The 57671-nt window shown below is 41.1% G+C and carries 58 protein-coding genes and 1 riboswitch (2 of these 59 cut by a window edge); of the genes, 35 read left to right on the top strand and 23 right to left on the bottom strand.

What is annotated here, in order from left to right:
• The 3 genes from BN6556_RS04460 to BN6556_RS22040 all read left to right on the top strand — a co-directional run.
• Positions 1 to 357 carry the end of a DUF294 nucleotidyltransferase-like domain-containing protein gene (locus tag BN6556_RS04460; RefSeq protein ID WP_066187771.1) on the top strand. Its footprint begins 606 nt before the window's first position, so only the last 357 of its 963 coding nucleotides appear in the window; its start codon lies off the left edge, out of view; its stop codon occupies positions 355 to 357.
• Positions 354 to 1085, top strand: a complete 732-nt coding sequence (locus tag BN6556_RS04455; RefSeq protein WP_066187765.1) for an exonuclease domain-containing protein — start codon at positions 354 to 356, stop codon at positions 1083 to 1085. Before BN6556_RS04460 ends, BN6556_RS04455 begins: the two co-directional genes overlap by 4 nt.
• A 279-nt stretch (positions 1086 to 1364) precedes the next feature.
• Positions 1365 to 1532 (top strand): hypothetical protein, encoded by a 168-nt coding sequence (locus BN6556_RS22040; protein WP_161485671.1) that lies wholly within the window; start codon positions 1365 to 1367, stop codon positions 1530 to 1532.
• 463 nt (positions 1533 to 1995) lie between these two features.
• On the opposite strand, the gene BN6556_RS04445 is transcribed toward BN6556_RS22040, so the two are convergent.
• Positions 1996 to 2772, bottom strand: coding sequence for an RDD family protein (locus tag BN6556_RS04445; protein ID WP_066187758.1), 777 nt, complete (start codon positions 2770 to 2772; stop codon positions 1996 to 1998).
• A gap of 159 nt (positions 2773 to 2931) precedes the next feature.
• Here BN6556_RS04445 and BN6556_RS04440 point away from each other — a divergent pair, with 159 nt between their 5' ends.
• Positions 2932 to 3906, top strand: coding sequence for a stage II sporulation protein M (locus BN6556_RS04440; protein ID WP_066187755.1), 975 nt, complete (start codon positions 2932 to 2934; stop codon positions 3904 to 3906).
• On the opposite strand, the gene BN6556_RS04435 is transcribed toward BN6556_RS04440, so the two are convergent.
• From BN6556_RS04435 to pepT, 8 genes are all read right to left on the bottom strand, one after another.
• Complete coding sequence (locus BN6556_RS04435; RefSeq protein WP_066187752.1) at positions 3886 to 5241, bottom strand: DUF58 domain-containing protein; 1356 nt, start codon at positions 5239 to 5241, stop codon at positions 3886 to 3888. The genes BN6556_RS04440 and BN6556_RS04435 overlap by 21 nt on opposite strands.
• A complete protein-coding gene (locus BN6556_RS04430) occupies positions 5195 to 6124 on the bottom strand; it encodes an AAA family ATPase (protein WP_066187749.1) in 930 nt (309 codons plus the stop codon). Before BN6556_RS04430 ends, BN6556_RS04435 begins: the two co-directional genes overlap by 47 nt.
• Entirely contained in the window at positions 6121 to 7236 is a 1116-nt protein-coding gene (locus tag BN6556_RS04425) for a DUF4350 domain-containing protein (RefSeq protein WP_066187746.1), read from the bottom strand. The genes BN6556_RS04430 and BN6556_RS04425 overlap by 4 nt, the downstream gene beginning before the upstream one ends.
• Positions 7236 to 7889 carry a DUF4129 domain-containing protein gene (locus BN6556_RS04420; protein ID WP_066187741.1) on the bottom strand — a complete coding sequence of 218 codons (654 nt, stop codon included), beginning with the start codon at positions 7887 to 7889 and terminating at the stop codon, positions 7236 to 7238. The genes BN6556_RS04425 and BN6556_RS04420 overlap by 1 nt, the downstream gene beginning before the upstream one ends.
• A 149-nt stretch (positions 7890 to 8038) precedes the next feature.
• Positions 8039 to 8947 (bottom strand): hypothetical protein, encoded by a 909-nt coding sequence (locus BN6556_RS04415; RefSeq protein WP_066187738.1) that lies wholly within the window; start codon positions 8945 to 8947, stop codon positions 8039 to 8041.
• Between the two features lie 912 nt (positions 8948 to 9859).
• Positions 9860 to 11347 carry an MDR family MFS transporter gene (locus BN6556_RS04410; protein WP_066187734.1) on the bottom strand — a complete coding sequence of 496 codons (1488 nt, stop codon included), beginning with the start codon at positions 11345 to 11347 and terminating at the stop codon, positions 9860 to 9862.
• Positions 11348 to 12154: a TetR/AcrR family transcriptional regulator gene (locus BN6556_RS04405; protein WP_066187731.1), complete on the bottom strand. Its 807-nt coding sequence runs from the start codon at positions 12152 to 12154 to the stop codon at positions 11348 to 11350.
• 251 nt (positions 12155 to 12405) lie between these two features.
• Positions 12406 to 13641, bottom strand: a complete 1236-nt coding sequence (gene pepT / locus BN6556_RS04400) for a peptidase T (protein ID WP_066187728.1) — start codon at positions 13639 to 13641, stop codon at positions 12406 to 12408.
• Between the two features lie 127 nt (positions 13642 to 13768).
• Here pepT and BN6556_RS04395 point away from each other — a divergent pair, with 127 nt between their 5' ends.
• A complete protein-coding gene (locus tag BN6556_RS04395) occupies positions 13769 to 14752 on the top strand; it encodes an NAD(P)/FAD-dependent oxidoreductase (protein WP_066187725.1) in 984 nt (327 codons plus the stop codon).
• Between the two features lie 51 nt (positions 14753 to 14803).
• Here BN6556_RS04395 and BN6556_RS04390 read toward each other — a convergent pair whose 3' ends face one another.
• The gene (locus BN6556_RS04390) at positions 14804 to 15340 is read right to left on the bottom strand and encodes a M15 family metallopeptidase (RefSeq protein ID WP_066187722.1); all 537 of its coding nucleotides are present in this window, start codon (positions 15338 to 15340) and stop codon (positions 14804 to 14806) included.
• 213 nt (positions 15341 to 15553) lie between these two features.
• Here BN6556_RS04390 and ilvD point away from each other — a divergent pair, with 213 nt between their 5' ends.
• The gene (ilvD, locus tag BN6556_RS04385; protein WP_066187719.1) at positions 15554 to 17245 is read left to right on the top strand and encodes a dihydroxy-acid dehydratase; all 1692 of its coding nucleotides are present in this window, start codon (positions 15554 to 15556) and stop codon (positions 17243 to 17245) included.
• Positions 17246 to 17940: 695 nt separating this feature from the next.
• On the opposite strand, the gene BN6556_RS04375 is transcribed toward ilvD, so the two are convergent.
• Complete coding sequence (locus tag BN6556_RS04375) at positions 17941 to 19053, bottom strand: NAD(P)/FAD-dependent oxidoreductase (RefSeq protein ID WP_066187713.1); 1113 nt, start codon at positions 19051 to 19053, stop codon at positions 17941 to 17943.
• Between the two features lie 183 nt (positions 19054 to 19236).
• Here BN6556_RS04375 and BN6556_RS04370 point away from each other — a divergent pair, with 183 nt between their 5' ends.
• The 4 genes from BN6556_RS04370 (at position 19237) to BN6556_RS04355 (ending at position 23372) form a co-directional block, all read left to right on the top strand.
• Positions 19237 to 20277: an ABC transporter substrate-binding protein gene (locus BN6556_RS04370; RefSeq protein WP_066187710.1), complete on the top strand. Its 1041-nt coding sequence runs from the start codon at positions 19237 to 19239 to the stop codon at positions 20275 to 20277.
• Positions 20278 to 20367: 90 nt separating this feature from the next.
• On the top strand, positions 20368 to 21351 hold the full coding sequence (locus tag BN6556_RS04365) for an ABC transporter permease (protein WP_066187706.1): 984 nt from the start codon (positions 20368 to 20370) through the stop codon (positions 21349 to 21351).
• Complete coding sequence (locus BN6556_RS04360; RefSeq protein ID WP_066187703.1) at positions 21344 to 22138, top strand: ABC transporter ATP-binding protein; 795 nt, start codon at positions 21344 to 21346, stop codon at positions 22136 to 22138. Before BN6556_RS04365 ends, BN6556_RS04360 begins: the two co-directional genes overlap by 8 nt.
• A gap of 46 nt (positions 22139 to 22184) precedes the next feature.
• Positions 22185 to 23372: an aminotransferase-like domain-containing protein gene (locus tag BN6556_RS04355; protein ID WP_066187700.1), complete on the top strand. Its 1188-nt coding sequence runs from the start codon at positions 22185 to 22187 to the stop codon at positions 23370 to 23372.
• 202 nt (positions 23373 to 23574) lie between these two features.
• Here BN6556_RS04355 and BN6556_RS04350 read toward each other — a convergent pair whose 3' ends face one another.
• From BN6556_RS04350 to BN6556_RS04320, 7 genes are all read right to left on the bottom strand, one after another.
• A complete protein-coding gene (locus BN6556_RS04350; RefSeq protein ID WP_066187697.1) occupies positions 23575 to 24012 on the bottom strand; it encodes a YueI family protein in 438 nt (145 codons plus the stop codon).
• An 89-nt stretch (positions 24013 to 24101) separates the two neighbouring features.
• Positions 24102 to 24488, bottom strand: coding sequence for an ectoine synthase (locus tag BN6556_RS04345; RefSeq protein WP_066187695.1), 387 nt, complete (start codon positions 24486 to 24488; stop codon positions 24102 to 24104).
• A 51-nt stretch (positions 24489 to 24539) separates the two neighbouring features.
• Positions 24540 to 25811 (bottom strand): diaminobutyrate--2-oxoglutarate transaminase, encoded by a 1272-nt coding sequence (ectB, locus tag BN6556_RS04340; protein WP_066187692.1) that lies wholly within the window; start codon positions 25809 to 25811, stop codon positions 24540 to 24542.
• 123 nt (positions 25812 to 25934) lie between these two features.
• A complete protein-coding gene (gene ectA / locus BN6556_RS04335) occupies positions 25935 to 26441 on the bottom strand; it encodes a diaminobutyrate acetyltransferase (protein ID WP_078059965.1) in 507 nt (168 codons plus the stop codon).
• Between the two features lie 699 nt (positions 26442 to 27140).
• Complete coding sequence (locus BN6556_RS04330) at positions 27141 to 28610, bottom strand: catalase (RefSeq protein WP_066187690.1); 1470 nt, start codon at positions 28608 to 28610, stop codon at positions 27141 to 27143.
• A 425-nt stretch (positions 28611 to 29035) separates the two neighbouring features.
• Entirely contained in the window at positions 29036 to 30427 is a 1392-nt protein-coding gene (locus BN6556_RS04325) for a sensor histidine kinase (RefSeq protein WP_066187686.1), read from the bottom strand.
• A 19-nt stretch (positions 30428 to 30446) separates the two neighbouring features.
• On the bottom strand, positions 30447 to 31157 hold the full coding sequence (locus tag BN6556_RS04320) for a response regulator transcription factor (RefSeq protein WP_066187684.1): 711 nt from the start codon (positions 31155 to 31157) through the stop codon (positions 30447 to 30449).
• 437 nt (positions 31158 to 31594) lie between these two features.
• On the opposite strand from BN6556_RS04320, the gene BN6556_RS04315 reads away from it, so the two are divergent.
• The 6 genes from BN6556_RS04315 to BN6556_RS04290 all read left to right on the top strand — a co-directional run bounded on the left by BN6556_RS04315 (position 31595) and on the right by BN6556_RS04290 (position 39261).
• Positions 31595 to 32362, top strand: coding sequence for an ABC transporter ATP-binding protein (locus BN6556_RS04315; RefSeq protein ID WP_066187682.1), 768 nt, complete (start codon positions 31595 to 31597; stop codon positions 32360 to 32362).
• Positions 32349 to 34199 (top strand): ABC transporter permease, encoded by a 1851-nt coding sequence (locus tag BN6556_RS04310; RefSeq protein WP_066187679.1) that lies wholly within the window; start codon positions 32349 to 32351, stop codon positions 34197 to 34199. The genes BN6556_RS04315 and BN6556_RS04310 overlap by 14 nt, the downstream gene beginning before the upstream one ends.
• A gap of 1 nt (position 34200) precedes the next feature.
• Positions 34201 to 34560: a YxeA family protein gene (locus tag BN6556_RS04305; protein ID WP_066187676.1), complete on the top strand. Its 360-nt coding sequence runs from the start codon at positions 34201 to 34203 to the stop codon at positions 34558 to 34560.
• Positions 34561 to 34776: 216 nt separating this feature from the next.
• Positions 34777 to 35757, top strand: coding sequence for a LacI family DNA-binding transcriptional regulator (locus tag BN6556_RS04300; protein WP_066187674.1), 981 nt, complete (start codon positions 34777 to 34779; stop codon positions 35755 to 35757).
• Positions 35758 to 35968: 211 nt separating this feature from the next.
• Entirely contained in the window at positions 35969 to 37390 is a 1422-nt protein-coding gene (locus BN6556_RS04295) for a glycoside hydrolase family 32 protein (RefSeq protein ID WP_066187672.1), read from the top strand.
• A 1199-nt stretch (positions 37391 to 38589) separates the two neighbouring features.
• On the top strand, positions 38590 to 39261 hold the full coding sequence (locus tag BN6556_RS04290) for a hypothetical protein (RefSeq protein ID WP_066187669.1): 672 nt from the start codon (positions 38590 to 38592) through the stop codon (positions 39259 to 39261).
• Positions 39262 to 39393: 132 nt separating this feature from the next.
• Here the strand turns inward: BN6556_RS04290 and BN6556_RS04285 are convergent, their stop codons facing one another.
• Together BN6556_RS04285 and BN6556_RS04280 are read right to left on the bottom strand one after the other, a co-directional pair.
• Positions 39394 to 39834 (bottom strand): cell wall hydrolase, encoded by a 441-nt coding sequence (locus tag BN6556_RS04285; protein WP_066187664.1) that lies wholly within the window; start codon positions 39832 to 39834, stop codon positions 39394 to 39396.
• 177 nt (positions 39835 to 40011) lie between these two features.
• Positions 40012 to 40353 carry a hypothetical protein gene (locus tag BN6556_RS04280; protein WP_066187660.1) on the bottom strand — a complete coding sequence of 114 codons (342 nt, stop codon included), beginning with the start codon at positions 40351 to 40353 and terminating at the stop codon, positions 40012 to 40014.
• Positions 40354 to 40491: 138 nt separating this feature from the next.
• On the opposite strand from BN6556_RS04280, the gene BN6556_RS04275 reads away from it, so the two are divergent.
• The 8 genes from BN6556_RS04275 to BN6556_RS04245 all read left to right on the top strand — a co-directional run bounded on the left by BN6556_RS04275 (position 40492) and on the right by BN6556_RS04245 (position 46243).
• Complete coding sequence (locus BN6556_RS04275) at positions 40492 to 41268, top strand: ABC transporter ATP-binding protein (RefSeq protein WP_066187658.1); 777 nt, start codon at positions 40492 to 40494, stop codon at positions 41266 to 41268.
• Positions 41269 to 41289: 21 nt separating this feature from the next.
• On the top strand, positions 41290 to 42225 hold the full coding sequence (locus BN6556_RS04270) for a bile acid:sodium symporter family protein (protein ID WP_066187655.1): 936 nt from the start codon (positions 41290 to 41292) through the stop codon (positions 42223 to 42225).
• Positions 42226 to 42319: 94 nt separating this feature from the next.
• Positions 42320 to 42859, top strand: coding sequence for a sigma-70 family RNA polymerase sigma factor (locus BN6556_RS04265; RefSeq protein WP_066187652.1), 540 nt, complete (start codon positions 42320 to 42322; stop codon positions 42857 to 42859).
• The gene (locus BN6556_RS04260; protein WP_161485670.1) at positions 42834 to 44222 is read left to right on the top strand and encodes a DUF4179 domain-containing protein; all 1389 of its coding nucleotides are present in this window, start codon (positions 42834 to 42836) and stop codon (positions 44220 to 44222) included. The genes BN6556_RS04265 and BN6556_RS04260 overlap by 26 nt, the downstream gene beginning before the upstream one ends.
• 145 nt (positions 44223 to 44367) lie before the next feature.
• Positions 44368 to 44742 carry a DUF4870 domain-containing protein gene (locus tag BN6556_RS04255; protein ID WP_066187646.1) on the top strand — a complete coding sequence of 125 codons (375 nt, stop codon included), beginning with the start codon at positions 44368 to 44370 and terminating at the stop codon, positions 44740 to 44742.
• Between the two features lie 93 nt (positions 44743 to 44835).
• The gene (locus BN6556_RS04250; protein WP_066187645.1) at positions 44836 to 45183 is read left to right on the top strand and encodes a DUF1360 domain-containing protein; all 348 of its coding nucleotides are present in this window, start codon (positions 44836 to 44838) and stop codon (positions 45181 to 45183) included.
• 249 nt (positions 45184 to 45432) lie between these two features.
• A complete protein-coding gene (gene ytzI / locus BN6556_RS21490) occupies positions 45433 to 45594 on the top strand; it encodes a YtzI protein (RefSeq protein WP_078059923.1) in 162 nt (53 codons plus the stop codon).
• A 226-nt stretch (positions 45595 to 45820) separates the two neighbouring features.
• Positions 45821 to 46243, top strand: coding sequence for an organic hydroperoxide resistance protein (locus tag BN6556_RS04245; RefSeq protein WP_066187642.1), 423 nt, complete (start codon positions 45821 to 45823; stop codon positions 46241 to 46243).
• A 502-nt stretch (positions 46244 to 46745) separates the two neighbouring features.
• Here the strand turns inward: BN6556_RS04245 and BN6556_RS04240 are convergent.
• The gene (locus tag BN6556_RS04240; RefSeq protein WP_066187639.1) at positions 46746 to 47054 is read right to left on the bottom strand and encodes a hypothetical protein; all 309 of its coding nucleotides are present in this window, start codon (positions 47052 to 47054) and stop codon (positions 46746 to 46748) included.
• A gap of 88 nt (positions 47055 to 47142) precedes the next feature.
• Positions 47143 to 48342 (bottom strand): CynX/NimT family MFS transporter, encoded by a 1200-nt coding sequence (locus BN6556_RS04235; RefSeq protein ID WP_066188967.1) that lies wholly within the window; start codon positions 48340 to 48342, stop codon positions 47143 to 47145.
• Between the two features lie 200 nt (positions 48343 to 48542).
• Between BN6556_RS04235 and lepB the strand changes: the two genes are divergently transcribed.
• The 10 genes from lepB to BN6556_RS04185 all read left to right on the top strand — a co-directional run bounded on the left by lepB (position 48543) and on the right by BN6556_RS04185 (position 55446).
• Positions 48543 to 49091, top strand: coding sequence for a signal peptidase I (gene lepB, locus BN6556_RS04230; protein WP_066187636.1), 549 nt, complete (start codon positions 48543 to 48545; stop codon positions 49089 to 49091).
• 49 nt (positions 49092 to 49140) lie between these two features.
• Positions 49141 to 49247, top strand: a riboswitch (TPP riboswitch).
• 126 nt (positions 49248 to 49373) lie between these two features.
• Entirely contained in the window at positions 49374 to 50069 is a 696-nt protein-coding gene (gene tenA, locus BN6556_RS04225) for a thiaminase II (RefSeq protein WP_066187633.1), read from the top strand.
• The gene (gene thiD / locus BN6556_RS04220; protein WP_066187630.1) at positions 50062 to 50886 is read left to right on the top strand and encodes a bifunctional hydroxymethylpyrimidine kinase/phosphomethylpyrimidine kinase; all 825 of its coding nucleotides are present in this window, start codon (positions 50062 to 50064) and stop codon (positions 50884 to 50886) included. The genes tenA and thiD (BN6556_RS04220) overlap by 8 nt, the downstream gene beginning before the upstream one ends.
• The gene (gene thiM / locus BN6556_RS04215; RefSeq protein WP_066187627.1) at positions 50883 to 51674 is read left to right on the top strand and encodes a hydroxyethylthiazole kinase; all 792 of its coding nucleotides are present in this window, start codon (positions 50883 to 50885) and stop codon (positions 51672 to 51674) included. The genes thiD (BN6556_RS04220) and thiM overlap by 4 nt, the downstream gene beginning before the upstream one ends.
• Positions 51671 to 52309 (top strand): thiamine phosphate synthase, encoded by a 639-nt coding sequence (gene thiE / locus BN6556_RS04210; protein ID WP_066187624.1) that lies wholly within the window; start codon positions 51671 to 51673, stop codon positions 52307 to 52309. The genes thiM and thiE overlap by 4 nt, the downstream gene beginning before the upstream one ends.
• A gap of 56 nt (positions 52310 to 52365) precedes the next feature.
• Positions 52366 to 52890 (top strand): type 1 glutamine amidotransferase domain-containing protein, encoded by a 525-nt coding sequence (locus BN6556_RS04205; protein WP_066187621.1) that lies wholly within the window; start codon positions 52366 to 52368, stop codon positions 52888 to 52890.
• Positions 52891 to 52997: 107 nt separating this feature from the next.
• A complete protein-coding gene (locus BN6556_RS04200) occupies positions 52998 to 53474 on the top strand; it encodes a DUF456 domain-containing protein (RefSeq protein WP_066187618.1) in 477 nt (158 codons plus the stop codon).
• Between the two features lie 82 nt (positions 53475 to 53556).
• Positions 53557 to 54351 carry a bifunctional hydroxymethylpyrimidine kinase/phosphomethylpyrimidine kinase gene (gene thiD / locus BN6556_RS04195; RefSeq protein WP_066187614.1) on the top strand — a complete coding sequence of 265 codons (795 nt, stop codon included), beginning with the start codon at positions 53557 to 53559 and terminating at the stop codon, positions 54349 to 54351.
• Positions 54352 to 54512: 161 nt separating this feature from the next.
• Complete coding sequence (locus BN6556_RS04190) at positions 54513 to 54941, top strand: DUF4064 domain-containing protein (protein ID WP_066187611.1); 429 nt, start codon at positions 54513 to 54515, stop codon at positions 54939 to 54941.
• Between the two features lie 139 nt (positions 54942 to 55080).
• Positions 55081 to 55446, top strand: a complete 366-nt coding sequence (locus BN6556_RS04185; RefSeq protein ID WP_066187607.1) for a hypothetical protein — start codon at positions 55081 to 55083, stop codon at positions 55444 to 55446.
• A gap of 540 nt (positions 55447 to 55986) precedes the next feature.
• Here BN6556_RS04185 and BN6556_RS04180 read toward each other — a convergent pair.
• On the bottom strand, positions 55987 to 56922 hold the full coding sequence (locus tag BN6556_RS04180) for a DUF4349 domain-containing protein (RefSeq protein WP_066187602.1): 936 nt from the start codon (positions 56920 to 56922) through the stop codon (positions 55987 to 55989).
• A gap of 271 nt (positions 56923 to 57193) precedes the next feature.
• Between BN6556_RS04180 and BN6556_RS04175 the strand changes: the two genes are divergently transcribed.
• Positions 57194 to 57671, top strand: partial view of an argininosuccinate synthase gene (locus BN6556_RS04175; protein WP_066187599.1) — the beginning only. 782 nt of this gene lie beyond the right edge of the window; 478 of the gene's 1260 nt are visible here — the first part of the coding sequence; it begins with the start codon at positions 57194 to 57196; its stop codon lies beyond the right edge, outside the window.

The following is a 57671-nucleotide window of genomic DNA, read 5'->3' as shown; positions in this document are numbered from 1 at the left end:
CAATCTGGAGAGCGCACAGGTCAAATCAATATCAAAATAACAACCATGTTCCCTTACATTAATGCCCTTCGTTTGTTGGCGATTTGGAATCATCGTCTGGAAGTGCCTACAATGGAACGACTATCCGCTATGGAATCCACCTATCCCTTTATGAAAGAATACCAGCCTGTATTAGAATCGTTATTTAGCTTTAAATGGAAACTGACGAGAGATGCTGCAACTTACGAAGACGTCCACTATGTATCGGTGGATCAACTGACAAAGCAAGAAAAACAAGACTGGAAACAATATATCAGAAAAGGGACCAGCCTATTTGAACAAACAAAAAAACAGATAGAAAAAGAGTGTTCGCAATGATTATGAATCAAATGTTAGCATTTATCAAACAAATGTCAGGAAAAATCACCGAAATCAATCCGGTTTCCAGTCAGACCGATGCTCGTAAAATTGCCTTTATTCGTAATTTGCAGAAGGAATTAAAACAAAAGGATGCCCTGCACGTCCCCTTTCGACAACTTCCTGTCGTCGTATTTGATATCGAAACAACTGGTTTTTATCCTTATCATGGCGATCGAATGCTATCCATTGGTGCGGTGAAAATGAAAGGCGCAGATGTATTAGAGAACCAGCTCTTTTATAAAACCATTTATAATGCCTTGCCCCCCTCTGAAGAAATCGCAGACTTGACAGGGATTACGGCATGGGAACTAACACAAGCTCAGCCGCTCTTAGACGTGTTGCGTGAATTCTACCGTTTCGTGCAAAATGACACACTAGTTGCGCACCATTCCAGCCATGAGAAACAGTTTATGGAGCAGGCAAGCTGGAATGTAACGAGAAAGAATTTTCAACATCGCATTATTGACACCAATTTTTTAACAAAAGTGGTGTCACCAGAAATAGATCATGTCCATTTGGATGATTGGTGTGAGTATTATTCGATCCCAATTAAACAACGTCATCATGCCTTATATGATGCTGCAGCAACCGCTCAATTATGGTCCGAGAACATAGTGAAGGCTGAAGAAATGGGCTTTCGCAATCTAAGAGATATCTATATTCACTTAGCGAATCATTCATCATAAACTGTTTTATCCCTCTTCATTGCAGAAAAGAAGGGGGATTTTCTGAGCGAAGACAGTTGAATAAATATTCATAGGTTGAATGAATAGACACAAATCATGGCTAGCCTTGAAATGTTACAGAACGGTTACAAAATCGAAGCATTTAAGGAGAAGTTAGAGAATTTAAAAGAATTTAAAAGAATTTCATAAATATCATTTACAAATTAAAAAAATATGGTACGATATAAGTGTATTCAAAAGATAAGCATGATATTTTTTTAGGAAAGGGGATAGTTTACTATGGTAACTTCTTTATACATGGTGTCGTTAACTATTCTGCTTACTTTTCTAGTTTTATCTGCGATGGAGAAAGTTTCATCCCGCAGAAAAAAACGAAAAGCAGAGCTGAACGTAGAAACACCCAACGCACAAGTTCAGCCAGCTATTGCTGGGAAACACTTGAGATAATTTATTACACATTTCCAAATGTGTCGCTATACCTCCTGCATAGTCAGGGGGTTTTTTGTTTGGGGAAAATAAATTAGTTGAGCGTTTTGATCTTAGTTAGGGACTGAGGAAAACAAGACCGATTCGATCTCACGGACAAAAAAGCGGAGAATCATGAAATTTTGTCCGTAAGAATGGATCTCACGGACAAAAAAGCGGAGAATCGTGAAATACTGTCCGTAAGAATGAATCTCACGGACAAAAAAGCGGAGAATCATGAAATTTTGTCCGTAAGAATGGATCTCACGGACAAAAAACCGGAGAATCGTGAAATTTTGTCCGTAAGAATCTCGCGGACTGAAAAAGAGCAAATCCCGTTCCACAGTCCATAAGAATCGTGCCTTGAGCAAACCTTTTGTCTGTCATACTAAAAACGCGGCACTTTCTCCAGACGAGAAGTGCCGCGCTTATTTGTTAATTATTCTTAATACTCCCATTCATCCTTCAAATGCAAATAAAGCAACAGCAGTATCGATTCATTGCTGAGTGAATATTGGTTGATCCTGGTATCGATTTTTGGTAACAGGATTTCACTTACTTGTTCGGTTAGGATTGGTTTTTCTTTTTGCTGAATGGTTATTATTCGATGGACATAGGTATTCAATAACTGCCAGTCTCGCTGATGAAATTGTTGTATATCAAAAGATTCCAATGTCAAATCCTCTTTATGGAGCCCGCACTTTTCAATATATTGTTCCACTGCATTTTTTTTAGAAGAATTCTTTCCTTGTTCGTGTATAACCAGTGTACCAGCCGCTAAATCTCCGAGTCGTTTATGTTTTGGATGGGCAAAGATTAGTACCATTCCAATGACATAGACATCCAGCAAGCGGATGAAATTGCGTATCAAACTAGATAAAAATGTAACATTATGACCATTCTCCTGAATCACGCGAATGCCAAGTAATTTTTTTCCGATCGTCTTTCCGCGCCAAAAAAATTCAAGAAGTGCAAAATAACCGAGATTAAGCACAAAAATGGCAATGAGGTAAAGGGTAATAAATAATGTATTTTGATCGAAATAAAAAGCACCCGCATCAAATGACAATGAAAAAAATAAAATAAAGGTTAAGATGATTTGTGAGACCACTAAAATGGCATAATCAATCAGATACGCGGCAGTTCTTGAACCTAAGCCAGCTAACTTGAATTGCAGGGAGACATATTCTGGTGTCTTGACCTGTAGTTGTTCTTGTTCCATAGGATGACCACTCTTTCTATAATTTGTTTCGGTATAAGAGTTTGACTTGTTATTTGGGCGTTTTAACCATTATAATAACATATAGGTTAAAGCATACTTTATCCATGTGGCAGTGGGCATTATTCGGTGGCACTAGGATAAAAAATAAAAGGTGATGTTATGCAGCTAAATCAATTTATTAAACAAAATCGACAGGATTGGGAAAAACTAGAGCAACTCATTACGGAAGTACCTAAGAAAAAGAGCAGTGATAGCATTAATGAATTTCAACAAATTTATCAAAAAGTAGCAAGACAGCTTTCCTATAGTCAAACGTATTTTGCCAACGAAGATATTACCAGATATTTAAACGAACTAGTAGGGAAAGCACATAATATATTATATCGCTCACAGCATTCTTCTTGGAAGCAAATCTATCATTTCTTCTCACATAAATTCGTTGGTTTGCTTTTAGAGCAATGGAAAGCCGTTCTGATTGCGATGCTGCTATTTACGCTTGGTGGTTTGGCTAGCTTTTTTGCTGTGATAAACAATCCATCTTATTTATATGGTATTTTACCAGAAGAAATGACACAATCCGTTGATCCGACCTCGCTTGGTGAATCATCACCGGATGTGAATGCCCCGCTAATGTCGACGGAGATCCTGACCAATAATATTCAGGTGGCGGTAATGGCATTCGCTGGCGGGATTACCCTTGGTCTTCTGACGGTTTACGTGCTGGTTTATAACGGCATTATAATCGGTGCCTTGGCTGCGGTATTCTGGAATTCAAGCAGTACATATGTGTTCTGGGCCTATATCGTTCCACATGGTGTGATTGAGCTACTTGCTATTTTTATTGCAGGTGGAGCCGGGCTCTTGATGGGTTACAAAATATTCGTGCCAGGCATTCATTCAAGAGGATACCAGCTGAAAAAACAAACGACCCGATCGGTTCAACTGCTGATAGGGACAATTCCTTTATTTATCATCGCTGGTATCATTGAAGGTTATATTACTCCATCTGACATATCGTTGGAGTGGAAGTATGCCGTGGCCGCGATTACCGCAGTAGCTCTGGCTGCTTATATGTTGATCGGTAACTATTTGAGACAAAAGCGGGAGAGACTGTTACAACAACCCTCTGTTTAATGTATCAATATAATGAGAGATAGCCGTTGCAGCTAAGCGATCTCTAGGGGTTTCAAGCATGGGAAGACCATGCTTGCTCCATTTGTTAGCAAATTCCTTTTGCGAAATGGATTGTCTTTGCGCCTCGCTTTTTTTCATTGCTTGTAAGGTACTGACTGGTTTGCTTGCTATTTGCTGTTGTAAGAGTTCATCCTTGATACCAAGCATAATAAATAAGTGTTTCCGTCTGACCCGCTGCATATAAAATAATGGGTAGTTCTCATTGGCAAAGGATTGCATGTCACTGAAGAGTATCATCATACTCCTTTTTCTTTGGAGACTTTGTGCGTGTTGAAAAGCCAGTGTATAGTTCGATTCCTGCGCATCTACGGTTAGATCATAAATGGCATGCAAAATGGTATGGAGGTGCTCTAATCCCCGGCCAGCAGGAACAACGGCTTTGATATCTTTGGAAAACGCAATAACTGATACATGGTCCCCATTATCCAATGCAGCAGCGGCTAAGGTGATAGAAGCTTCAATCGTTTTCTCTAACCGATTGCTTTCCTTTAGTTCAACCCCCATTGTACGTCCGCAATCAATCAGAATCGTGACGTACTTACCGTGTTCCGGTTCATATTCGTTGGTCATTAATTCTTGCTGCTTGGCTGACTGTCGCCAGTTGATCGTTCGTGGATCATCTCCGATAACGTAACTTCTTACTTTACTGAATTCTCCTTCTCCACTGCGCGTTTTTCGAATTTTAATCCCCTCATGCAATAAATAGCGTTGCGCATTTTCTAAATAACGCTTGGTTTCTGCAAGGTTAGGAATGACTTGAACAGCGTTTGGTAGGCTATAGGTTAATTGTCTTTCCCACAACCCCCATTTACTGCGAACACGTATATATACTTTATCAAGCAGATAATCTCCTCTAACAGTTGGCTGTATCTGATAAGGAAGTAAGAGCTGGCTGCGTTCCGCTAAAGGTTGCAGATCTGGATAATTTGCTTGAAAAGAACGTGGGCTGTCATCGATAAAGCGCACGGCAAAACGGGCATTGGTTCGGTTTTCGATGTTAATATTTATCGTTTGTTCTTGATATCGCTCTATTTCCTCTTCCGCTTGGCGGGACACATCGAATTGTTGTCGATTAGGAAGCAAGAAGGCATCGATGGCTACTAACCCTAACATCACTAATGTGGTGATGCCAAGAAACAACCAGGAAAATTGCCAAAATGATATTAGCACCAAGGCGGCAAGGAAAATAGTGTAATAGATAACGAGTGTGTAGGTTGGTAGTATTCCCTTATCGCGGAACAGTAACCGATCCCACAAGTTCTTTAATCGTCTCATCAATATCAGATCCTTCCAATTCTGCATATGGTGATAATTGTACGCGATGACGGAGGCTCGGAATGGCCACCATTTTTACATCATCTGGTGTAATATAATCACGGTCCTCTAAAAAGGCCCATGCTTGAGCTGTTTTAGCGATGGCGATGGCTGCTCGTGTGCTGGCCCCATGCTGGATAGATTCTAGTTCTCTTGTTTTTCGGACAATTTTCATAATATAATCTGCTATTTCATGACTTATATTGACCGTTTGTATGTCGGCTTGCAATCGTTGAATTTCTGTGTTGGAGAAGATGGCTTCTACTTCTTCCAGGTTATTTTGCTGTTGAATCACCATTTGTAGAATAGCAACCTCTTCTTCCAACTGAGGGAAATTAATCTGTAATTTAAAATAGAAACGATCTTGTTGGGCTTCTGGGAGGGGATAGGTCCCCTCAAATTCAATCGGATTCTGCGTTGCTGCCACAAAGAAGAAGTCAGGTAAGGCATAGGTCTCTCCTTGGATCGTAACCTGTTTTTCTTCCATGGCCTCTAATAAGGCAGCTTGGGTTTTCGCAGGTGTCCGATTGATTTCATCGGCCAAGAGCACGTTGGTAAAAATCGGCCCTTTTAACGTTTGGAAGGCCTGATCCTTCATGTTATAGATAGAGCTGCCCGTAATATCGCTTGGCAGCAAATCCGGGGTGAACTGAACCCGTTTGAAATCACTATCCAGAAGTTTGGCCAGTGTTTTGACCATCTGTGTTTTACCTGTGCCGGGCACGCCTTCAATTAATACATGTCCTCCAGCCAAAGCAGCTGTTAACAAAAGGCGTAGATTATTTCCTTGACCAATTATTTGTTTTTCATAGTTTTCTAATAAAGTTGTTATATTTGTTTTCATGTTTCCTCCACCTCTTTCCGAATCGTGTCAATCGTTTGGGATAGTGCTAGAAATTCCTGTTTATGAATGAGCAGGTTATCCTCAACTGCTGTAAAATGTTGACTTAGCTGTTGTACTTGTTGTGTTGATAAGGATGTCTGCTTTTTCTTCAGTAAGTTTAATCGTACCTCCCAGCTATCATGGTGAGGTAAGCCGTAACGCAGACGGACGGCTTCTTTTAGGTAGGTTAATTGATTTTGTATAGCTGCCGTATAGTTTTTTCCTTTTGTCTGCCAAATAGCAATGGCTTGAATTCTTTCATCGCTTAAGCGAACCGTTTCTTCGCGCACAGGGTATACCGGGCCGAATCGTTTTCCTTGTTTCCATAGAATGAAAATAGCTAAGATGATACCTTGAACGAGTAAGACATAAGCCCATCCAGGATATAGGTCGAATGGTGAGACACTGCCAATATCTGCTGCGCTGAATTCATCAAACACAATCGACGGCTGTTGGTCAAACGGGATGGTGGCAAAGACGGCATCGGTCTGATCTTGTGCCGTAATCCCTTCGTTGGTTAACCAATTTGGCTCTGTCAACACAATCAAGGAGCCCTCGCCTATTGGCCGCTCCAACGCAATCACCTGATCATCGCTGGTAGTGAGCAGTACATGATCGTTCTCTTCTGGTTCAATCGCCATATCGCTTTGTAGGGATACGGTCAAAGGTTGCTCATGATGAAATATCTCTACAGGTTCGTTGGATAGTGATTGGTCGGTCATTATCGTATTCACCCCAAAAAAATCTTGTGGGTTTTCTTTGGCAAGTACCACTGTGTTTCCCGCTTCTATGTAAGATTGATAAGCATCCTCCACGGATTGATCCGAGGGGAGATCTGGGTTAACCATCATTCGTAGTGAATGATCCGTAGAATCCGATAAACCTTCTGCCTGCTGCACATCATATTCATTATCCTCCAGATAGGTATAAAGCGCCTTTAAACCAGTTGGGGAGGGTGAATCGACTAGATAAGGAGGATATTGTGTTGGTGTTTGGTTAGCGGTGAGCATACTCACTCCAATTAGTAATAAGAAAAAAACGGCGCCAATGATCCAAGTTTTTTTACCAAACATTATTGTTCACCTGTCTCTTTCATTTCAGTCTGCGTTTCGATCACCTTGGTTACCGATTTCTTGAAGTCTTGATAGTCTGCTTCTGTTATCTGATGTTCCCCATACATCACTTTTTCAAAAAAGATGGCAAATCGATAAAATGGGCTAGCCATGGCAGGATCGGTTTGCTGCAGTTCCTGATAGTATTCTCGGTTGGTTTTCCATTGTTGTGCTTTCAGCCATTTTTCTTGGTTAAGGTGTAACAATAAGGCAAGAAATAGATGTCTGGTAGCGGCGTGATATTCCTGATTTGCTTCACATGATTCCGCTGCCTGGAGGTGATCAAGATAACTCCAATCCAAGGCGCCTTGTTGACCAAGGGGTTTATAGTGTTTTAGTTTCTTCTTGCGTACGATGGTCATGATCAACATAATTAGTCCAATAAGAATGACTAAAGCCAGTAGAAACAGAATCACACCGGTTACGATATTGCCTGTGGTTGAGGAAGCCTCCCAGTTTTCAAAAAGTCTGGCAAGGATATTCTCCTGAAACCATTCTCGAAAACTATCCCAAGCCCGTTCTAGGAAATTTCGATGATCCTCATAATAGATTTGGTATTCTTCCCGAGATAGGATCTCCTCTAGTCGTTCTTGTTCCGTTTGGGAATAGTGCATAGGTATTCTCCTTTTTAACAGTGTTAAGCGTCTGTATCGTTCAGTGGCAAGAGAATTACCTACTGAACGAAGTCGCTTAAACCTTCAAGTGTTTCCAGAATGCTGAATAAATGGTTAGGAAACAACATTTTTAAGTTATGCAGAGCTTTTTAATGAGACTCTGACGTATGGTATTCATCGATCATTGATTTTAAATCGGTGCCTTCCTGACGAATGGTAGATTCAAAGTAAATCACGGCATAGCCGACAATAAAGATGATTGTGGTGACTAAGGAAAAAACGTTACTTAGTACATGATAAAGCACGCTGTCTCCAAGAAATGTCAGTGGAATGGAAATGATCATGCTAATGACGGACGTTATAATACTTAATATAATAAACAAACCGAAAAATTTCCATGTTTGTTTTTTAGTTAAATGCCAGCTTTTCCCCAGTCCTGGCGCTACTTTTTCAAATAAAACAGCTGGTAAGAAAAGGGTAAATCTTGTGAATAATAAACCCAAGCCAATAAAGAAGCCTAATCCAAGCAGTATCGCCATAATAGCCCCCATAATAGGTTCAATAACGAGGAACATGCCGATAATAAAGGCGACGATAAGTATTGGGAAGAAGATGGCAGCAAAAACGATTAGGACAATCAACAGTGTACTCCAGAACATCGGCCAATATCTAGGCAGTGCCTTTTTGATCATCTCTTTTGCAACTGGTTTCTGACCTTCTCGTGCATATTTCACCGTCCAAATGATCCCTCCACCTAAGATAGGTAGGGCAAATAGGATAAGCAGACTGATCAAGCTGCTTGTGAGATCATCAATAGGAGAGGTAGTAGCAATAGATTCTGCGCCATTTATCAGTTGATTAAACGCTCCTTCGCCAATATCCCCTCCAAAAACAAACGATCTTCCAGTTAATGTTAATAACAATGTTTGAAGAACGATAATGGGGATGATCACCCAGAAGCTGATCATAAATAGTTCTTTAAAGTTTGATTTAATGATACGAAAGGTTTGGTCTAATATTTCACCAAACCCGAGTGGTTTAGAAGTTGGTTGCTGCATATTATTGTGTCCTCCTTGTTTTTTTGCAATATACTGACTATTTTAACATGCTTTGTGCGATATGGAATATATTTTGCATGATTATTTGGGCAGAATTGTAATAAAGCTCAATAGGTATAGCGAATGATAGGAAGTGCTAAGTTTGGAAGTTAGTAATACGGGCATGGACCTTACGTGAAGTGAAGGGAAAATAGATGGAGAAAAGTTTATTTTCTTCCGATGAAGAAAAATGACGACCATCATTCAATCAAAAAACAAAAATATAAAAACCTCCAATGGTAACGTTTATTTACATGTAAATATGTGCTAAGGAATAGTCATTCACGTGAATGGATCAAACGAGGTATTAGCAAGAAATAATACGAGCAAAGTCTTGCTTGTCACACTTTTTTGTTATATCGTTACAAGAATCATTCTATAAGTGCGTGTTCAAAAATGCCGATAAATAGGACCAAGAAGTTCAAGGCGGCGTAGTCTCCCGGTACCGGAACGTATGCTTTTAATACGTGAGGAACGGACTCACACAGGATGTGTTGACTTCTACGTTGCCCACAGGACGTGGGCGACCTTAGTAGAAGATCTTATATTGCCAACGTAGAAATTCGCCGCGTCATTTTTGTTGGTCTTTTTGAACATCCTCTATAAGTTATTTTTTAGGATAGGCGCAACGATTTTTGCATGGACCAATAGCTGGGATACCTCCTATGTTTCCAGTATAAAGATACATGCCTTGCAATACCTAGAATGTTGAACGAATCGCGGTTCCGATAAGTTGAATGGTATAATTTTTTTCTTTAAAAGTGAATTTGGTTTATTTTCTTTGCTAGATAAGCCGCTCCGGGAATAGGCTATGCTGGTAAAAATCTTTACTCAAAAAAAGACTGTCGCCTCCATAGACGACAGTCTGCCAATTTAGCGGGATGAAGAATGATCAGGCTGTGGAACGGTCTCTTGTTTTTTTGTTTTTAAAAACAGGGTGAGAATTAATCCTATCAAGGAAAGTGCTGTTGCCAGCCAAAAGGCGGCATTATAACCACTAATAGCAGCATTTGCTTCGATTTGTTGTACCGCTGCTTCTTCGGACAATCCTTGTAATGCTTGAACTTCAGGCTGATAATTTAACGCCATGGTAGACATCGTTGTAATCAGAATCGCGGTACCAATCGAAGCAGATACTTGCTGCATAGTATTGGCCATTGCGGTGCCATGTGGATGCCATTCCAGCGGTAATTGATTGAGACCAGCTGTCATGACAGGCATCATCACTAATGAAAGACCAAACATACGAACTGCGTAAATCACTACTAAAAACGTATAAGAAGTGTCGATGGCTAGACTCGTAAATAGAAAAGTCGTAACCGTAACAATTCCCATCCCAATAGCAGCAAGCCATTTAGCTCCGAATTTATCAAACAGCATACCAGTTATTGGCGACATAATCCCCATCACAATAGCACCTGGGAAGAGCATCAGTCCAGATTCAAGTGGGCTGTATCCACGTGTATTCTGCATATATAGTGGAAGCATAGTTTCCGCACCAATTAAAGCCATCAATACAATCATGGTAATAATCAAGGATAAAGAAAAAATTGGATAGGTAAACACTCGGAATTCGAGCATCGCATGCTTCATTTTTAATTGACGTAAGATGAAAATAGTAAGAATGATCGCAGCACCAATAATAATAGCTAAACCGACCATGTTCAAACCGCCTTCTGCTCCATGTCCGCCGCCGATACTGCTGAAACCATATAGCAGTCCGCCAAACCCGAAGGATGATAACAGAATCGAGATAATATCGATCTTCGGATTGGTTCGTTCGGTCACATTTTTCATAAAGATGGCAGCGAAAATAATCGCTAGCACAACAATAGGGAAGACCACATAAAACAAGCCCCTCCAAGAAAAATGTTCTAATAACCAGCCGGATAGTGTTGGGCCAATAGCAGGGGCAAAGGAAATAACGATGCCTGCCAGTCCCATTGCTGCACCTCTTCTTTCAACCGGAAAAATTCTTAACATCACGGTCATCATTAGCGGAAGCATGATCCCAGAACCAGCAGCTTGGACCACGCGAGCCGTTAATAGTAATTCGAACGTATGGGACAAGCCAGCAATGATTGTACCTAATCCAAACAAGCTAAGTGCTGTGATAAATAATTGGCGTGTCGTAAATTTTTCAATTAAAAAGGCGGAGATCGGAATCATTACCCCATTCGTCAAAAGAAAGGCGGTGGTCAGCCATTGGACTTGTGTTTCTTCGATTCCAAAATCACCCATGATACTTGGCAAGGCGGTTGCCAATAATGTTTCATTTAATAGACCTACAAAGGCCCCAATCAACATGACCGTAACCATGGTGACACGGGTGACCTTGTCTATTTGTAAAGCTTGGTTCATCTAATCTTCCTCCTGACATAATAATCGTTCCAACCTCAATAAATCGGTTTGTAATAAGGGTTCACTTTTTAAATAATATAGTAGTGCATCTAATAAGAGTGGCGAATGGCTTGAGTGGATCAACCGTTCCAGCTCATCTATTGCCTGAAGCAACTTGACCCCATTGCCTGAGTGTTGGCACGTTTCACGTAATTGTGAAAGCAATGCGTCAACGGTCGGTGGCTCATCATCGCCTAGAAAAGGTTGTTTTTCATAGAGACGCAGCATCATACTATCGAAATGGTGCTGTATCCATTGTCCAAAGTCTTGCGAGTGGTAGTCCTTATCATGGAAGATAATATAAGCGATATACTCCTTAACAACTCCTTCCAGCATAATGAGCAAGTCTGTCATATACGGCAGGATGTCCTCTCCATAGCAACGATATAATACGTTGCGATGATGTTCTTGTAAGTTCAGCCGCAGCTTATTCATTTTTTCGGTAATTTGTTGGTCTTGCTGAATATTAATCTCTGACCATAAAATCTTGAAAAAGGTCTGATAGTGTACCCAAGCTTCCGTTTCTTGAGCAATATAGGAAGCGAGCGACTCCGAGCTTGCACTAATTTTCGCTGCATGGTTAATCAATTGATCGTGATGTTCCTCGATCATTTCTAATAACAAATCTTGTTTGGAGGAAAAGTGGTTATAAAATCCTCCTTTCGAAATATTGCTGTGCTCCGCAATCTGTTGGATGGTCGTATCTTTAAAACCCTGCTGAGCAAATAGGCTTAGCGCGGTGGACATTAAGGTCTCATTTGTGCTCATGAATACACCCCTCTGACTTCTTGGTCAAAAAATCATACGTTATAGTCACGGATGATAGTATAATAGATGCTGACTGGTCATGTCAATCGAAAGAAAAAAGTTCAAGCAACAAGACATACCAAATTTCTGCTAATATCTCTTGCGTGCTGTATACTCCTCCTCTCGAATGGCATAAAAAAAGAGGAGGTAAGACATAACGACTGTCTCCATCTCCTCGGGATGCAGGGTTACTGAGGGTTTGCTTAGTGATTTTATCGGTTTTGTTTCGCAAATTTTTCAGCTATCTTAACAATCGTTTGCGTGGCCTTTTCCATACTTTCGATCGAGATAAATTCATGTTTACCATGGAAGTTTTCTCCACCGGTAAAGATATTAGGGGTTGGCAGTCCTTTAAAGGATAATTGCGAACCATCCGTTCCACCGCGAATGGGCTGGATTAATGGCGTAATTCCAATTTGCTTCATGGCTTCTGCGGCAATATCAACGATGTATTTAACGGGTTCAATTTTTTCCGCCATATTGTAATACTGGTCTTTCATCTCTAACTGTACGTTATCTTTGCCAAGTCGATGTTGGTACTCCTCGACAAGGGCTTTTAGCGTTTCTTTCTTTTGATTGAATTTTTCCCGATCGTGATCACGAATGATATAGTATAGTTTTGCCTCTTCCACGTCTCCTTCAAAAGAAAGAAGGTGATAGAACCCTTCATAATTCTCGGTAAACTCTGGTGCTTCATCGATCGGCAATTTTTGGTGCAGCGTCATAGCGAACTTGCTTGCGTGGATCATTTTGTTTTTTGCCGTACCGGGATGAACATTGTTGCCTTTAATGACAATTTTGGCTGCCGCCGCATTAAAGCTTTCATATTGTAATTCGCCCAGTGGTCCACCATCGATCGTATAGGCGAAAGAGGCGTTAAAGCGGGTCACATCAAATTTATGCGGTCCGCGTCCAATCTCCTCATCTGGTGTAAAGGCGACACGGATGGTACCATGTGGGATCTCCGGATGCTGGATGAGGTACTCCATTGCTGTCATAATCTCAGCAATTCCAGCCTTGTTATCGGCGCCGAGCAGGGTGGTGCCGTCGGTTGTCATCAAGGTCTGGCCGATATAATGCGATAACGAAGGATATTCATTCGGGGACAGTAGAATTCCTTTTTCTTTATTTAAAATGATATCCTTTCCGTCATAGTTTTCCACAATCTGTGGTTTTACGCCTTTCCCCGTAAAATCAGTAGCGGTATCGATATGTGCAAGAAAGCCGATGGTTGGTACTTCATATTCGACATTGCTAGGAAGTGTTGCCATCACGTAAGCATGATCATCGACTGTCACATCCTTCAGGCCAATTTCCTTGAGTTGATCTACTAATAGATGAGCCAAATCCCATTGCTCCTCGGTCGAAGGGCAGCTACTGTTCTCCTCATTCGATTGCGTATTTATTTTGGCATATGTTTCTAAACGATGGATTAATTGTTGCTTCATTGATTACGCATCCTTTCCTTAAACATGATAATTTTGCTATACTGTATAATCATAACATAAGATAGCAGGCGAACAGGAATGGCTTGTTTGTGTGGATTTTTTATCTGAATGAGAGGTGTTACTAATAATGGATCATAATGAAATATACGATATAACGGTGATCGGCGGTGGTACAACTGGATTGTTTGCAGCTTATTATGCCACTATGCGAGGAATGAAGGTGAAATTGATAGAGGCCCAAGCTCATTTGGGAGGAAAAGTGAAACAATTTTTCCCGGAAAAGAAGATTTATGATATCGGTGGATTTCCAGCTATTACAGGGGAAGCCTTGGTCAATCAATCGATAGAGCAAGCCCAACGCCATCATCCGCCTTTATTGACCAACCAGTGGGTAAAACAAATTCGTTGGGAAGATGGCTGCTATCACCTGATCACCAGTCAAGAACAAGTGCATGCAACTAAAACGGTCTTGCTGGCAACTGGGTCGGGGACTTTTCATGTGAACATGCCAGAAGAGTGGGAGCGGCTCCCCCGTATCGAGGCAGCTACCGACTTAATGGGGCAGACATCCTATCAAGGCAGAAACGTCATTATTTCAACCAATAACAAAACCGGACTAAATTGGGCACTATATTTGGAAAAGTCAGCTGCTTCGGTCACAATCATCAATCCAGTCGATCGTTTTCAGCAAGCAAAAGAAGAAGATATCCGTCAATTAGAAGCCAGTACGATACAGGTATTCTACCAAGCAGAGATCACGCAATTGTCCTCAGAGGAGAATCGGCTTGCTGCGATAACGATTCATGATCAGGCAGGCACAAAGCAACAAATTTCTGGCGATTATTTGCTGGTGTATCATGGGCTCAAGCTCCAGGCAACCCCATTTGAAGAGTGGGAAATTACTACGGATAAGGGACGTATACCGGTCGATGGCGATATGGCAACGAATAGGGAAGGTATCTTTGCAGCAGGGGATGCAGTGCAGTATCTAGGAAAAACCAACTTAGTCGCTCCTGGTTATACAGAAGCGATAACGGCGGTGAATAAGGCGCACAAATGGCTGGATCCTTCCGTAACTGAACAATTATATAGCACCGTGCTTTATCGCTAAGAAAAATAAGACTATTTTTGACGTTGTGCTGGTCAAGGCTGTCAGCGAAATCTATTGGGGAGAATCGATCACGTCTTCTGGTCGTTTGCCCCATTTCAATTCTCGAATGCTTAATCCGAAATCCATTTGCAGGTGGGGATAGTCTTTGAAATTGGTGAAATCCCCACCCCAATCAAAGCCCAATTCTTTAGCAATTTCCACGACCTCCATCCAATCAGCTTCTTCATTTTGATTTCCGTCATACGTAAGATCCCAAATCACCTCTCCATTCGGAAGCTCGATCGCAAAATCAACGGCAAGGCCATAATTATGATAGGATTCTCCACCTTGGGCATAGGTGACGATTTCACCTTCCGTTTCTCGTCCTTGTTGATAAATCGCTTCTTGTTCATCTATCGAGCGGAAGCCATCAGTAATCACGATAGATATGCCAATTTCTTCTGTGCGTTTGAGTAAAAGATCAGTTTTCTCTTTAATAATGGGGTGTAGTCCTGTGGGGGCAGGCCGATTGCTATATGTGTTATATTGGTAAATTAAATATCCAATTACCAGAATAAAAAGAAAAAACAAAATGATGCGAATTTTCATACAATTCCCCTTTTTTTGCAAATTGAAAGATTCCGTATTGTTACAAACTATGATAACATATTAGTATTGAGAAAATATTTGTCGTATTTTTGACATTATTTTCAGAGAAGGTTATTTTTATTCATTCAGGATTTGTAAGTCGCAGGGCTGGATCTATTGGAATAACCTTTGGGCAAGCTTAAGAAACTGGAAAGCTAGGAGGCATAACAAAAAATGGGGAAAGATTTACGAATTAAAAGTAACGCATTTGATGATCCAAAACGCGCCCCGAATCGTGCGATGCTACGTGCGGTTGGAGTGACGGATGAAGACTTTAAAAAGCCAATGATAGGTATTGCAAGTACATGGAGTGAGGTAACTCCGTGTAACGTACACTTAGACGATTTAGCCTTACAAGCAAAGCAAGGCGCGAATGAAGCCGGCGGTGTACCGATGATCTTCAATACGATTACAGTATCGGATGGGATTTCAATGGGAACCCCAGGAATGCGCTATTCTCTGCCAAGTCGTGATGTGATTGCTGATTCGATTGAAACAGTAGTTGGCGCAGAGAATCTGGATGGATATGTAGCTATTGGAGGCTGTGATAAGAACATCCCTGGTTGTCTGATATCGATTGCCCGCTCAGATGTTCCAGCTATTTTCGTATACGGTGGTACGATTGCACCAGGTTATCGAAATGGAGAGAAACTGGATATTGTTTCCGTTTTTGAAGGAGTAGGAAAACATAATAATGGCGATATTAGCGATGAAGAATTAAGAGGCATTGAATGTAATGCTTGCCCGGGTGCGGGTTCTTGTGGTGGTATGTATACCGCTAATACAATGGCAACGGCTGTTGAAGCACTTGGTATGAGCTTACCAGGCAGTTCTTCCAACCCTGCAGAATCTCCAGATAAATGGGCAGACAGCAAGGCAGCGGGAGAGGCTATCTATAACTTGTTAGAAAAAGGGATTTATCCGAAAGATATTTTGACCAAGAAGGCATTCGAGAATGCGATTACTGCGGTAATGGCATTAGGCGGATCAACCAATGCGATCCTTCACCTTTTAGCGATTGCCAATGCAGCGGAAGTAGATTTGACCATGGATGACTTCAATCGCATTCAGGAAAAGGTACCACATCTAGCCGATCTTAAACCAAGTGGTAAATATGTAATGGAAGATTTATATAAAATTGGTGGCGTACCAGCCGTTATGCGTTTATTGTTAGATAACGGCTTCTTGCATGAAGATTGTTTAACCGTAACTGGGAAAACCATTGCGGAAAACTATGCAGATGCCCATGTTTTAACAGATGAACAAGATATTATCCACCCATTAAGCAATCCATATCGCGAAGATGGCCCTTTAATTGTGTTAAAAGGAAACTTGTCACCAAGTGGTTCTGTTGCGAAGGTTTCGGGTGTGAAAGTAAAACGCCACGTTGGCCCAGCTCGTGTCTTTGATACAGAAGAAGAGGCGACAGAAGCGGTGATGGATAATCGGATTAAGGAAGGTGATGTCCTTGTGATTCGCCAAGTCGGTCCAAAAGGTGCACCTGGTATGCCAGAAATGTTATCTATTTCAGCCATTCTTGTCGGAAAAGGGTTAGGCCAATCCGTGGCCTTGTTGACAGATGGTCGTTTCTCTGGAGGTACACATGGGTTGGTCGTTGGTCACATTGCACCAGAGGCCCAAGTTGGCGGTCCAATCGCATTTTTACAAGAAGGCGACATGGTGACGATCGATTCAGAGAATAAAGAATTATCAATGGATGTATCCGACGAGGAAATAGAGAAGCGCCGTCAGAACTGGCAAGCGCCAGAACTCTATAAAAAAGGTATTCTTGGGAAATATGCCCATAATGTATCTTGTTCTTCACAAGGCGCTGTTACTGACTTTATTAATCGTAAGGATCTTTAATAGAAAAAGCTTGCTGGTGGTTTATGTAGACACCGGCAGGCTTTTTTTGTTGAAGTTGTGAGTGAGGTTGACTAGCCATGATTTTGAGGCCATTAAGAGAACCTTGCGAACTGGGGAGCGGGAAATGCTCTCTCCAGTCCGTGAAAATTTCGCGGGCTGAAGAGAGCATTTCCTGTTCTACAGTCCATAAGAACGAATCTCGCGGACTGAAGAGAGCAAAACCTGTTCTACAGTCCATAAGAATGAATCTCGCGGACTGAAGAGAGCAAAACCTGTTCTACAGTCCATAAGAATGAATCTCGCGGACTGAAGAGAGCAAAACCTGTTCTACAGTCCGTAAGAACGAATCTCGCGGACTGGGGAGAGCAAAACCTGTTCTACAGTCCATAAGAATGAATCTCGCGGACTGAAGAGAGCAAAACCTGTTCTACAGTCCATAAGAATGAATCTCGCGGACTGAAGAGAGCAAAACCTGTTCTACAGTCCGTAAGAACGAATCTCGCGGACTGAAGAGAGCAAAACCTGTTCTACAGTCCATAAGAATGAATCTCGCGGACTGAAGAGAGCAAAACCTGTTCTACAGTCCGCAAGAATGAATCTAACAGACAAAAAATCGCCAACTCGCAAAATGTTGTCTGTAAGAATGGATCCAAAGGCGCAAAATCAGCCAAATCCCGCCCATCAGAAACCGTCCCTTACTTTCTATATTCCGTTTCCATAATGCTTGCGATTGGATAATCTTTTGGATCAAGATCTGTATCCTCGTTCAATACGAGGTGGGCCAATTGCTTGGCGATAAAAGGTCCTGTTGTTAACCCGGATGAACCTAATCCATTCGCTGCAAAAATATGAGGATGGCCGGGAACTGCGCCAAAAACAGGGAGAAAGTCGGGGGAAACTGGGCGAAACCCGACATCCATTTTGACAAGTTTGCTGTTTGCCAAGGAGGGTGCAATGGTAAAGGTATCCGAAAAAATCTTGTGAATACCACCAGGTGTAATAGACGTATCAAACCCAGCATCATCCTCATGGGTCACCCCAGCAAAAATCTGCCCATTTTCAAAAGGTACCATGTAGTGGGCGCCTGGCGGCATAATGACAGGCCAATCACTGGTGTCTTGTTCAACTTGCAAAGTAGTGATTTGCGCCTTTTGTGGTTTGATTTTACCTGTTATCCCTAATGTGGCTGCCAGAGAATGAAACCAAGCACCTGCAGCCACTACGATTTTATCGGCTGTAACAAGTTGATTATTCACACGGATTGTACCCTTTTCAAACTTAGCTTCACCAGTTATAAAGTGAACTTGATTTTGCTCGCAAGCTGTTAGTAACGCCTGCCGCAATTGTTCACCATGGACGCGAGCCCCGCCACTAACATATAGAGAAAAATAGCCATCCGCTACTAACGGGAATCGTTCTTTCGTTTCGTTTGTGTTTAACCAGCGTATTTCACCGATTTCGGGTGTGCTTTCTCTTCTCTTTTTCACGAGTTCCCATATATTTTGTAATCGTTTCTCATCATCTTTGACGACCATGGTGCCAACTTGTTTATAGCCGGTTTTTTCAATCCCTTGGTCACGTAATGCTTTGATCAATTCTGGATAATAGCAGGCGCTTTTGGAAGCGAGTTGATACCAAGTCTGGTTACGTCGCTGGGATACCCATGGACAGATAATCCCGGCTGCTGCACTGGTCGCTCTCCCTTGAAAATCAGCGTCAATTAAGGTGACCTGATGATCGGTTTTGGATAAATGATAGGCCGTTGACGCACCAACAATACCTGCTCCTACTACAACGATTTTGCTCATCTGTTTCACTCTTTTCTGCATAGATCTACAAGCTAGTGTGCAATAGCCAGCGCAGAATAGCAAGTAATCACTATAACGCCTACAATTAAAAATAAGTTATATCGAACCAGATTAATTTGTGCTATAATGTATCCTAAAGTTTGAAAATTTAAAAATTTAAGAAAATGGGGGAAGTTAGCAAATATGAAAAAGAAATTATTATTATTACTTACAATCACTTTTTTTAGTGTGCTTGTCCTTGTTGCATGTGGAACAAGTGATGATGAAGGCTCAAACGGTGATGGCGATTCATCATCTGAAGGGGAAGACCAAGCCGCTTCTGATGGTGAGGTATACAAGATCGGAGCAACACAAATCGTTGAACACCCATCATTGGATGCGGCATATCAAGGATTCCAAGATGCAATTAGTGACGCAGGTTTAGAGGTAGAGTATGACTTTCAATCCGCTCAAAACGATCAGAATAATGCGGCCACGATTGCCAATAATTTTGTCGCAGAGGGCGTGGACTTGATTTTTGCTAATTCTACTCCAAGTGCACAAAGTTCCTTGCAGGCGACCAGTGATATCCCGATCCTATTCACCTCGGTAACCGACGCGGTGGAAAGCGGATTGGTCGAATCAATGGATCAGCCAGGTGAAAATATTACAGGTGTGATTGACATGCATCCTGACTCGATTGCACAAACGGTCGAATTTATCGATCAAAATTTTGCCGATTCTACGATTGGACTTGTTTATAGTGCAGGTGAAGCCAATTCCGTTGCACAAATTGAGGCCGTGAATGCAGCTGTTGAAGGAACGAGCTTATCTACTGCCGAAGCCACAGTTGGGAACACTTCTGAGGTGCAGCAAGCCGCTTCCTCTTTAGTTGGTGAAGCAGATGTATTCTTCATTATTACCGATAATACTGTTGTATCAGCGTTAGAAGCGGTAGTAGGTGTGGCAGAAGAACAAAGCATGCCACTATTTGTTGGGGAACCAGATTCTGTAGAACGTGGCGGATTTGCTACCTATGGTATTGATTACCATACGATTGGTTATCGTACGGGCGAAATGGCTGTTGACATTTTAACAGGGGAACAAACACCTGTCGATATGCCTGTCGAAGTGCCGCCAAACATGCAATTGTTCCTTAACAAAGACGCAGCGGAAGCACAAGGGATCGAATGGAACGATGAATGGGGTCAAGAAGCAGAAATACTTGAAACCGTAGAAGAATAAATAAGATTGCAGGCCTCGACATGTAGTACGACAGCTGTCGAGGTCTTCTGTCACAGTTGAAGTGGCTTTGTAGAGAAAGGAAGAGGTAAGATGTTGATTTCCATGTTCGGCGCTGTCGAATCAGGTGTTATTTATGCCTTAATGGCATTAGGTGTTTATCTTTCATTTCGTGTATTAGATTTCCCGGATTTAACAGTAGACGGTAGTTTTGTAACGGGTGGGGCCGTTGCGGCTATTTCGATTGTTAATGGCGTGCCTCCTGTATTAGCTACGATTTATGCGATATTCGCTGGTTTTCTTGCCGGTATGGTCACGGGAGTTCTCAACACGAAAGGAAAGATCCACCCGTTATTGTCCGGGATTTTGATGATGACGGCCCTTTATTCGATCAATATTCGTATTATGGGAAAACCGAATGTTGCATTATTAAATGAACCAACTGTATTTAAACAAATAGAAGATTTTTGGGCTTCCTTAGGTATCGATGAATTTATGAATGGGTTGTTAACTTCTATGGGGGCAGAGAATGTTCCTGGCACATGGGCCGTGCTTTTTTTGATGATTGTTGTGACTTTACTCGTGAAGCTGGTTATTGACTATTTCTTAAAAACAGAGGTAGGACTGGCCTTAAGAGCTACCGGTGATAATGAAAAAATGATTCGCAGCTTGTCAGCAAATACTGATATCCTGAAGGTGGTTGGTTTGGGAATCTCCAATGCACTAGTGGCCCTATCTGGGGCATTAGTAGCTCAAAACGGTGGTTTTACAGATGTCAGTATGGGAATTGGTATGATCGTGATTGGTTTGGCCTCGGTTATTATTGGCGAGGCATTAATTGGTACTAAGACGATCGCTCGTACTACACTAGCCGTGATTGGCGGCGCGATTGTCTATCGAATCGTTTTGGCGCTTGCATTGAGGGCGAAATTTTTGGAAACAGGAGATGCCAAACTGATTACGGCTGTGATTGTTATCTTAGCCTTAGTAACACCCAAATTGCTTGCTACGCAGCGAGAAGCGAGGCGGAAGAAACGTAAGCGTGCCATGATGGAAGGTGGGACAACCGATGCTTAATATGCAAGATATTGCGATTACCTTTAACGAAGGAACATTAGATGAAAAAAAAGCATTGCAACGTACCAATTTACACTTAGAAAAAGGCGACTTTGTGACAGTAATTGGCAGTAATGGTGCCGGAAAGTCCACGTTAATGAATATGATTTCAGGATCTCTGAAACCAGATATGGGAACCGTGAAAATTAATGGCAAGAACGTAACACTGCTTCCCGAGTATAAACGATCGAAAATGATTGGACGTGTATTCCAGGATCCGATGGCAGGTACGGCACCGTCTATGACAATTCAGGAAAACCTGGCGATGGCTTATGCCCGAAACAAACAACGCACCTTGAAAAAAGGGGTGAACAAACAACGTAAACAACTATTTAAAGAACACCTGGAAACCTTGCACCTCGGACTGGAAAATCGTTTAACGGCAAAGGTTGGATTGCTATCGGGCGGAGAACGGCAGGCATTGTCGTTATTGATGGCAACTTTTACGGAACCGAATATTTTATTATTGGATGAACATACAGCAGCTCTGGATCCATCACGTGCCGAGCTAATCACCAAGCTAACAGGGGAAGTTGTCAATCAATTTGACTTAACTACACTGATGGTGACTCATAATATGCAGCAGGCATTAGATCTTGGTAATCGACTGATTATGATGGATAAAGGTCAGATTATTTTAGAAGTATCTGGTCAGGAGAAACAAGAATTGACCATTGAAAAGCTTCTTCAAGAATTTCAACGTATCCGTGGCAAACAAATGGATAATGATCGAGCTATATTAGGTTAGATGAACTTATATGTAATGCGTAAAATAAGGAAAGAAGGAATGGTTTATGAAATACGGTTTTGCAGAACGTGTACGATTTATGAAATCATCAGCTGTTCGAGATATCTTAAAGGTGATTAATCAAGGAAATGTCATTTCATTTGCTGGGGGATTACCAGAAGAAAATCTTTTTCCCGTAGAGGCCGTAGATCGAGCCTTTCATAAGGCAGTAACCGGTGACCCTAAGACGTTACAATACGGTGAAACAGAAGGGGTGTCGGCATTAAGGGAATTACTGGCCTTACGTATGAAGAAAAAAGGACTGGTCCGTGATCCGGGAAATATCCTGATCACCTCCGGCAGCCAGCAGGCCATCGATCTCTTCTCTCGCGTAATGTTTAACAAAGGGGATGTCATATTAACAGAGAACCCAACTTATTTGGCGGCCTTGCAAGTATTTGAGTCCTATGAAACTAATGTGATTGCCGTCAATTCAGACGATGATGGTATGGTATTGACAGATTTAGAAGAAAAAATTGTACGACATAAACCAAAATGTATTTATGTCGTACCAACCTATTCCAATCCAACTGGAAAAGTATGGTCACTGGAACGACGGTTAAAATTACTAGAACTTGCCAATCAATATCATGTGGTTATCTTTGAGGATGATCCGTATGGGGAATTGCAATTTGATGAGGCAGAGGCGCCGCCATCCATTGCATCATTGGATGAGAATGACCTGGTACTGTACACGAGTACTTTTTCTAAAACTGTTGTACCGGCCTTACGAATTGGATGGATCGTTGGGCCTCATCAGATCATACGCATTATGGCTCAGGCAAAGCAGGCGACCGATTTGCATACCAACTCGATTAGTCAGCATGCCCTTGTTCATTTATTGCAGGATTTTGATATTGACCAACATATTCAGACGATTCGACAAACATATTATGAAAGAATGCTGGTGATGAAGCGACTGTTGGATGAAGTTTCGATTGAAGGATTGGAATACACCGTCCCTAAAGGCGGTATGTTTTTCTGGGTAAAACTCCCCGCTTATGTGAATACCACCAAATTATTAAATAAAGCGGTGGCTGAGGGTGTGGCCTATGTTCCCGGCGATTCGTTCTATGTGTCCAATGCGGAACAGAATACATTCCGGCTGAACTTTACGAATGCAGAACCGGCGTTAATTGAAGAAGGAATGAAGCGCTTGGTAAAAGTTCTGGATGAAATCAACGTTCATTCTTAGAAAGAGAGAAACAACGAGTGCTTACGTGCTCGTTGTTTATTTGTATAGAAGTCAGCTTTTATTCTATGTTCAATAAACGCGGTTCGGTTGTTTCGATGTAAAGAAAAAACGATCACCATATAAGCATAACCGAAATGGGGGAGAGTATAGTCACGAAAGTCTGATAATTACAGATTGCGTGATGGAGAAGAATTGCCACGCATTAGATGCCAAGCAATCTTCTCCACCAAGGTTTTTTATCGGTTTTATCTATTGCTGTGTCTGTCGGTGTTTCTTCGGGCAGATGAATATCTTCCTTATCAATGGCATGATCTGCCGTTAAGACAAGACCATAAGTACTATCTGTGTTTTCATTGGTAATATAGCTGTGAGAAATACGATGTTTTTCAGCTAGTTCACGATAGGGTTTGCTAAAGCTAATATTCATATGACCATTCACTAATAATGTGGCTTGGGTATGTTTTTGTAATTCTTCTTCAAAGGTCGTTAAGCCTTTTTTGCCTCGTACTTGAGTCTTTGTTAACGCAAGAATCACTCTTTCCCGATAGGTTCCGAGGTATTTTTTCTTCTGATCAGGGTGGAGTTCTTTGGCGCCGTATATACCCTCTTGTAAATAATCATCCATTTCTTTCTTTCCCAACGAAAATCCCTCCTTACTAACATTATATACAAAATTTAAAAAACTTCCCAAGAAAAATGGGAAGTTTTTTTGACGATTTCTATATTTGTTTAATCTTCGTCTACTGCATATACGCCATCTTCATCATGTACTTCATTCCCAGTTAATGGTGGGTTGAAGACACAAACCATACGCATATCTGTTGTGCCGCGAAGTAGGTGTTCGTCGTTTTTATCTAAGGCATAAAGTGTATCTTTTTTGATTGGCCATACCTTGTTGTCACTTAAGGTTACGACTTCACCTTCTCCTTCGATGCAGTAAACGGCTTCTAAGTGGTTTTTATACCAAATGTGCGTTTCTGTCCCTGCTTTAATGATCGTATCATTTACAGAGTAGCCCATGCCATCTTTCTTTGTGATTAAGCGACGGCTGACCCAGTTTCCTCCGTCCACGTCTTGATCTGTTCCTAAGATGTCTTCTAGTTTTACTACTTTCATAACTGATATATCCTCCTGTTTTCTATTTATATGGTGAACCCTACACTAACTTTAGCCGTTAGTGACAGGGTTTTTCACTAATCCTTTTACACTCTCTTCGATAATATCCAGTCCTTTTTGCAAGGCCTCAGTTGGAATATTTAATGGTGGAAATAGTTTAAATACCTCATCGTTTGGTCCAGCTGTTTCCATAATTAAGCCAAGCTCAAAGCAACGAGCAGTGACCTTTTCGGAAAAACCTTCTACTTCTGAGGCAATTCCGACCATAAATCCTCGACCGCGAACCTCACCTTTCATTTCTGGATACTTCTCGACAAGTCCTTCTAAGAAGCTATAAATGATCTCTGATTTTTGGTGGATTTCCTTCTCAAATGAATCATCTTTCCAAAAATCAAGCGCTGCACTGGCAGTGACGAACGCATGGTTATTACCACGGAATGTACCATTGTGCTCTCCTGGCTGCCATATATCATATTCTGGTTTAATAAGGGTAACAGCTAATGGCAAGCCATAACCGCTTAATGATTTAGATAGACAAATGATATCAGGCTTGATGCCTGCAGCTTCGAAACTAAAGAAGGTACCTGTACGACCAATACCTGCCTGCACATCATCAATGATAAGCAAGATACCCCAGCGGCGGCAGATTTCTTCAATTTGTTTCAACCAGTCAAAGCGAGCAGCGTTGATCCCGCCTTCACCTTGTACAGTTTCTACAATCATAGCAGCTGGAATGGCGACACCACTACCTTTATCTTCTAAGAAACGCTCAAGATAAACCAAGGTATCGTGGTCAACATAGTTATCATAAGCCATTGTTACCGAGTTTTGTAATGGAATACCGGCTCCTTGTCGTTTCATTGAGTTACCAGTAACGGAAAGGGAACCGATCGTCATCCCATGAAAACCGCCTGTAAAGCTAATAATATCGGTACGACCTGTAACTTTTCGAGCTAATTTCAAAGCACTTTCCACGGTGTTTGTTCCAGTTGGTCCAGGGAACATCACTTTATAATCGAGGTCACGTGGTTTGAAAATCACATCATCAAATTTTTGTAAAAACTCAGCCTTGGCGGTAGATGCCATATCCAATGAATGGGTGATTCCGTCACTGCTGATATAGTCTAACAACTTATTTTTCATATGATCATTATTGTGTCCGTAGTTAAGCGCACCTGCGCCAGAAAAGAAATCTAAATATTCATTTCCTTGCTCGTCCCATATGTTGTGCCCCTTCGCCTTGGTAAAAACAGTTGGGAAGTTACGAATATAACTACGCACTACCGACTCATAATGGTTAATAATATCAAGATTTTCACTCATCTTTTAAACTCCTCCTACATAATTTTTGTAACATGCAAAGGTTACACCTTTGCAAAAAAGATCTCATCAGAAAGTAATGGCTCTCTTGTCCATTTGCAAGAACGGTTGCAAAACCTTTGTTGTTTATTTTTTAATCGGTCCTACAACATATTTTAGTTCTTCTTCATGATCATCACCAGGAAACATCTCCTTCGTGAAACATTCACTAGAAGTAATATCTGTATGGTAATCACGAGCTAATCTCTGGAATAATGATTGTGATGCCTTATTATCAGGTGTAATCGTTGATTCAACAAATCGGACGTTTTTACAGGCTTCAGAGTCTAAAAGGTAATGCAACATTTTGGAAGCAATTCCTTTTCCTCTCTGAGAACTGTCAACGCCAATTTGCCAAACAAACACTGCATCTTGTTTCTTTGGGGAGATAAATGCGGTAATAAAACCAACTATTTGGTTTTTCTGCTTTGCCACAACACAAGTATCACCGAAATATTCGTTCATTAACATATATTTATATGGCGAATTGGAATCTAGTGTTGATTTTGTTACTAATTCCCACATTCCCGCTCCATCCGTTGCTGTCGGATTGGAAAAAGTTACTTGATCAGACGGAGGTTGTTGAACATTCATTTGAGTCACAATTTTCTCCTTTCTTGAATAAGGGAATTGTTTATAATTTTAATACCCATTTTTTTAAAACTGTAAACTAAGTCGTTCAAAAGCTTACCTAATAAATGATAACGTCATTTCAATGAATCCTCAAACCGCTTATAATCGACTGAGGCATGGTTAAACTGTATCTGAATGACTGAGAGACATTTGATCAAAATTGCTTCATAAATCCTTGCATATGGTCAAATATTCTTACATATAAACCAAATTTGCCTTTCTTCTTAAGTTTTTTCTTTGTGATTTTTTTATACACTTAAAAAGTGATCCAAACTTTTGATAAGAAAAACGGCGCGATTCTTTATTGTAAAAACAGGCTATATAAGTTGAATGAAATCATTTCTCATGGATCGGATAGATGCTCTTAATCCATTTACGAAATATGAGGAGATAACCAAGGAATAAATGAATGGCACCCAGATTAGAAAACATGGTTGTGTAAAAACACTCCAGCCAAGCACTTCACCTTCCACATGCGTAGTTGAAACCCACTTCATCATAGAATTTTCAGTCACGAAAATGAATGGATAAGTTATTTATTCCTTGTTACAAAAAAATCTGGTTCCCAATTAGTATGGGAACCAGATTGAAAAATATTTATCCAGTGTTAAACGCTAGTAAATTTTCCTGCTATAAAAGTGAACAAACAATCTTGCTTTATTATTCTTTCACCTGTGCTGGAACTTCTACGTTTAATATCGAAGCAACACCTTCTGCAAGTCGTGGATCGACCTTATAGAAGAGTTCTAATTGACGTTCGACAACTCCCTCTTTGGTCACACCACTTAAATGATCAGCAAAATTTTCGATCAGGCGTTGACGTCCGCCTTCATCCAGTACATCGCGGAATAGCGAACCTGGTTGTGAGAAATGATCCTCACTGTCGTAATTGACACTATCAGCAAAGCCAGATACCTCAAATGGTTTGATTTTGCTTTCCGGTGTTTCTTTTGGTGCGTTACCATAACTATTAGGTTCATAGTTCGGCGCACTGCCACCATTACCGTTATGACTCATAAAGCCATCGCGCTGGTAATTATGGACAGGAGCCTTTGCCTGATTAACCGGAATTGTTTCGTGATTAACACCTAGACGATAACGGTGAGCGTCTGAATAAGAGAAGAGGCGACCTTGCAACATTTTATCTGGTGAAGCCTCAATACCGGGTACGAAATGTCCAGGTGAAAAGGCAGCTTGCTCTACCTCAGCAAAATAGTTTTCTGGATTACGGTCAAGCACCATTTTACCTAACTCAATTAATGGATAATCACTGTGCGGCCAAACCTTCGTTACATCAAAAGGATCATAACGATAGCTTTCTGCTTCTTCGATCGGCATGATTTGTACCTTTAATGTCCAAGAAGGATAGTCTTCTTTATCAATCGCGTTAAAGAGATCCTCGGTATGGTAATCAGGGTTTGTCCCAGCTAACTCATCGGCAACCTTTGGATCTAAGCCTTTTACCCCCTGATCACTGATGAAGTGATATTTCACGTAAACAGCTTCTCCATCTTTGTTCACCCATTTAAAGGTATGGCTTCCGTAACCATTCATATGACGGAAAGTTGCTGGAATACCACGATCGGAGTGCAAGTACGTGATTTGGTGTAGTGATTCAGGTGATAGTGACCAGAAATCCCATACCATGTTCGGATCTTTTAAGTGTGTTTGTGGATGTCGTTTTTGTGTATGAATAAAGTCAGGGAATTTGATCGCGTCTCTGATAAAGAAGATAGGCGTGTTGTTCCCCACCAAATCATAATTTCCTTCGTCTGTATAAAATTTAACTGCGAAACCGCGTGGGTCTCGTACCGTATCGGCTGAACCTAGCTCTCCTGCAACGGTGGAAAAGCGAATAAACATCGGTGTTTTTTTACCTACTTCTGATAAGAAATCTGCTTTTGTATATTTAGAAAGGTCATTCGTCACTTCAAAATAGCCATGTGCTCCGGCACCTTTGGCGTGTACAATTCGTTCTGGGATTCGTTCGCGGTTGAAATGAGCAAGTTTTTCTAATAAATGTACGTCCTGGATTAAAGTTGGTCCTCTTTGTCCAGCGGTGATGGAGTGTTGATTGTCACCAACGGGTGCACCAGAGGCGGTGGTTAGATATTTTTTCTCTTGACTCATAAAACACCTCTCCTTTGTTATAAATATTACATCTTTTATTATAATACAAATCTTATAAAAATCAATATTTATTTATAATTATTTTAATTAAGAGGATGAAAAAGTCAGACAAAATCTGTCCTTCCCTTTATCACGAATCGAAGATAGATACTACCCACCTATAAGACGGATTATGTGAAGTTGACGGTCCATCTATTCCATATAGTAAAGTTGACTGTTTTTCAGCGTTAGAAATGCTGCGGAAATAGGTTGCGCTTTCGCCCACAGGGCATAAATCAACAAGCGATTCATTCAAGGGAAAACTCATTCCAAGTCCTATTATACCAAGGATTATTTACTTTCTTTACTTATAAAAAAACGGTTATATAGATTATATAACCGTCAAAAGGGGAATTTAAACGTTTTTTGTTATCATTGGAAGTGGCTTATTCCTTATCATCTAAAGGTGGTAAGATGATTTCGATCGTTGTGCCGTTTCCTTTTTCACTGGTTAACTGAACGGTACCACCATGTGCTTGAATAATATCGCGTGAAATGGCCATTCCTAACCCAGTGCCGTGTGTATGACTTGTATTGGTGCCGCGATAATATCGATCAAATATTTTCGTTTGCTCCTCCTTATCGATTCCTTTGCCGTTATCCTGAATTATAATACTTTTATCAGAAATACTCACTTTCACCTCGACTAATTCTTCGTTATGAAGTAAGGCATTATAGATAAAATTAAGCAATGCCCGTTTCATTAAATGTTGATCAATCTTCCAATAAAGGGATGCTGTACTATCAAACTGAATTTGTTTACTCCGGAATTTCGGGTCGTTTAATAGATCAATAATCAGCTCTCGCACAAACGGTTCCATATTAGTGGACTGTAACTGAAGCGAGAGTTCCTGATTGCGTAAGCGTGTCGTTAGCTGAAAGTCTTCCAGCAGCTCCTGCATGTATAAAGACTGCCGCTCGATTACCTCTGCATATTCCAAGCGCTCCCCGTCTGTTACATCTTGATCTCGCAGTAATTCGGCGTAACCTTGAATGGAAGAGAGTGGTGTCTTAATATCATGGGAGACATTACTGATCCACTCATTGCGCATTTGTTCCAGTTTGTGTCGTTCTTGTTCATTTGCCTGCAACGCATTGGCTACGTCATTTAGATTGGCAAATACATGCTTGTAAATGCCGGGCCGCTTTGGTTTTTCTGTTGTAAAGATGCGTTCCTTTAAGGCATGAATACGCTCCACCATGCGATTGATCGGTTTAGTGAAAATGGTACTGAACAAAAAGCCGACAAGGGCAGCAATCAGCAAATCAACAATCGCAATAATACCGAGAAATTGCATGAAATAATGTATCCATTGTTCTCCGTCGAACATCATGACTAACCGTTGTTCTTTAGATTCAGGAACGACAACAAGATAACTGTAGCCTTCATATTCACCAATAAAATACGTGTTCAAGTCATCATCCATGTATTTATACTTATGCACCAATTCAATCGGGCGATAGTGGTCTGCTGCCTCTTCAGGTGCCTGATAAGAATCGATTACTTCACCATTATTATCAAGGATTTGCAGCCAGGCACCAAATTGTGTCAAGGCCTCTTGACCGGTCTCTGACACCGTAGGTATATCATCTTCTATCTCCATATACCTTTGAAAAGAGCGAGTAAAGTCTTCTCCGGAATTACTGCCAAAGTTGGCACCTTCTTGCATGCTTTGGTACAGCATAATACCTAGCAAGATACAAGTATTGACAATCAATACGATAAACACAATGCTAAGAATGGATATTAAATATCGAAGGGTTATTTTCCATTTCACTTTTTATCACCTAACTCTCTTATTCAGGAAAAAATCGATAGCCTAACCCTTTTACGGTTACAATATGTCGGGGTTGGGATGGATGGTCCTCGACTTTTTCACGCAGGCGACGTATATGAACCATTAATGTATTGTCGGCGCCATAGAAATCTTCACCCCATACCGTGCGAAAGAGTGTCTCTTTACTAAGAATTTGATTGGGATGATGCAGGAAACAGGTCATTAACCCAACCTCTTTGGCGGTTAACTCCAAATGTTCTCCTTGTTTGTCTACTTCTGTTTCCTCGGCATTGATAGTAAACAGTCCAATCGTTTTTTCTCCTTGATTGGTCTTCTGGGTCTGCGCTTCCAAGCTATACACACCGGCCCGTCGAAGCTGCGCCTTTACGCGGTAGGCCATTTCTTTGGGGCTGAATGGTTTAGTGATATAATCATCTCCGCCGATGGCTAAGCCCAGTATCTTATCAACTTCATCAGACTTCGCGGATAGAAATAAAATCGGAATTTGTGAGACTTCCCTGATTTTTCTGCACAAGTCGTAACCTTCGCCGTCTGGGAGCATAATATCCAAGACAATTATACTTGGTTGATATTGTTCAAATTTCTCCCACCCCTCACGTATGGATCCGGCTGTTTCTATTTCGGAGAAACCCTCCTTTTGTAAGGAGGTGCTCATTAGTTGGCCCAGATCCTTCTCGTCATCAACAATGAGAATACGAGGTGTTTCCATCGTCCTCATCCTTTCTTTTTTACCTGATCGTCATGTTAAGCGTCCGTAAGTTTTCCTGCTGTAAAAGAGTTAATCCATGGTGAGTAAGGAAAACAACGGTCCCTAAACCTCCTGATAAGTCTCGCTATCGTTCAGGGGTTAAGATCGGCCCCGCTGAACGAAGTCTCGCTTTATCACAGCGTTAAGTGTCCGTAAGTTTTCCTGTTGTAAAAGAGTTAATCCATGGTGAGTAAGGAAAACAACGGTCCCTAAACCTCCTGATAAGTCTCGCTATCGTTCAGGGGCGAAGATCGGCCCCGCTGAACGAAGTCTCGCTTTATCTTATCATAACAGGATTTGCAGTAATTCGCAGGTATTTAAGGATTTTGTAAGATACCCGTGATGGTGATGTAAGGTTGGGAAGCTATAGTAGAGGTAGATGAAAGGAGTGCATTGACATGGAACACGTATTAAAAGTTGACAAGGTAGACAAAATTTATGGAAAAGGCGCCAATTCCTATCAGGCGCTTGAGAATATATCATTTACGATTGAAGCAGGTGAATTTGTTGGAATAATGGGGCCGTCCGGTGCAGGGAAATCTACCTTGTTACACGTATTGGCAACAATTGATTCTCCTACGAGTGGTGATATTTTTATTGAACAGGACAATATCGCCAAGATGAAGGATGAACAGCTGGCAGACTTTCGCCGTGATCACTTAGGGTTTATTTTTCAAGATTATAACCTACTGGATTCTTTGACTGTGAGAGAAAATATTTTATTACCACTTGCTATTGCAAAACAACCGGCAAAAGAAATTCAAGAAAAGGTTCATGCGGTGGCACAAACATTTGGTATTGAAGATTTATTAGAGAAGTATCCTTATCAAATATCCGGGGGGCAAAAGCAACGGACAGCTTCTTGCCGGGCGCTCATTTCGCAGCCGAAGTTAATATTCGCAGATGAGCCGACCGGGGCTTTAGACTCGAAATCGGCAACGGATTTATTAGAAAGCTTAAGCTCATTAAATACCGAGCATGAGGCAACGATTATGATGGTGACCCATGACGCTTATGCTGCAAGCTTTTGTCGACGTATCTTGTTTATCCAAGACGGTTGTTTGTCCAAGGAAATGATCCGTGGTAATCAATCGCGCAAGCAGTTTTTTCAATTAATTCTGGATGAAATGGCACAAATAGGCGGTGATGGCCATGACATTATTTGATTTGGCCTTAAAAAATATCAGGCGTAATTTTCGGAATTATGGGTTGTATATTGGTGCTACCGTGTTTTCGATCATCATATACTTTACCTTTTCCACTTTAAAGCATAGTGATGATATTAGTGCACTAGCGGAAACGTCGAGGCAGGTACAAAGCATTATGAGTGCTTCTGCTTTTGTGCTAATGGTGTTTGTTGCGATTTTTATTTTGTATTCCAATACCTTCTTTATGAAAAGGCGTAAAAAGGAAGTGGCCTTGTACTCCTTGTTAGGAGTAAGAAAGCGCACGATTGGTCTCATGCTTTTCTTTGAGAACATGATGATTGGTTTTATTTCATTGTTGATTGGCGTTGGGTTAGGTTTCTTTCTCTCCCAATTATTCTTGGCCATTCTAATGAAGTTAATGGGACTTGAACAAACCTTTGCCTTCGCTTTTTCCGGCAGTGCCGTTGTCGAAACCATTGTTGTATTCTTTATCTTGTTTCTCGTAACTTCCTTATTAGGCTATCGGGTGATTTATCAGTTTAAGCTTATTGATTTGTTTCATGCAGCTAAGAAAGGGGAGAAACAACCAAAGGCGCGCCTTATTTCGGCGGTCATCGGAGTGCTGACACTGGTGATGGCTTATTGGTTGGCGTTGCAAGATTTAACAACTTCAAAGGCTTGGGCATTTTTCGGAATTGCCATGCCGCTTGTTATTATTGGTTTAACGATTGCTGGCTCTTATTTACTATTCAATAGTGTCCTTGTTTATGTATTAAACAAGTTGAAGAAAAGGGAAAAATGGGCGTGGAAAGGACTCAATCTGATGACAGCCTCCCAGCTGTTATATCGTATTCGCGGCAATGCCAAGACCTTAACGATTATTGCTACCCTAAGCGCCACAACGATCACCGCTGGCGGGGCAGTTTTTGGTCTCTATTATAATACCGATAAAAACGTGGAAGAGTATATGCCTTTTGCGTTTATGTGGCAGGGGCCACAATATGAGGTTGAATCAGAAGCAATAGAGGCTTCGATTGATATCGAAACAAAAGAGGTACGTGTGACAAACGAGGAAACTGACATGTCCTATCATGTTATTGATCAAGCAACCTTTGATGAGCTAACCCAATTATTGGACTGGGAGCAGGCACCTCGTATTCAAGATAACCAAGCCTTGTACATCGATCCTTTTTATGACGAGCGCTGGTCCGAGCAGGTAGAGGAAGTCGATGTAAATGATACAACCTTTTTGATTACCAAACAATATCACCAGTCAATATTTAATGTCGAAACCCTTCCTGGCGCTGTGCTTGTATTAAATGACGGACAATACCAAGCGTTGGCGGGTGATGCTGTAAGCTATCAGGCCGTGCAGGTGGATGATTATAAACAACATGACGCCTTATCAGATCAATTGGCTGGGGAGGACGAACGGAATCATTTTTCGAGTAAGGTGACTAATTATCAAAACGCCTTGAAGGCTTCCGGAGCACAATTATTTGTGGGTGCTTTCTTAGGATTGGTCTTCTTACTGGCAACCGGAAGCATTATCTTTTTTAAGATGATGACCGAAGCAGAAGAGGATAAGGATAAATACGGAATCTTACGGAAAATTGGCGTATCGAAAAAAGAAATGAAGCGAACGATTCGTTATCAAATGGGATTAGTCTTTATGACACCATTACTGCTTGGGTTATTGCATGGGGCGGTTGCCTTGCTAGCATTCTCCAATTTATTACAAATGAATCTATGGGTGCCAATCCTGTGGTGGATGTTGGCTTACACGCTAGTGTATGTGTTGTATTACTTTATTACTGTTAGAGGATTTAAACGTACTATCGAAGGAGAGATTTAAAATGAAAAAAATAGGTGCGGTGATTATTTTGTTAGTAGTTGCAGCGGTTGTTGTGCTGATGACGGTGGACTTTAATCGCTTTGGTAAAGATAATGTGTATGTCGAAGTGGTTGAACCAACTGAGGTGGAAGAGGACAGGTTAGATAATGGCGAGATCATGGAACGATACAGGTATCAGCAAACGGCTTTTGATGAGCAAGGGGAAGCGGTGGAAGTGGAATTCACAGCTGGGAAAGAGTTACGGCGAGGAGCCTATCTGATGTTATATGTCAAGAACGAAAATGAGGTAACCTCTTATGATGAAGTGGAATGGGAGGAAATCACTGCAGATGCACAGACTGAATTAGAAGAGGCACGATAGAGGGTAATTTCTCACCCTCTATTTCTTTTTTTGTAAGCTAAATAGCTCAAACTATGCTACAATTTTTGTGGGGAATAAATAAAAAAATGGGAGATGAAGCATCATTTCAGCGTTGCCTAGAAACGCTGAAATAGTCTCTACTAATAAGGGCAAGGTACAAAAAAGGAACATCTTACAACGTGCCTGCTTTCGTCTCACCAAAGGAGGCATAGAGGAATGAAGCCAAAATTACAAGATGTAGCTAAGGCAGCCGGAGTTTCACCAACCACGGTATCACGCGTGTTAAATGATCGCGGTTACATCAGCCAGGAAACAAGGGAAAAAGTCTACCAAGCTATGAAGCAAATTAATTATATTCCGAATGACCTTGCACGTTCATTGTATAATAAACGCACGCATTTAGTTGGTGTAATTGTTCCTTCCACGAGCAATCCGTTTTTTGGCGAGCTAGTTTCTCATATCGAGAATTATTGTAATGAGAAAGGTTACAAGGTACTTCTATGTAATAGTTTGCATGAAGCAGAGAAGGAAAAAAAGTATTGGGAAATGCTGTTGCGTAATCAAGTAGATGGTGTCATCGTGGTTAGCTACAATAGGGGATTGATTGATTTAAGACAACAACTTCCTGCTATCGCGATTGATCATTATTTGTCAAAACACATTCAAGTGGTTAGTTCAGATAACTTCCAGGGAGGGCAGTTAGCAACACAGGCTTTAGTAGATAAAGGTTGTCAGCATATCATCCATATTAACGGTGTTTCCACACTTGAAACACCAGCCAATGATCGTCGTTCTGCTTATCAGCAAGTCATGAGGGAAAACGGTCGGACACCAATCAATTATGAAGTCCCGGATGTCGCCTTTTTGGCAGATAACATGGACACAATCAAGCAGTTGTTTCAAGAACATCCGGAAGTAGATGGGATTTTTGCCAGTGATGATATGCTCGGTTTATTAGTACTGCAATATGCTAGGCAGCATGGATATCGTGTACCGGAAGACTTGAAAATCATTGGTTATGATGGTACAGAATTGATTCGTACGCTTCATCCGGAACTCGCCACGATTATGCAGCCGATTGCCCAGATTGCCGAGAAATCAGTAGAACTATTAGACTTGCAGATTACCAATAAAGATCAGCCGCTAACTGCAGAGGTTCTGCCGGTTTCACTTTGGAAAGGAGACAGCATCCGTTAAGTCATGTATACGAGAGGTTTATTCTATTTTGCTCGGTTTCATTTGCCGACTGCCACTAGAATGACCCTTTTTAGGAAATAACATGTCAACCGATTGACATGGTGCAGTTATTAATGGATAATATCAATGGAAGGGTGCAAGGATTTTAGTTGTGAAAACGTCGGTATTTCTAAACAACAGGCAATGAATAATAAGAAGGGAAGATAACAATATGCATTATCAAGAAGCTCGCCGTCCGCAGATTCATTTCACACCTCAAGAGAATTGGATGAATGATCCGAATGGACTGGTTTATTTCGATGGAGAATACCACTTATTTTATCAGCATAACCCAAACGGTAATAACCATGCCGATATGCATTGGGGACATGCGGTAAGCACGGACTTGTATCACTGGGAAGAGTTGGATATCGCTTTGGCACCAGATCATCTCGGTACGATTTTCTCTGGATCAGCGGTAGCAGACACTCATAATACGAGCGGTTTGTTTCAACAAGCCTCTGGTGGATTAGTCGCTATTTTTACACATGATCAAGAAGGGCATCAGCAGCAAAGTATTGCCTATAGTGAAGATAAGGGGAGAACATGGACAAAATATGAAGGAAACCCCGTGATTCCAAACACAGAGTTACAAGACTTTCGTGATCCCAAAGTAGCTTGGCATGAGGAAAGCGAGCAATGGGTCATGGTCTTGGCTTGCGGTGACCACGTTCAATTTTTTGGTTCACTAAATCTGATCGATTGGAAGCATCTATCCTCGTTTGGAAGGGAGTATCCATCAGATGATGGTGTTTGGGAATGTCCTGATTTAATCAAACTACCGGTAGAAGGAACCAATGAAAAGGAATGGGTATTAATTGTCAGCATCAATCCAGGCGGCCCTAACGGCGGATCTGCGGTATACTATTTCACGGGTACTTTTGATGGACAAATATTTCATCCGAACGAAGCAGCCAGCAATGCCTTGAAGTGGGCAGACGAGGGCAGAGACTTCTATGCGTCGATTACCTGGGATAATACGGAAGATACATATTGGATTGGCTGGATGAATAATTGGAATTATGCCAAAACAGCACCAGTTTCTCCGTGGCGCAGTGCGATGAGTTTAGTACGAAAAATCACCTTACAAAGACACCAAGATAATTATTTATTAAAACAGGAACCTGTGATATCGGTAGGTCCTGTCCGTGCAGAAAAAAACTCAGCGCTGACAATATCGGCAGGTGAGTCGCAGTCATATGATGTGACACCGTATGGCAGTGCGGAATTTTGTCTGGAACACCCAAGTGAGCAATGGGGATTCCAGCTGGTCAGTGATCAAAACGAAGTATTCCGTTTGGAAATCAATCAGGATGATGATAGCTACACCTTCTATCGTACGGAGGGACAAAGTGATTTCTCGCAAGATTTTGCCAGCGAAATTACCGGCGCCTTACACGGATTGAAGCTGGAACAAATATCAGCTATATGGGATAATTGCTCGTTAGAATTTTTTGCTAATGACGGTGTCGTAGTATCTACGAATTTGATGTTTCCATATGGGAAGATCCATGCGATCGAGTTATATAGCGTAAAAACAGAATTAGTTGTTAGCCAACTGACTATCAATGAGTTCCCATCGATTTGGAAATAAGCTTCTGGACAAAAGGAGAGCGTGTGTATGCACCTCTTCTTTTTTATAAGCAAGAAAATATACAATCCTTGGTATAATAGGACTTGGAATGATTTTGACCTTGAATGAACGAGAGTACCGATAAGATAGATTATGTTAAGTATCTAGTTCCATTATTCCATGTAGTAAAGTTGATTGTTTGTCAGTGCTAGGAAACGCTCTGGAAATAGGTTCCGCTAGGTAGTAGTACTACAATCGAATGACTGCTAAAATGTAGGATTCTAGGCACCATCATCATGCTAGATAAACTTATTGAGAGAATGATGCGATCATACATTGTGGTTTTTATAAATGAAAGAACCATTTTGTAGCGTGATCCATACGCAGTCGAAAAATCAGTTGATGATTTTCTCTTTTTGCTACAAAATTATTTAGGTGCTTAGAACGCTTCATCCTTGCAGTAACAACCATTGTTGTACGTATATCTAGCGGAGGGAATATGCGGAGACTCCTGTGGGACCAGGACGAGCTGAAGATCCACTTGTAAAAGTGCTCTTCTTTTGCAAGTTAGCTGAAGCCGGCCCCACGGAAAGCGCAGCATATTCCCGGAGCGCTCGCTTAGCACAAAAAAACGGACAAAGTCAACTGCCACATAAGGAGTCTACTTAACATAATCTATCTTATCGGCAGTTCATTAACTACTTTGAGTGGTCGATAAAGGACCGGGCTGGCTTTTTCCTATTTTTCTTATCAGATAAAAGATCTGCACGATGGAACGCATACATAAAATAACAGAAATAGGGTATAATAAAAAGAGGGTGCTATGCATATATGAGGTATGTGAGCGTCTATTGCTGTCCTGCTTAGCCTTTTTAAACAATTATATAAGGGTTGTAGTATAACTATCAGAAAACAGGTAAAGAAAGCACGAAAAAAACGAAATGAATAAAACGAAAAATGGGGATAGCATTCATAGATAGCACATGTTATACTTACTTTGAAAATCGCTAGATAAGGTTAATGAAAGTCTAGTCTAGAAGTTTTCTGTCGACTTAACTGCTTCAAAAAAAGCTCTTCTAAACAGCATTTTCTGATAAGCATTCCCTTGTTGGAATTTTACAGAAGGGCAGCTTGAAGCATGTTTAGTTTCAGCAAAAATAAGGGAATAGAATGTAGAAGTTACCTTGGATTTGGGGATTAATTTATCGAGGAGGGATTAGATGAATCTTTTTCAAGTAAGAAAAGGACAATTTGTTTTTTTTGAAAATGAGTTGCATAAAGTGTACTCTGTCAAACCAATGTTTAAAAAATCGGTCCATATGTATCGTATGAAGGACATGCAACAAGTGCTAACCACTGCAAAGGAAATCACGTTTTACCGTCCCAAACATAATGATACCTTCATCTTTTATGGGAAACGGTATACGATTGATCAATATGCCAAGCCCAAACCAGGGGATTATATTTTGATTGTCAAACCTACCCCTGATTATTTAGATCATTATTCTTTAAATGCCATTGAAAAAGTAGAAGAAGAAGAAAACGGGAATGTGATTACCACCAGAGATAATGGTGTGAAACACAGTGAATACGTAGTGATGGTGCCAGGCAAGGCAGAAGCAAGTCAAGAAATTGCCTATTTCGATAAAAGCCTTGTACCGGAAGAACAACAATTACGCGATGAGTCGATCTCGTATTTGGCAGAAAGTGATGATCAGTCGACATCCACTCCAGTTGTTGGGGATATTTATTTAGATATTCATAAAAATATGCGCGCTATGATTGTGGCCTCAACGGATAATGAAGTTATCTTTGGTCATGGTGACCGCGTACATGTCTCAGAGTTACTAGATGAAACAAGATATGAACTTATTCATCAATTCGATGACTAATAAAAGGATGAAAGAAAAACCGGGCAATGGAACAGCCCGGTTTTTCATATTAATAGAAATAGGTCCATGGTGCTCTCTTTAGAGATGCTAAGTGGGTCAGTTAACACGTCTCCCTTAATAACAACAACGTTATTATCCCCTATAAACACTTTCACATAGCCCAGCGGCTGGTTCATAAAAACAATGTTGTTTAAACTGACCCGAAAAGGGTTGGTCATACCACGTTGGAGGACACGGACCATATGGATTAAAGTACCAAAGGGCATATTGTGCGGGATGGTCTCTCCAATGTTCCAAATTTTGCCTTGCTAATCTTCGCTCGGATTCTCTGGCCCTTTGATAAAAGGTATTTCCTTTTTGAACCGCTTCAAATGAATAATTCCCACCTTGTACTTGAAAAATGACTTGTTCAATGGTTCTTACGTCATTAAAGTCCAGACAATCCGCTACCGCTCGGTTCACAATCACATTTCCCACATACAGCATTCCTTGTTTGCCTTCACCCACTGCTTCAGCTCTCATCATTCTTGCCATTAAATCAACGTCTGCATTTCGATAAGCTACTCTGCCCATTTTTTTCACCTCCCAACTATAAATATGAATGGAAGTCTGTAATCATGTCTTTTTGTCAGCCCAAAAGAATCTAACGGACAAAAAAACGCCGAATTGCGGAATTCTGTCCGTAAGAGCTTTGTGGTCTTATATACTGAAGAGAGAAAACGTGCGTGTCTCATTCAAAAACAGTGATCTTTATTGAAAAAAGGCACGCATGTCGTCTAGAAAGTTACCAATATCCTGAAGGGTAGCTATTATGTAATAAAACATTCCCAAAATCAAAAAGTTTCCCGCTGCTAAGCACAGCCCGAATATGGTCCAGCCTTTTGCTTCTTGTTTCCGAAACAATGCCCAACCAGCAAAAAACAAACCCACAAATGGAAGTGCCACTGTTAACTCCAGGAAAAATTCTAATAAAGAACCATCTAAGGTAGAGACAACACTAGGCATTAACAGTATCATCACTAACGAAATGGAACTAATGCTAAGAAAGGTATAGCTTACCCATGAGTAACGTTTTTCGATTTTCTCACCCATCTTATCTTCCTCCTCTTCCAGCTGATCCCATCGATAATAATCTCAGACAAGATGGCTTTTATCAGGCAAAACAGAAAGCAAATCACAACAAAAAAGCAATACTTAGATGTATACTAAATGAAGTAGGGAGGATTAGCAATGATTTTACATTTAGCAGGAGTTAGTTTAAAAAAAGATGGAAATTGGATATTAAAAAATATCGATTGGGATATAAATAAGGGAGAGAACTGGACCCTGTTAGGCCTAAATGGTGCCGGAAAGACGGCCATGTTACATATGCTTTGTTCCTATTATTTTCCGACAACAGGAGAGGTGGAAGTAGTCGACCGAAAATTTGGCCGCGATATCTTAGGTGAGCAGTTACGCCAACAAATAGGAATCGTCTCTTCTTCCTTAAAACAGAGAATGTATGGAACCGACAGTGCCTATCAGGTGGTGCTTAGCGGCGCCTTTGCCTCAATCGGCTTATATGAAACACCGACCGATGCCATGCGTGAAAAGGCACAGCAGATTCTCAAGGATCTCGACTGTTTTTCTTATGCAAATCGGGCTTATCGCACACTATCCCAGGGGGAGCAGCAACGTGTTTTAATCGGACGAGCCTTGATGAATGATCCTAAGCTGTTGATCTTAGATGAACCGACAAATGGCTTGGATTTTATTGCCCGCGAGCAATTGCTGACATCGATTGAGCAGATTAGTTCTGGCGAATCAGCTCCTTCGATTATTTATGTTACGCACCATGTCGAGGAGATCTTGCCTACCTTTAACAAAACATTGTTATTAAAAGATGGTGAGGTGTTTCAACAAGGAGCAACCAATAAAATGATTCAATCAGAGGTGCTGTCTGCCTTTTTTGAAATACCGGTAGAAGTGGATTGGTCGGAAGAACGGCCAAGATTGAAGAAGAAATAAGCTAACAGGAGTAAATGGAAGATGCTTAATAGATTTAATCAAATACTACAAAAAATCATGCCATTTATTGCCCCGACGAGCGTCGTGATAGGGGTGATTTTCGCAGATTTTTTTAACACATTCGAAGGTTTGGTTGTGTGGCTGTTTGCCTTTATGACATTTGCAGGTAGTCTCAGCTTGAATTTTATTGCTCTGTATCGTGTGATTACTCATCCATTATCGGTGATCATTGCCTTAGTGATTTTGCATATTGTCATGCCGCTTTGGGCCTTTTTGATAGGAACGATTGCCTTCCCTGGAGAAACAATGACCGTGATCGGTATTGTCCTGGCGATGGTAATCCCTACTGGTATCACGAGTTTTATTTGGGTGTCGATCAATAAAGGGAATGTCGCCTTAACCTTGTCGACGATCTTGATTGACACGATTATCTCCCCATTTGTTGTTCCATTCTTATTAACCATTTTCGCTGGGGCAACGGTGGAATTAGATGTATGGGCGATGATGTCCGGACTGGTGATGATGATTGTGATTCCATCCCTTGTGGCGATGATTCTGCATGAAATCTCTCATGGAAAAATACATGAGAAATGGAGTCCGAGACTGGCGCCATTTTCAAAATTGACATTGGCTGTAGTCATCATGATTAACAGCTCAATAGTAGCGGATTATTTAATAAATGTTGATTTTCATTTAATCAAAATAGCGATCATCATGTTTTTCGTTGCAGCTAGTGGTTATTTCCTGGCATGGTTGATGGCAAAATGGTTGAAACGGACACAGGCGGATGTGATTTCCTTAACGCTTAGCAGTGGAATGCGAAATATCAGTGCAGGAGCGGTTATTGCCGTACAATATTTCCCTGGACCGGTGGCAGTCCCTGTAGTGGTAGGGATGTTGTTTCAGCAGGTATTAGCTTCTTTATATAGTAAATTATTAAGCAAGACGACGGGCTAGGAGCGGATTCTTAGCCCTTTTTAGTGTGGTTTATTATTTTTTTGAAACTTTTTGGCTGGTTGATGGCTCTAATCATTAGAAAGGAGGTAGTGAATTGAAGGATATCAAACTCGTAAAGAAGGCAATCAAAGGAAACCAGAAAGCACTGGAACGGTTGCTGCGGCAAGAAAGTGACAAATTATACAAGACGGCCTTTCTCTACGTACATAATCAGCAGGATGCATTGGATATCCTACAAGAAACGACTTATAAGGCGCTTATTTCCATCGGACAATTAAAGCAACCTGCCTATTTCTCTACTTGGCTAACTAGGATTTTGATTCATACGGCATATGATGTCATAGACCAGCAGAAAAAGTTGATTTATGAAAGCGGTCATTTGGAGAATTTGTCGGTTGATTATCAAGAAGAATGGGAAGCTAAGTTGGATATACAGACGGCTATTGCCAGCTTAAACAAAGAATATCAGTCCGTTATCATTTTATTTTATTATCACGATTTACCGATTGAGCAGATCGCTAGCATACTGGAATGTCCGGAGAATACGATCAAAACCTACTTGCGGCGGGCAAGGATCGAGTTGAAAAAACGAATGGAAGGAGATGGATATGATGCAAAAAGATCATTTTTATAAAGAAATCGATCCCATGGATGTCCCTGAAAAAGAGGTATACCAAGCAATTCGACAAGGATTAGTACGGGGACGAGAAGAGGTCAAACGATCTCAATCAAAGTGGAGGTTGAAAATCGCTGGTAGTCTTTCTGTAGCGGTAATCATTATTTTTTTGTTAGCTGGTTTTGTTTTTGCTCCCATATCTTATGCCTTGTCTCATGTTCCGTTGCTGGGGATGGTGTATGACAAATTGGGGTTGCAAATTGGTTATCAATTATTAGAAAGTGATCTTGTCACGGAGTTGAATCAATCTGCTAGTAGCAATGGTATCGATATGACGATAACTAGTGCCTATTATGATGAGAATATCGTCGGGTTAACCTTTCGAGCAGAAGGTGATCGCGTTAAACTAGGGGGAAGTGAAGCAGAAACAGATTACAGCTACCATATTTTTGATGAGTCAGACCAGAGTGAGTGGTCTGCCACTTTGACGCCTTTGCAGGAAACAACAGATGGCTATACGGGGGCAATTGAGTGGATGCCACCTGCCGAAAGCTCAGCGTGGTCGAGCATACCCTTAACCTTTACCGATATAACGGGAGTTAAGGGGGAGTGGCATTTTGATGTGCCGCTGACTTATTATCCGTCAGAAGAGCTGACGATTGACTCATCCTATGAACTGGCTGAAGGCTATCGCTTAGACATGGAGATGATTGCCAATGGTAAGGTAACATCTACCTTTTATTATACGAGTATGGTCCCAAATGAAATGGATGAGGTGCGATTGACGGTCTTTGATGACAAAGGGGAACGATTCATGAAAGCACTCGTCGAACCACTAGCGACTGAGGTAGAAGGGGAGTCGATCAGGCAGGAAACACGAGAATTATTCCGCAGTACGATTAGCGAAGAGGCCGCTTATTTAGAGATTCATCCTGTTATTGTGCAAGATGAAGTAGACACTGTTGTTTCTCTGGATCAAGCGTTGCCATTTACTGCAGAAAGCAACCGGTTTGATTATGGGATAATGATAAAGGATATTCAACAAAAAGAAAATACGTTAACGATGGATTATGAATTGGAGCAGGCAACGAATGTGAAAAGAGACTTCACCGATAATTTTGCACGATTTATTCAATTAATTCATCAAGATCATATGGTAACCGGAGAGAATGGTGAGATAGATAAACAGGAAACATTGGGCCATACGATTCTAAGTGAAGAGACGCGCTTAATAGAGAAGAACACACTGCATTATCGATCGACTTTCACTTTGCCAGATGAGGCCTATCAAGATTATCTAATAACCATTCCATTTGGTACATTGCAGTCAAATGCGGAACAGCAACATCTAGACCCAATTCGTATCGAGCTTCCTGAATAACAGATAAGAGCTATAAGATGATTCTTATGGCTCTTATTTGATCGATAATTAAGAAAATAATTGCGTTTTTACATCAGAATCAGTACACTACTAATGACAAGATATTTAATAAGAAATTAATAAAAATAAAAGGAGAGTGAAAGAAATGACTAATGGACAGTTACCAGAAGAAAAAAATAATGAAACAGGCAAAACATCGGGAGGCTTAGACCAGAACGTAGCAGGTTTGTTAACTTATTTAGCAGGTGCGATTACGGGAATCATTTTTTTAATTATTGAAAAAGAAAATCGCTTCGTTCGTTTTCATGCGATGCAGTCGATATTTGTTACTGTCGGTCTCTTTATTGTGTCGTTTGTACTTGGACTTATTCCGATACTTGGTTGGTTATTATTATTATTTATCGGACCGTTAACCCTTGTCTTATGGATCGTATTGATGGTACAGGCGTATCAGGGGAAATATTTCAAACTGCCGTGGATTGGTGATATGGCAGAGAAACAAGTGGATAATATGAAATAAAAAAACACACCCTTTCGTGTGTTTTTTTCATTCATGAATCAACCACTGCTCACATAATATAGGATAAAGAAGAAAAGTAAAGAGGGTGCAGCAGTGATTACATGGTTATCCTTATTGATTTTATCCTTAGCAGCGTTTCGATTAACACGCTTGATTGTATATGATAAGATTACTGGATTTATTCGGGCGCCATTCTTTGAGGTGGAGGAAAAATGGCTCGACGATGGAACGGTAGAAGAGACAGTAACCTTTAAAGGGAGAGGGTTAAAGCGTTGGATTGGCGAGTTACTACGCTGTCATTGGTGTACAGGGATTTGGACAAGTTCTTTTTTATGTCTTGGTTTTTACGCCGCGCCCTCTATTTTTACCCCGATCATGCTTATTCTCGCGGTAGCAGGGGCCGCTGCTATCGTGGAGGTAGTTATATCCTATTTTATTTAACGTCCGTATCGTTTTTTCGATTTATCTTTTTTTATGTTGGAACTACCGCATCCACATGATTTCTTTGGTCTTGCCTTTTTGCGCTTGGTTACAGATGTTTGATTCATACCTTCCACTCCTTTATCTTAAATGAGAAGCCTTCACAGCTTATCTTATGAACGGGATAACGAAGAAGTGCGGGCAGTATCTAAGAGTGGGTAGATATGATATAATGGAACCCACTTATTCGGAATAAAGGAAGGTGTACACATGTGGGTAGTTATCTTAGTATCTGCAGCTTTTGTTATTCTGGTGCTGGTTTTATCACTCTTAACCTTAAATAAAGGCTATGGATATAAGCATACGGTTGACCCTTTGCCAGATGAAGAGAAGCAGAAGGATGAGGAAAAAGAAAGTGACCAGGAAGAATAAAGGTTACTTTCTTTGTTTTTTTATGGAGAAAACCGATTGGTGATTTCACTGAACGGAAATCTAATAGCACGAGGCAAACCACTTACCAATAATCGATTCTTCTGATAAATTCCTCCACTCTTTTGATTTTCTATGTTTAAATTTGTAGAAGAAAAGGAATAGTACGGATAGGGTAAATAGTATAGAACAAATATGATGTTCAAATTAATAAAAAGGAGTGGATAGAGTGAGTAAAGTATTTTTTACTTCAAAAGCAACAGCAAAAGGCGGTCGTGACGGTTTCGCTAAATCGGATGATGGTATCATTGATGTGAATCTAGTCAACCCTGCTGGTGGTGAAAGTAAGGAGAAAGGCTCTAATCCAGAACAACTATTTGCGGCAGGTTATTCGGCATGTTATGATGGTGCCTTGAATCTGATGGCCTCCAATGCCAAGAAAGACATCGATTCTACGACATCCGCAGAAGTGAGCCTGATGCAAGATGAAGCAGACGATGGTTTTAAGATAGGGGTTGTCTTGAACGTGGAGATTAAAGGTGTTTCCCAAGCAGAAGCAGAAGATCTCGCTAACCAAGCGCATGAATTCTGCCCTTACTCAAAGGCAACTAGAGGAAATATCGATGTAGAATTAAACGTAACAACCGGTTAAGGATATAAATAACAAAAGGCGTGGGCATTTGCTCACGCCTTTTCACTGAGTATTCATAAGGAAAATCGGGCAAACGCTGCCCGGTCCTTTATCGATCACTCAAAGTAGTCATGGCTTGCTTATTTGCAGAATGTTAGTGCCCTGAGTTCTTCATCCTCACAGTCCAATTGATTGTAGCACTATTTCCCAGCGAAGAAAATAGGTGTAGACTCCATAGAGGTTCGCAGGCTAAGATTGTAACCTCTTGGGACTGCGGTTACTAACCCGGACGTTTTTTTATTGCCCTTTTATAAAAAACTAGCATTCACTCAAAATCTGAGCGAATGCTAGTTTTTTCCATAAACCATTAAAAGGCTTAATGATGTTTAAAATAATCACTGAATGCATGGAAAATTTCAATCCCTTGATACAACCATACACTCAAAGCAGCAGTGGAAAACAATCCAATCATAAAAATCCGAAACCACATCATGAGTTATTCCTCCTTCTTTTTTTGGCATGCTTATGAGGAATGTCTGCATGTGATCAGATAATTAGATTGATAAAAGACTGCCAGCAAATGACCATTGCCTAGTAGTGAAGAAGGAACGATACATACCAACAATATCAAGAATAATGTGTCATAGCTAACTGCTGTATTCGATAATAAGCTGGCATCCATGGCAGGATCACTATCATCTATTTGTTGATAATAGTAATCTGTGCTATCGGTTAGCTCTGCAGAAACCAAAGCCGTTCCTTCATGATGATCAGCTGTCAAATAGGGAGAAATAATAAACAATAAGCCAATGGCAATCATCCAATGTTTCATCCGTTTATCTCTCTCCTTCATATATTCCTAATTATGTCTATGATTATACGCCCTTTTTTGTGCAGGATAAAGTGGTTTGCTTGCAAGCTCACTCTTCCAAGACGTTTTTATTCCTGCTCGCTCCCAAACCAAAGCTTATCATGACGAGGGTCAGGATTGTAATCGTCACAATCGATGGCTTCCAGGAATGGGTGATATCAAACAGAAAACCGATGGCAATGGGACCAACGGCCGCCAATAAATATCCGAAGGACTGGGCCATGCCTGATAACTCGGCAGCCTGTTTAGCCGTTGTGGTCCGGAGTCCAAGCAGAGCCAGCGCTAAGCTGATGCTGGAGCCAAGCATAAGTCCAATTAAGGTAACTGCAATCGAGGTGCCAATTATACCTGGGTCAAAATAGAGAAGCGCATATCCAATTGCGCCGCAAAGGCCAAAGATGACGACCAATGGCTGTTGGTTAGGAATCCTACCTGCAATCACCGGTGTAAAAAACGTTGCCGGTAAACCAATAAACTGCATATAAGCGACATACCAACCTGCAGTAGAGGCACTATAGCCATGGGAAATGAGGATTTCCGCCAGCCAAGAAATGGTGACGTAAAATACAAATGATTGTAACCCCATAAATACGGTAACCTGCCAAGCGATTGGTGAACGCATCAATTTTCCGCGCTTTGGTTCCATTAATTGCTGTTCCTGTGTTTTGGAACGGAGCTTGATGACGATAGACCAGACAATGATCCCTGCGACAGTGAGTATACTCCAGCTAGTTAACGACCACTGCCATCCTAAGTCTAAGGACACCGTCAATGGTACACTTACACCAGATGCTGTAGCTGCAAACATGGACATCGAGGTCGTATATACGCCAGTCATCAATCCAACTTTTGCTGGGAAACTACTCTTAATTAGACTAGGTAACAGCACATTAATAATCGCAATACCTACTCCGATCAAGGCTGTTCCAATAAATAACAGCGCAATAAGGGAAGTCGATCGTATCCAAATCCCAACAAGTAATATTAGCAAACCATATAATAAGGCCTTTTCATTACTTGCTTTATTTGCAATTCTAGGTGCCAACGGGGACATAAAGGCAAAGGCTAACAAAGGCAGACTGGTCAGAAAACCAGCTAACCCGTTGCTGATGGCAAGATCTTCTCGGATAATCCCGATAATAGGCCCTACCCCAGTAATGGCTGGACGAAGGTTAAATGCTAATAAAATAATACCAGCAACCATCAAAATAGATAGGTAGCGTTTATTGGTTTGTGAAGAGGTTTCCATTTTTTTCACCTGATTTTCTTTGTATTTATTTCTGTCAGAGCCAATCATCTCGATTTCCAACAAGTTAGATCATGATATTTACCTAGGACATACAGAATATGTTAAACTATTTGGTAGTATTTTAGATGGATTTGCATTACAATAGAATAACATATAATAATGGTTAGAGGAAGTCTCAATCGGAAGAAAGAAGGTCAATTATGGAGAGCAAAGTATGGCAGGAGATCTTTTCATGGATACGAGCGATTTTGGTAGCACTATTGATTGTGCTGGTCTGTCGCTACTTCTTGATCACTCCGTCGATCGTCAAGGGAGAGTCGATGATGCCCAACTTGGAAGACGGGGATCGTATTATTTTAAGCAAAGTAAGCACGATTAATCGTTTTGATGAGGTAGCTTTTAAGGCTCCTGATTCAAAGGATAATTATGTGAAGCGAGTGATTGGTTTTGAAGGGGATACGATTTCCATGGAAAATGATCAACTCTATATTAATGGTGAACTACACGAAGAGCCTTATTTAGCAGAAACAAAAGCAGATTTACCAGATGAGGTACACTTAACCGGTAATTTCACTCTAGAAGACTTGACCGGGGAAAAAACAGTTCCTGAGGGAAAGGTGTTCGTGTTGGGAGATAATCGCCGTGTAAGTAAGGATAGTCGTGAATTTGGCTTCATTGATGAAGATGCCATTATTGGCGATGTTAAAATGAGGATTTGGCCGATTGAATCATTTGGTATTATTCCTTAACTTGACATCAAGTCTTATCCATGATTAAGTAAAAGTAACTTCATAATTGATATTCCGCTAGGGGTGCTGTGACAACAGCTGAGATAAGAATGTTTTCTTGATCCCTTAGAACCTGAACTGGTTAATACCAGCGTAGGGAAGTGGAGCAGGATGGTATATGGGATAAATATACCTTGTATTTGATGAATCAATGATACGAAAACCGCTCCGCTTTTATTAGTGGGGCGGTTTTTTTTGCATGTCAATATGAGGTTATCATTTAAAAAACAGGAGGGAAACGAGATGACATTTAGTGAAGAATTACGAGCAGCAGCAGACGATATTTATCAAGGGATTTTCCAACATCCTTTTGTAGTGGGTATTGGAAAAGGGGATTTGCATAAGGAAGCGATTATCCACTATGTCAAGGCGGATTATGAATATCTTAATGCCTTTATCAATATCTATGGGATCGCGATCGCTAAGGGTGATACAAGAAAGGAAATGGCCTATTTCCATGAGAAGATCAGCTTTATCCTTCATAGTGAGATTCATCCGCATCACAACCTTTGTCAGGTGGCGGGAGTTCATTATGATGACTTACAAGGATACCCTTTACCACCATCTGCTCATCATTATGTTACGCATATGAAAAGTGTGGCGCAGCAAGGAAGTATGGGAGAACTAATCGCCGCATTGCTTCCTTGTCCATGGACTTATTTGGAGATCGGGCAGCATTTAAATGAGGTGTATCAGCCAACAGAAGATCACCCATTCTATGACTGGATTCAATTTTATGCCAATCCGGAAACAGGTTCCATTACCACCGAACTATGTCAACGTTTAGATGAGTGGGCGGAAGGGGTAAGGGAACAGGAGAAGGAAAAAGCGAAACAAGCCTTTATTAAAAGTTGTCAGTTAGAATATCTGTTTTGGGAAATGGCCTATCAAGTAGAGGAGTGGCCGTTTGCTTTAGAAGGGAGACCAACGAATGAGTAAAGTAGCTTCTGCATTAACCATAGCGGGTACCGATCCAACCGGGGGTGCTGGTATCCAGGCGGATCTAAAGAGCTTTCAAGAACGGGAAGTATATGGCATGAGTGTGATAACTTCTGTAGTAGCCCAAAATACGCTAGGTGTTCAAGAAGTACGGCATTTAGATGTGGATTTTATTGAAAAGCAGCTAGACATGGTATTAAACGATATTTCACCGCAAGCGATAAAAACAGGTATGATTGCAACGGTAGCGATGATGGAGCGAATTGCTCAAAAGATAGAGACTGCTGATAAGCCTTATGTTATAGATCCTGTCATGGTAGCCACCAGTGGAGATTCTTTAATGGATGAGGCTTCCAAACAAGTGATTCGTGACCAGCTTGTACCACTCGCGTCTGTTGTCACGCCGAATATTCCGGAGGCAGAGACGTTGGTAGATTTCAAAATAACGAATAGTCAAATGGCAGAAAAGGCAGCTAAGGTGATCGTGAAAGAGCTGGGTGCAGCAGCAGCTGTTATTAAGGGCGGTCACTTAGCCGATGAACCAACGGATATCCTTTATGATGGCGTGTCTTTCGAGTATCTCAAGGCCAAGCGAGTGAATACGAAGCACACACATGGAACAGGATGCACGTTTTCGGCAGTAATTACGGCCGAATTGGCAAAAGGAAAATCGATTAAAGAAGCAGTACAGCTAGCCAAAGCATTTATTACGGATGCTATTCAATATCCATTAGAGCTTGGTAAGGGGAATGGTCCAACCAATCATTGGGGACACCGGTTGCAAGGATTACCTTATCAAAGAGAGGAGTTATCATGAAACACTTAATGGAACAAGTTCGTCAGGAACAGCCTCTTATTCATAATATAACTAACCAAGTCGTGATGAATTTTACAGCAAATGGTTTGTATGCTGTTGGCGCTGCACCGGTAATGGCGCATGCCAAGGAAGAAGTAGAAGAGATGGCCCAGCAGGCAAGCGCTCTTGTCTTAAATATTGGTACCCTGACACAAGAACAAGTGGATGCGATGATTTTGGCGGGGAAGACGGCCAATAAAGCAGGAGTTCCCGTTGTATTTGATCCTGTTGGTGTAGGGGCAACCGCATTTCGTATGGCATCTGCTGAACGAATTTTACAAGAAGTGGATCTTGCCTGTATTCGCGGAAATGCTGGTGAGATAGCAAGCTTGGCTGGAGTAAAGACAGAAGTGAAGGGAGTAGAGGGTGCGCAAGATTTACCAATGAAAGAGATTGCGCAACAAGGTTTTGACCGTTTGCAGGTTCCATTAGTGATTACCGGTGCGCAAGATGTATTGATTAATCGAGAGCAGCTAATCGTCATTAGTAATGGGCACCCCTTATTAACCAAGATTACTGGTGCGGGATGTTTACTGACGGCTGTAGTAGCCGCTTTTATTACGGTGGAGGATGATTTATTAGAAGCGGCAGCAGCGGCGGTGAGCTATTACGGAATAGCAGCTGAAAAAGCGGCTGAACGAAGTAACCATCCTGGCAGTTTTCAAGTATCTTTCTTAAATGAGTTAAATCGTTTGAGTGTAGAGGATATCGTGAATAATCAACGAATAGAGCGAGGTACAAGTGGATGAGGCAAGAATTATTACAGGTTTATTTTATTATGGGCAGCAACAATACCACAGAAGACCCACTTCATGTGTTAGAACAGGCGCTGCAGGGTGGCATTACTATGTTTCAATTTCGTGAAAAAGGGCAAGAGGCACAAACAGGTGCAGTAAAGCAGCAGCTGGCTAGGGAAATGAAGGCCTTGTGCTATCGTTATCAGGTTCCTTTTATCGTGAATGATGAAATTGATCTTGCTTTGGAAATTGGCGCAGATGGGGTGCATGTCGGGCAGGATGATATGCCGATTCAAGAGGTACGAGCCCGAGTGCCAGGCGATTGGCTGATTGGGGTTTCCGCAACGAATGCAGCAGAGGCAGTACAGGCCAAACAAGATGGGGCTGACTATATCGGGGTGGGTCCTATCTATGCGACGAGTACGAAAGAAGATGCCAAACAGCCCATTGGTGAACATGGTGTGCGTGCGATCCGGGAACAAATTGGCGCGCTTCCGCTGGTGGCGATTGGCGGTATCCAACAGAGACACACATCTTCCTTGATTGAGGCTGGTGTTGACGGTGTTTCGATCATTACAGCGATTAGTCAAGCGACTGATCCCAAACAAGCAGCCGCTGCCTTTCGCGCCTCTTTTACAAAAGAGTAATCATTCGATCGAGCTTGTCTGTTTCTGATACACTATGGGAAAGAGGAGGTAAACAGATGCGATTAAAGGATAAAAAAGTGATAGCGTTAGTAGATGAGGAATTCGAGGATTTAGAACTATGGTATCCTGTTATGCGGCTTCGTGAAGAAGGAGCGGCTGTTGATTTAGTAGGGAAAGAAGCTGGCAAAACCTATATGGGTAAATATGGTGTGCCGGCACAATCCGACTTAGCCTTTACCGAGGTGGATGCTGAATCCTATGATGGTATTCTTGTACCGGGTGGCTGGGCACCGGATAAATTAAGGCGCTATCCTGAAGTGTTGCAAATGGTGCGTCATATGCATGAGACGAAGAAACCAATTGGTCAGATTTGTCATGCTGGCTGGGTACTGATATCAGCAGGAATTTTGCGTGGCGTCAAGGTCACCAGTACACCAGGGATTAAGGACGATATGACCAATGCAGGTGCTTTTTGGAAAGATGAAGCAGTAGTTGTTGATGGTCATATTATTTCCAGCCGTCGTCCACCTGATTTGCCACCATATGCTAAGGCATATGCCGACGTATTAGCCGGAGAATAAGCAAACCAGTGAAGGATCTTGCAGTCAGTTTCTGCAAGGTCCTATTTTTCCTTTTACACTTTTTCAAGTATAATGAAAGAGACTAAAATGAAGAATGGAGAATCACAGTGGAAATACTATGGTGGCTGATTATCATTATTTGTTTTGTCTTGGCATTTGCCGGGATTATCTTTCCGATTATTCCGTCTGTTTTGGTGATGTGGGTCGGTTTTCTTGTTTACCAATTCACGCTGACTTCTGAGAATATCGGAACCATTTTTTGGATTGCGATGGCGATTTTAACCGTTATTCTAATTGCCTCGGATATTATTGCCAATAGTTATTTTGTCAAAAAGTATGGCGGCAGTAAGGCGGGAGAAAGAATAGCAGCCGTCGGGGTTATTGTTGGGTCGTTCATCGTGCCTCCTTTTGGTATTATTATCGTGCCATTTGCGTTAGTTATCATTACCGAACTTCTGCAAAAGAAGAGCCTGCCAGAAGCAAGCAGGGCTGCCTTTGGTTCCTTTATCGGCTTTTTGAGTGGTAACTTAGCGAAAATAGTGATTCAGCTTATGATGGTGATCTGGTTTTTTATCGTAGTGTAATGGGCAATGATCCACATCAAGTATAGAGTGGGGAGACCTCTCCACCCTATGAAGTTTTACATTTAGGATAGAGGTGCAAGAAATGAAGCGAGTATTATCGATTGCCGGTGCAGCAGCACATGGAAGCGCGGGGATTCAAGCCGATTTAAAAACTTTTCAAGAATGCGATGTGTACGGTATGGCAGCCATCACAGCAATCGTAGCCAATAATCCCCACACAGAAAAGGGTATATTTATTCAAGATAAAGAGGCAATCGCTGCCCAATTTTATGTAGCAACAGAAAAGGTAGGCATTGATGCTGTTAAATTAGGGATGCTTTTTTCGACAGAGGTGATCGAACAGGTAAGTCGTTTATTGCGGGATATAAAGGTTCCTTATCTTGTTGTTGACCCAGTGATGATTGGTAAGATGGGTTCTCAGCTTTTGGCAGATGACGCGATTGAAGTGATTAAAGAGACGATTTTTCCGCAAGCTACTATTATTACGCCCAATCGTTTAGAGGCAGAGAAACTGCTAGGACGACCTATTTCTAACTCCTTGCCAGAGTTGAAGCAAGCTGTTATCGACCTATACAATTTTCAACCACAGTCTGTTTTATTAAAGGCCGGTATCGTGGATGGGGAGGCGATCGATTTGTATTATGATGGCCAGTCCATTGAGTTGTTTCAGACCCCTGCTATTGATACGAAACATACGAGTGGGGCGGGTTGTACTTACGCTGCATGTCTAACGGCAGAATTAGCTAAGGGCACTCCGGTGCTTCAGGCTATTGAAATCAGTAAACAATTTGTCTATGCCGCGATTAAGCATGCTGTATCTTTTGGTGAGGGTGTGGGTTCTGTGCGACATGGAGCACTCAGGCAAAAAGAATTTTGATAAAAATGAAACGTATCAATGCAGAGATTCGTATATTAATAGGAATAAGAGCTTGATAAAGACAATATCTTTTCAATATGGTATATTGTCATATAGGTTTCTTATCATAGAAGTATGGCAATTCTACATACATTATAAAAAACAGTAAGGGAGTTGAAAGGATGAAACGAACGGTAGAGGTAGTGTTAACAGTAATTGGTGCCGTTGTTTACGCATTTGGTGCACTCTTTGGAGGATTATTTCGGATGATGGATAGTAATCCGGAGTTTATGGACGAGGCGATGCGCCAAGATCCACAATTGGAGGGGACTCAAGAAGAGGTTAATGCCGCGTTTGAGCTACTTGGTTCACTTGGTACTTTCTTGATTGTTGTCTCGATCATTGCCATTATTGCGGGTATTATCGCTTGTATCTTATACAAAGGAGATAACAAACCAAAGATTGCAAGTATTATTGTGCTTGTTATTGGTGTCATTTCTACATTAATTACATTTGGTTTGGGCATCTTTGCTGGTATTTTCTATGTAATCGCCGGTATCATGGGCTTAGTCCGTAAGCCGAAACCTGAAGTGAATATGGAACAGTATTAAGGAAGTGAAAATGCAGATGCGATAAAGGCAATCTGCATTTTTTTATAACAAGATAAGACGTAGTTGGTAGGGGATAGGTGGGATTAAAATAAGTAGAAAATGGGAAGTTGTCGCTATCATGGTTGGAATGATTGTCTAATTGGTATTTTATTTCACGCTGGTGCTGCACGAAGGAATGGAAGCAGGCTACCCACAGAAAAATAATGAGTTATCACGTGGTATCGAGATTTTATTTATTGTAATCGGTGTAACGATTGGTAGTGTGCTGGTTGCTATCATCTCCAGCTTGATGTTTCGAAAAAACAAAAAGCCAATCGCTGCCAGTATCCTGCTCATTCTCTTTGCCATTATCTCCACCATGCTCACATATGGCACAGCTATTTTGGGAGGTATCTTCTATTTGATAGCTGGATTTATGGGAATAAAACGGAAAGCAGAAATAACACAGCCCCGTAGTGATTTCTTACGGATAAAAAATGATGCAATGGCGAAATGTTGTCCGTAAGAATGAATCTAACAGACAAAATTAAGTGCAATGGCGAAATGTTGTCCGTAAGAATCGATCTAACAGACAAAAATTAGTGCAATGGCGAAATGTTGTCCGTAAGAATCGATCTAACAGACAAAATTTAGTGCAATGGCGAAATGTTGTCCGTAAGAATCGATCTAACAGACAAAATTAAGTGCAATGGCGAAATGTTGTCCGTAAGAATGAATCTAACAGACAAAAATTAGTGCAATAGCGAAATGTTGTCCGTAAGAATCGATCTAACAGACAAAAATTAGTGCAATAGCGAAATGTTGTCCGTAAGAATCGATCTAACAGACAAAAATTAGTGCAATAGCGAAATGTTGTCCGTAAGAATGAATCTAACAGACAAAAATTAGTGCAATAGCGAAATGTTGTCCGTAAGAATGGATCTCGCGGACTGGAGAGCGCAAATCCCGCTCCCGAGTCCATAAGAATCGCACCATCTTATTCACGAAACAATAAATCCATCCCACATCCCCATAATCTTTAACACCATCCTGCTCAGCATAACCATCATTTGCTCTGGTCCGTTCCTACTGCTTTTTTTCTAAACTTGCGAATCAAGAAATATAGCATGCCTAAAACAATCACAAGTAAACCAATCACGGGTAGATTGCCGATAACAAAGATAAATACACCAGAAGCAAAAGATAACAGTGCTCCTACACTATTCATAAATTGTTCTTTCGTTTTATCCCAAGTGCTAGCCGATTCTTCTTGCACAGACGGTAACGAAACATTGCGTTCTGTTAAATGAAGATCAATCGTGGCATAGTCGGATTGGTTTTCCAGGTAATTCATTTGTCCCTTAAGCTGCTCGATTTCTTCTTGAACGGCAGCTAAATCATTGGATATCTGCAATAAATCCTCGGTTTTTTCTGCCTCTTCCATAAAAGATAATAAGCGTTCTTCGACTACCTCTTTGGAAGATAGACGTGCTTCTAGGTCAACATAGCTTTCCGTTACATCCTCACCGTTTACTGATTTATCCAGTATATGAACGCTTCCTTCTTCTATTGTTTCCATAAATGCTTCAAAGTCCGCTGCTGGGATACGCAAAGTCATCGTTGCCACACGGTTATCCTCGCCGGATTGATTCGACAGGCTGGAATGCACTACATATCCCTGATACGATTCAGTCTCTTCCTCGACAAAACGAATGGCCTCATCGAATTGATTTGTTTCCAGACTCAAATTGGCGTGATAAATAATTTTACGCTCAGTCATTTCTTCAATGGGTCCTTCCGTTGGTTGTTCCTCCATCTCTTCCGTATCCGTGGCTTCTTCATTAGCGTCACTTGGTGATAATTCTTCTGCTCGATCAGCAGCGTTGTCCAAGGCTATTTCGTTATTTTCACTAATCGCTTCTTGCTCGCTAGTGTCTTCTTGATCTTTAGAACAAGCAGCCAATAAGCCAATAAATAATAAGATAATCATGACTTTTTTCATACCATAGAATCCTCCCTTATGCGATATTAGTTATATAATAGACGCTCTCTTTACAAAAAGGTTACAATGTTACTGAATTTATTTTTATTCACCATTCTGTATAAAACAGCTATCACTGGAAAGGACGTTCAAAAAGTCGTAATATTTAAACGAGATATAGAATTTTTTTAATGAATTTAAGTTTAACACTTGAATTATTATACTTAATAGTGCATAATAATACATAATTACTAAAACGACTTATCGATGGATATGAAGGAGAGATTATTTCATGGCAAAAGAAAAAATAGTATTGGCGTATTCTGGGGGACTGGATACATCCGTAGCGATAAAATATTTACAAGATAAATATAATTATGATGTCATTGCAGTTGGCCTGGACGTTGGTGAAGGTAAAGATTTGGAGTTTGTCAAAAACAAAGCGATTGATGTCGGAGCGATAAAATCCTATTCGGTAGATGCGAAACAGCTTTTCGCCGAAGATTTTGTTCTGCCTGCTTTAAAAGCGAATGTAATGTATGAAAATAAATATCCGTTAGTATCAGCCTTATCCCGTCCGTTGATTGCCAAGGTATTAGTGGATATTGCAGAGAAAGAAGGTGCCGTAGCCGTTGCGCATGGTTGTACTGGAAAAGGTAATGACCAGGTGCGTTTTGATGTGGCCTTCCATTCTTTAAATCCAGAATTAATGATTGTGGCACCAGTGCGTGAATGGAAGATGACAAGAGATGAAGAGATCAACTATGCCA

This window comes from Gracilibacillus timonensis (assembly GCF_900086715.1).
Lineage (GTDB): Bacteria > Bacillota > Bacilli > Bacillales > Amphibacillaceae > Gracilibacillus > Gracilibacillus timonensis.
This window is presented reverse-complemented; position numbering and strand designations above follow the sequence as displayed.

Coding starts and splice junctions, on each gene's coding strand:
- BN6556_RS04455 (WP_066187765.1), top strand. CDS start 354: ATGATTATGAATCAAATGTTAGCATTTATCAAACAAATGTCAGGAAAA.
- BN6556_RS22040 (WP_161485671.1), top strand. CDS start 1,365: ATGGTAACTTCTTTATACATGGTGTCGTTAACTATTCTGCTTACTTTT.
- BN6556_RS04445 (WP_066187758.1), bottom strand. CDS start 2,772: ATGGAACAAGAACAACTACAGGTCAAGACACCAGAATATGTCTCCCTG.
- BN6556_RS04440 (WP_066187755.1), top strand. CDS start 2,932: ATGCAGCTAAATCAATTTATTAAACAAAATCGACAGGATTGGGAAAAA.
- BN6556_RS04435 (WP_066187752.1), bottom strand. CDS start 5,241: ATGAGACGATTAAAGAACTTGTGGGATCGGTTACTGTTCCGCGATAAG.
- BN6556_RS04430 (WP_066187749.1), bottom strand. CDS start 6,124: ATGAAAACAAATATAACAACTTTATTAGAAAACTATGAAAAACAAATA.
- BN6556_RS04425 (WP_066187746.1), bottom strand. CDS start 7,236: ATGTTTGGTAAAAAAACTTGGATCATTGGCGCCGTTTTTTTCTTATTA.
- BN6556_RS04420 (WP_066187741.1), bottom strand. CDS start 7,889: ATGCACTATTCCCAAACGGAACAAGAACGACTAGAGGAGATCCTATCT.
- BN6556_RS04415 (WP_066187738.1), bottom strand. CDS start 8,947: ATGCAGCAACCAACTTCTAAACCACTCGGGTTTGGTGAAATATTAGAC.
- BN6556_RS04410 (WP_066187734.1), bottom strand. CDS start 11,347: ATGAACCAAGCTTTACAAATAGACAAGGTCACCCGTGTCACCATGGTT.
- BN6556_RS04405 (WP_066187731.1), bottom strand. CDS start 12,154: ATGAGCACAAATGAGACCTTAATGTCCACCGCGCTAAGCCTATTTGCT.
- pepT (WP_066187728.1), bottom strand. CDS start 13,641: ATGAAGCAACAATTAATCCATCGTTTAGAAACATATGCCAAAATAAAT.
- BN6556_RS04395 (WP_066187725.1), top strand. CDS start 13,769: ATGGATCATAATGAAATATACGATATAACGGTGATCGGCGGTGGTACA.
- BN6556_RS04390 (WP_066187722.1), bottom strand. CDS start 15,340: ATGAAAATTCGCATCATTTTGTTTTTTCTTTTTATTCTGGTAATTGGA.
- ilvD (WP_066187719.1), top strand. CDS start 15,554: ATGGGGAAAGATTTACGAATTAAAAGTAACGCATTTGATGATCCAAAA.
- BN6556_RS04375 (WP_066187713.1), bottom strand. CDS start 19,053: ATGAGCAAAATCGTTGTAGTAGGAGCAGGTATTGTTGGTGCGTCAACG.
- BN6556_RS04370 (WP_066187710.1), top strand. CDS start 19,237: ATGAAAAAGAAATTATTATTATTACTTACAATCACTTTTTTTAGTGTG.
- BN6556_RS04365 (WP_066187706.1), top strand. CDS start 20,368: ATGTTGATTTCCATGTTCGGCGCTGTCGAATCAGGTGTTATTTATGCC.
- BN6556_RS04360 (WP_066187703.1), top strand. CDS start 21,344: ATGCTTAATATGCAAGATATTGCGATTACCTTTAACGAAGGAACATTA.
- BN6556_RS04355 (WP_066187700.1), top strand. CDS start 22,185: ATGAAATACGGTTTTGCAGAACGTGTACGATTTATGAAATCATCAGCT.
- BN6556_RS04345 (WP_066187695.1), bottom strand. CDS start 24,488: ATGAAAGTAGTAAAACTAGAAGACATCTTAGGAACAGATCAAGACGTG.
- ectB (WP_066187692.1), bottom strand. CDS start 25,811: ATGAGTGAAAATCTTGATATTATTAACCATTATGAGTCGGTAGTGCGT.
- ectA (WP_078059965.1), bottom strand. CDS start 26,441: ATGAATGTTCAACAACCTCCGTCTGATCAAGTAACTTTTTCCAATCCG.
- BN6556_RS04330 (WP_066187690.1), bottom strand. CDS start 28,610: ATGAGTCAAGAGAAAAAATATCTAACCACCGCCTCTGGTGCACCCGTT.
- BN6556_RS04320 (WP_066187684.1), bottom strand. CDS start 31,157: ATGGAAACACCTCGTATTCTCATTGTTGATGACGAGAAGGATCTGGGC.
- BN6556_RS04315 (WP_066187682.1), top strand. CDS start 31,595: ATGGAACACGTATTAAAAGTTGACAAGGTAGACAAAATTTATGGAAAA.
- BN6556_RS04310 (WP_066187679.1), top strand. CDS start 32,349: ATGACATTATTTGATTTGGCCTTAAAAAATATCAGGCGTAATTTTCGG.
- BN6556_RS04305 (WP_066187676.1), top strand. CDS start 34,201: ATGAAAAAAATAGGTGCGGTGATTATTTTGTTAGTAGTTGCAGCGGTT.
- BN6556_RS04300 (WP_066187674.1), top strand. CDS start 34,777: ATGAAGCCAAAATTACAAGATGTAGCTAAGGCAGCCGGAGTTTCACCA.
- BN6556_RS04295 (WP_066187672.1), top strand. CDS start 35,969: ATGCATTATCAAGAAGCTCGCCGTCCGCAGATTCATTTCACACCTCAA.
- BN6556_RS04290 (WP_066187669.1), top strand. CDS start 38,590: ATGAATCTTTTTCAAGTAAGAAAAGGACAATTTGTTTTTTTTGAAAAT.
- BN6556_RS04285 (WP_066187664.1), bottom strand. CDS start 39,834: ATGGGCAGAGTAGCTTATCGAAATGCAGACGTTGATTTAATGGCAAGA.
- BN6556_RS04280 (WP_066187660.1), bottom strand. CDS start 40,353: ATGGGTGAGAAAATCGAAAAACGTTACTCATGGGTAAGCTATACCTTT.
- BN6556_RS04275 (WP_066187658.1), top strand. CDS start 40,492: ATGATTTTACATTTAGCAGGAGTTAGTTTAAAAAAAGATGGAAATTGG.
- BN6556_RS04270 (WP_066187655.1), top strand. CDS start 41,290: ATGCTTAATAGATTTAATCAAATACTACAAAAAATCATGCCATTTATT.
- BN6556_RS04260 (WP_161485670.1), top strand. CDS start 42,834: ATGATGCAAAAAGATCATTTTTATAAAGAAATCGATCCCATGGATGTC.
- BN6556_RS04255 (WP_066187646.1), top strand. CDS start 44,368: ATGACTAATGGACAGTTACCAGAAGAAAAAAATAATGAAACAGGCAAA.
- ytzI (WP_078059923.1), top strand. CDS start 45,433: ATGTGGGTAGTTATCTTAGTATCTGCAGCTTTTGTTATTCTGGTGCTG.
- BN6556_RS04240 (WP_066187639.1), bottom strand. CDS start 47,054: ATGAAACATTGGATGATTGCCATTGGCTTATTGTTTATTATTTCTCCC.
- BN6556_RS04235 (WP_066188967.1), bottom strand. CDS start 48,342: ATGGAAACCTCTTCACAAACCAATAAACGCTACCTATCTATTTTGATG.
- lepB (WP_066187636.1), top strand. CDS start 48,543: ATGGAGAGCAAAGTATGGCAGGAGATCTTTTCATGGATACGAGCGATT.
- tenA (WP_066187633.1), top strand. CDS start 49,374: ATGACATTTAGTGAAGAATTACGAGCAGCAGCAGACGATATTTATCAA.
- thiD (WP_066187630.1), top strand. CDS start 50,062: ATGAGTAAAGTAGCTTCTGCATTAACCATAGCGGGTACCGATCCAACC.
- thiM (WP_066187627.1), top strand. CDS start 50,883: ATGAAACACTTAATGGAACAAGTTCGTCAGGAACAGCCTCTTATTCAT.
- thiE (WP_066187624.1), top strand. CDS start 51,671: ATGAGGCAAGAATTATTACAGGTTTATTTTATTATGGGCAGCAACAAT.
- BN6556_RS04205 (WP_066187621.1), top strand. CDS start 52,366: ATGCGATTAAAGGATAAAAAAGTGATAGCGTTAGTAGATGAGGAATTC.
- thiD (WP_066187614.1), top strand. CDS start 53,557: ATGAAGCGAGTATTATCGATTGCCGGTGCAGCAGCACATGGAAGCGCG.
- BN6556_RS04190 (WP_066187611.1), top strand. CDS start 54,513: ATGAAACGAACGGTAGAGGTAGTGTTAACAGTAATTGGTGCCGTTGTT.
- BN6556_RS04180 (WP_066187602.1), bottom strand. CDS start 56,922: ATGAAAAAAGTCATGATTATCTTATTATTTATTGGCTTATTGGCTGCT.